Origin of the sequence: Paraburkholderia elongata (assembly GCF_013177735.1) — a bacterium.
GTDB lineage: Bacteria > Pseudomonadota > Gammaproteobacteria > Burkholderiales > Burkholderiaceae > Paraburkholderia > Paraburkholderia elongata.
In genome coordinates this window covers 1-43,591 of sequence record NZ_WOEZ01000275.1, presented here as the reverse complement: position 1 = coordinate 43,591, position 43,591 = coordinate 1, and the positions used below count along the sequence as shown (strand labels likewise).

42 protein-coding genes and 2 pseudogenes are annotated in these 43,591 nt (G+C 59.2%); 26 read left to right on the top strand and 18 right to left on the bottom strand.

From position 1 onward, the window contains the following. A partial coding sequence (locus tag GNZ13_RS45260; protein WP_172177286.1) for an electron transfer flavoprotein subunit beta/FixA family protein occupies nt 1–385 on the bottom strand: 385 nt, incomplete at its 3' end. 301 nt (nt 386–686) lie between these two features. Here GNZ13_RS45260 and GNZ13_RS45255 point away from each other — a divergent pair. The 3 genes from GNZ13_RS45255 (at nt 687) to GNZ13_RS45245 (ending at nt 2,711) form a co-directional block, all read left to right on the top strand. After that, nucleotides 687–1,202 carry a thiamine pyrophosphate-binding protein gene (locus GNZ13_RS45255; protein ID WP_074283245.1) on the top strand — a complete coding sequence of 172 codons (516 nt, stop codon included), beginning with the start codon at nt 687–689 and terminating at the stop codon, nt 1,200–1,202. An 8-nt stretch (nt 1,203–1,210) separates the two neighbouring features. Further along, nucleotides 1,211–1,816 carry a thiamine pyrophosphate-dependent enzyme gene (locus GNZ13_RS45250; protein WP_172177284.1) on the top strand — a complete coding sequence of 202 codons (606 nt, stop codon included), beginning with the start codon at nt 1,211–1,213 and terminating at the stop codon, nt 1,814–1,816. Between the two features lie 130 nt (nt 1,817–1,946). Further along, nucleotides 1,947–2,711: a helix-turn-helix domain-containing protein gene (locus GNZ13_RS45245; RefSeq protein WP_172177282.1), complete on the top strand. Its 765-nt coding sequence runs from the start codon at nt 1,947–1,949 to the stop codon at nt 2,709–2,711. Between the two features lie 18 nt (nt 2,712–2,729). Here GNZ13_RS45245 and GNZ13_RS45240 read toward each other — a convergent pair whose 3' ends face one another. The 3 genes from GNZ13_RS45240 to pruA form a co-directional block, all read right to left on the bottom strand. Continuing rightward, complete coding sequence (locus tag GNZ13_RS45240) at nt 2,730–3,893, bottom strand: NAD(P)/FAD-dependent oxidoreductase (RefSeq protein ID WP_172177280.1); 1,164 nt, start codon at nt 3,891–3,893, stop codon at nt 2,730–2,732. 61 nt (nt 3,894–3,954) lie between these two features. Continuing rightward, entirely contained in the window at nt 3,955–5,169 is a 1,215-nt protein-coding gene (locus GNZ13_RS45235) for a pyridoxal phosphate-dependent aminotransferase (RefSeq protein WP_172177278.1), read from the bottom strand. An 80-nt stretch (nt 5,170–5,249) separates the two neighbouring features. Further along, nucleotides 5,250–6,803, bottom strand: a complete 1,554-nt coding sequence (gene pruA / locus GNZ13_RS45230) for an L-glutamate gamma-semialdehyde dehydrogenase (protein WP_172177276.1) — start codon at nt 6,801–6,803, stop codon at nt 5,250–5,252. A 291-nt stretch (nt 6,804–7,094) separates the two neighbouring features. Between pruA and GNZ13_RS45225 the strand changes: the two genes are divergently transcribed. The 7 genes from GNZ13_RS45225 to GNZ13_RS45195 all read left to right on the top strand — a co-directional run bounded on the left by GNZ13_RS45225 (nt 7,095) and on the right by GNZ13_RS45195 (nt 15,091). Next, complete coding sequence (locus tag GNZ13_RS45225) at nt 7,095–8,015, top strand: LysR substrate-binding domain-containing protein (protein ID WP_172177274.1); 921 nt, start codon at nt 7,095–7,097, stop codon at nt 8,013–8,015. A 104-nt stretch (nt 8,016–8,119) separates the two neighbouring features. Continuing rightward, nucleotides 8,120–8,995, top strand: coding sequence for an FAS1-like dehydratase domain-containing protein (locus tag GNZ13_RS45220; RefSeq protein ID WP_172177272.1), 876 nt, complete (start codon nt 8,120–8,122; stop codon nt 8,993–8,995). Nucleotides 8,996–9,015: 20 nt separating this feature from the next. After that, nucleotides 9,016–10,176 (top strand): acyl-CoA dehydrogenase family protein, encoded by a 1,161-nt coding sequence (locus GNZ13_RS45215; RefSeq protein ID WP_172177270.1) that lies wholly within the window; start codon nt 9,016–9,018, stop codon nt 10,174–10,176. A gap of 10 nt (nt 10,177–10,186) precedes the next feature. Next, nucleotides 10,187–11,365: a CaiB/BaiF CoA transferase family protein gene (locus GNZ13_RS45210; protein WP_172177268.1), complete on the top strand. Its 1,179-nt coding sequence runs from the start codon at nt 10,187–10,189 to the stop codon at nt 11,363–11,365. Between the two features lie 24 nt (nt 11,366–11,389). Then, nucleotides 11,390–12,766: an MmgE/PrpD family protein gene (locus GNZ13_RS45205; protein WP_172177266.1), complete on the top strand. Its 1,377-nt coding sequence runs from the start codon at nt 11,390–11,392 to the stop codon at nt 12,764–12,766. Continuing rightward, nucleotides 12,759–13,586, top strand: coding sequence for an HpcH/HpaI aldolase/citrate lyase family protein (locus tag GNZ13_RS45200; protein WP_172177264.1), 828 nt, complete (start codon nt 12,759–12,761; stop codon nt 13,584–13,586). The genes GNZ13_RS45205 and GNZ13_RS45200 overlap by 8 nt, the downstream gene beginning before the upstream one ends. A 26-nt stretch (nt 13,587–13,612) precedes the next feature. Next, on the top strand, nt 13,613–15,091 hold the full coding sequence (locus tag GNZ13_RS45195; protein ID WP_172177262.1) for an aldehyde dehydrogenase: 1,479 nt from the start codon (nt 13,613–13,615) through the stop codon (nt 15,089–15,091). Between the two features lie 90 nt (nt 15,092–15,181). Here the strand turns inward: GNZ13_RS45195 and GNZ13_RS45190 are convergent, their stop codons facing one another. The 7 genes from GNZ13_RS45190 to GNZ13_RS45160 all read right to left on the bottom strand — a co-directional run bounded on the left by GNZ13_RS45190 (nt 15,182) and on the right by GNZ13_RS45160 (nt 21,910). Next, nucleotides 15,182–15,655, bottom strand: coding sequence for a VOC family protein (locus GNZ13_RS45190; protein ID WP_172177260.1), 474 nt, complete (start codon nt 15,653–15,655; stop codon nt 15,182–15,184). Between the two features lie 80 nt (nt 15,656–15,735). Next, entirely contained in the window at nt 15,736–16,545 is an 810-nt protein-coding gene (locus GNZ13_RS45185) for an NAD(P)H-dependent oxidoreductase (protein WP_172177258.1), read from the bottom strand. A 393-nt stretch (nt 16,546–16,938) separates the two neighbouring features. After that, nucleotides 16,939–17,664, bottom strand: coding sequence for an ABC transporter ATP-binding protein (locus GNZ13_RS45180; protein WP_172177256.1), 726 nt, complete (start codon nt 17,662–17,664; stop codon nt 16,939–16,941). Further along, on the bottom strand, nt 17,657–18,508 hold the full coding sequence (locus GNZ13_RS45175) for an ABC transporter ATP-binding protein (protein WP_172177254.1): 852 nt from the start codon (nt 18,506–18,508) through the stop codon (nt 17,657–17,659). The genes GNZ13_RS45180 and GNZ13_RS45175 overlap by 8 nt, the downstream gene beginning before the upstream one ends. Continuing rightward, the gene (livM, locus tag GNZ13_RS45170) at nt 18,505–19,791 is read right to left on the bottom strand and encodes a high-affinity branched-chain amino acid ABC transporter permease LivM (RefSeq protein ID WP_172177252.1); all 1,287 of its coding nucleotides are present in this window, start codon (nt 19,789–19,791) and stop codon (nt 18,505–18,507) included. The genes GNZ13_RS45175 and livM overlap by 4 nt, the downstream gene beginning before the upstream one ends. Further along, nucleotides 19,791–20,708: a branched-chain amino acid ABC transporter permease gene (locus GNZ13_RS45165; RefSeq protein WP_172177250.1), complete on the bottom strand. Its 918-nt coding sequence runs from the start codon at nt 20,706–20,708 to the stop codon at nt 19,791–19,793. The genes livM and GNZ13_RS45165 overlap by 1 nt, the downstream gene beginning before the upstream one ends. Nucleotides 20,709–20,794: 86 nt before the next feature. Continuing rightward, entirely contained in the window at nt 20,795–21,910 is a 1,116-nt protein-coding gene (locus GNZ13_RS45160; RefSeq protein ID WP_172177248.1) for a branched-chain amino acid ABC transporter substrate-binding protein, read from the bottom strand. A gap of 698 nt (nt 21,911–22,608) precedes the next feature. On the opposite strand from GNZ13_RS45160, the pseudogene GNZ13_RS45155 reads away from it, so the two are divergent. From GNZ13_RS45155 to mdcH, 9 genes and pseudogenes are all read left to right on the top strand, one after another. Then, nucleotides 22,609–23,054 (top strand): annotated as a pseudogene (locus GNZ13_RS45155) (sensor histidine kinase); the annotation flags it as partial. 375 nt (nt 23,055–23,429) lie between these two features. Further along, on the top strand, nt 23,430–25,085 hold the full coding sequence (gene mdcA, locus GNZ13_RS45150; RefSeq protein WP_172177246.1) for a malonate decarboxylase subunit alpha: 1,656 nt from the start codon (nt 23,430–23,432) through the stop codon (nt 25,083–25,085). Further along, a complete protein-coding gene (locus tag GNZ13_RS45145; RefSeq protein ID WP_172177244.1) occupies nt 25,085–25,987 on the top strand; it encodes a triphosphoribosyl-dephospho-CoA synthase in 903 nt (300 codons plus the stop codon). Before mdcA ends, GNZ13_RS45145 begins: the two co-directional genes overlap by 1 nt. Before the next feature lie 8 nt (nt 25,988–25,995). Beyond that, the gene (locus GNZ13_RS45140; RefSeq protein WP_172177242.1) at nt 25,996–26,304 is read left to right on the top strand and encodes a malonate decarboxylase subunit delta; all 309 of its coding nucleotides are present in this window, start codon (nt 25,996–25,998) and stop codon (nt 26,302–26,304) included. A gap of 5 nt (nt 26,305–26,309) precedes the next feature. Continuing rightward, on the top strand, nt 26,310–27,161 hold the full coding sequence (locus GNZ13_RS45135; protein WP_172177240.1) for a biotin-independent malonate decarboxylase subunit beta: 852 nt from the start codon (nt 26,310–26,312) through the stop codon (nt 27,159–27,161). Next, nucleotides 27,158–27,973, top strand: a complete 816-nt coding sequence (mdcE, locus tag GNZ13_RS45130; protein ID WP_172177238.1) for a biotin-independent malonate decarboxylase subunit gamma — start codon at nt 27,158–27,160, stop codon at nt 27,971–27,973. The genes GNZ13_RS45135 and mdcE overlap by 4 nt, the downstream gene beginning before the upstream one ends. Nucleotides 27,974–28,064: 91 nt before the next feature. After that, on the top strand, nt 28,065–28,460 hold the full coding sequence (gene madL / locus GNZ13_RS45125) for a malonate transporter subunit MadL (protein ID WP_172177236.1): 396 nt from the start codon (nt 28,065–28,067) through the stop codon (nt 28,458–28,460). Nucleotides 28,461–28,474: 14 nt separating this feature from the next. Further along, nucleotides 28,475–29,242, top strand: coding sequence for a malonate transporter subunit MadM (gene madM / locus GNZ13_RS45120; protein WP_172177234.1), 768 nt, complete (start codon nt 28,475–28,477; stop codon nt 29,240–29,242). A gap of 122 nt (nt 29,243–29,364) precedes the next feature. Continuing rightward, on the top strand, nt 29,365–30,294 hold the full coding sequence (mdcH, locus tag GNZ13_RS45115; RefSeq protein WP_172177232.1) for a malonate decarboxylase subunit epsilon: 930 nt from the start codon (nt 29,365–29,367) through the stop codon (nt 30,292–30,294). A 21-nt stretch (nt 30,295–30,315) separates the two neighbouring features. Here mdcH and GNZ13_RS45110 read toward each other — a convergent pair whose 3' ends face one another. The 5 genes and pseudogenes from GNZ13_RS45110 to GNZ13_RS45090 form a co-directional block, all read right to left on the bottom strand. Continuing rightward, nucleotides 30,316–31,230 carry a LysR family transcriptional regulator gene (locus GNZ13_RS45110; protein WP_172177230.1) on the bottom strand — a complete coding sequence of 305 codons (915 nt, stop codon included), beginning with the start codon at nt 31,228–31,230 and terminating at the stop codon, nt 30,316–30,318. Nucleotides 31,231–31,308: 78 nt separating this feature from the next. Next, a complete protein-coding gene (acs, locus tag GNZ13_RS45105; protein WP_407945704.1) occupies nt 31,309–33,315 on the bottom strand; it encodes an acetate--CoA ligase in 2,007 nt (668 codons plus the stop codon). Nucleotides 33,316–33,813: 498 nt separating this feature from the next. Further along, nucleotides 33,814–35,043 carry a beta-propeller fold lactonase family protein gene (locus tag GNZ13_RS45100; protein WP_172177228.1) on the bottom strand — a complete coding sequence of 410 codons (1,230 nt, stop codon included), beginning with the start codon at nt 35,041–35,043 and terminating at the stop codon, nt 33,814–33,816. Nucleotides 35,044–35,810: 767 nt separating this feature from the next. Then, nucleotides 35,811–35,982, bottom strand: a pseudogene (locus GNZ13_RS45095) (transposase); the annotation flags it as partial. 41 nt (nt 35,983–36,023) lie between these two features. Continuing rightward, nucleotides 36,024–36,422, bottom strand: a complete 399-nt coding sequence (locus tag GNZ13_RS45090) for a nuclear transport factor 2 family protein (protein ID WP_172177226.1) — start codon at nt 36,420–36,422, stop codon at nt 36,024–36,026. 80 nt (nt 36,423–36,502) lie between these two features. Here GNZ13_RS45090 and GNZ13_RS45085 point away from each other — a divergent pair, with 80 nt between their 5' ends. The 4 genes from GNZ13_RS45085 (at nt 36,503) to GNZ13_RS45070 (ending at nt 40,323) form a co-directional block, all read left to right on the top strand. Beyond that, nucleotides 36,503–37,444, top strand: a complete 942-nt coding sequence (locus tag GNZ13_RS45085) for a LysR substrate-binding domain-containing protein (RefSeq protein WP_172177294.1) — start codon at nt 36,503–36,505, stop codon at nt 37,442–37,444. A gap of 124 nt (nt 37,445–37,568) precedes the next feature. Next, on the top strand, nt 37,569–38,012 hold the full coding sequence (locus GNZ13_RS45080; RefSeq protein ID WP_172177292.1) for a PaaI family thioesterase: 444 nt from the start codon (nt 37,569–37,571) through the stop codon (nt 38,010–38,012). 278 nt (nt 38,013–38,290) lie between these two features. Continuing rightward, nucleotides 38,291–39,127 (top strand): 3-methyl-2-oxobutanoate hydroxymethyltransferase, encoded by an 837-nt coding sequence (panB, locus tag GNZ13_RS45075; RefSeq protein WP_172177224.1) that lies wholly within the window; start codon nt 38,291–38,293, stop codon nt 39,125–39,127. Between the two features lie 182 nt (nt 39,128–39,309). After that, nucleotides 39,310–40,323 carry an IS110 family RNA-guided transposase gene (locus tag GNZ13_RS45070; RefSeq protein ID WP_172177290.1) on the top strand — a complete coding sequence of 338 codons (1,014 nt, stop codon included), beginning with the start codon at nt 39,310–39,312 and terminating at the stop codon, nt 40,321–40,323. A 502-nt stretch (nt 40,324–40,825) separates the two neighbouring features. Here the strand turns inward: GNZ13_RS45070 and GNZ13_RS45065 are convergent. Beyond that, complete coding sequence (locus tag GNZ13_RS45065; RefSeq protein WP_172177222.1) at nt 40,826–41,278, bottom strand: Lrp/AsnC family transcriptional regulator; 453 nt, start codon at nt 41,276–41,278, stop codon at nt 40,826–40,828. Between the two features lie 169 nt (nt 41,279–41,447). Between GNZ13_RS45065 and GNZ13_RS45060 the strand changes: the two genes are divergently transcribed. The 3 genes from GNZ13_RS45060 (at nt 41,448) to GNZ13_RS45050 (ending at nt 43,312) form a co-directional block, all read left to right on the top strand. Next, nucleotides 41,448–42,023, top strand: a complete 576-nt coding sequence (locus GNZ13_RS45060; protein WP_172177288.1) for a LysE family translocator — start codon at nt 41,448–41,450, stop codon at nt 42,021–42,023. A gap of 564 nt (nt 42,024–42,587) precedes the next feature. Then, complete coding sequence (locus tag GNZ13_RS45055; RefSeq protein ID WP_172177220.1) at nt 42,588–42,869, top strand: hypothetical protein; 282 nt, start codon at nt 42,588–42,590, stop codon at nt 42,867–42,869. Between the two features lie 38 nt (nt 42,870–42,907). Beyond that, a complete protein-coding gene (locus GNZ13_RS45050; protein ID WP_172177218.1) occupies nt 42,908–43,312 on the top strand; it encodes a DUF2471 domain-containing protein in 405 nt (134 codons plus the stop codon). 24 nt (nt 43,313–43,336) lie between these two features. Here GNZ13_RS45050 and GNZ13_RS51810 read toward each other — a convergent pair. Next, nucleotides 43,337–43,591 (bottom strand): hypothetical protein (locus GNZ13_RS51810; protein WP_216675269.1); only part of this gene is annotated, 255 nt, incomplete at its 5' end.

Genomic DNA, 43,591 nt, shown 5'->3' with positions numbered 1-43,591 from the left:
GGCCGGTCTGGTTCGAATCGTCGTCGATGGCCTGCTTGCCGAGGATGATCAGCTGCGGCTGTTCCTTGTCGACCAGCGCCTTCAGCAGCTTGGCCACCGCCAGCGGCTGCAGCTCTTCGCCCGACTCAATCAGGATCGCGCGGTCCGCGCCGATCGCCAGCGCCGTGCGCAGCGTTTCCTGCGATTGCGTCACGCCGCACGACACGGCGATCACTTCGGTCGCCACGCCCGCTTCCCTCAGACGAACTGCTTCTTCAACCGCGATTTCGTCGAACGGATTCATCGACATCTTCACGTTCGCGATGTCGACACCCGTGCCGTCCGATTTCACCCGGACTTTCACGTTGTAATCGACCACTCTCTTGACGGGCACAACAATCTTCATGGTTCCCTCTCCAGTCGTTTGAACGCTAGTGTGCTTACTCAAACCTGGAGTTGGAATTCGGCATTCTGGAACGCCGCATTTCAGTCGCTCGAATGCATACGCAAGCCAAAACGGAAAGGATCTGCGCGTGAATCCGCACCGACAAATCCCGTTAACCCCAGCCTAAACGTGTCTTCCGCAATCAGTAATTGAGCGACGACTTTTGCTGATGCACGCTATCACTCATCAAAGCAAGGTAATCGATTGGCCCTGCTTAGCGCGACGGCTATCCGTTTTTATCAACCTACCAAAACTCGTCATCATGTCAGTCAACTGGCCGGAAACAATCTTCGAGCACTTCAAAGCCGCTGACGTGCGGCAAGTGGCATACGTGCCTGATGCGGGGCACAAACGTCTTATCGAACTCTGTGAAGCAGATGCCGAAATCCATGCGGTTTCGCTGACCACCGAAGAAGAAGGGGTGGCCATGATGGGCGGCGCATGGGTCGGTGGCCAGCGCGGCGTACTGCTGCTGCAGTCGAGCGGCGTGGGCAACTGCATCAATATGCTCTCGCTGCAACACGAATGCCGCATGCCCATCGTAATGCTGGTCACCATGCGCGGAGAGTGGGGCGAATTCAATCCCTGGCAAGTCGCCATGGGCAAATCGACCCAGGAAGCCCTCGAATCGGCCGGCGTTTATGTCTACCGCGCGGATGATCCCGCCGAGGTCCCTGAGACCGTGCGCGCCGCGCTGAATTTCGGCTACAACACCTCCCGGATGGTCGCTGTCCTGATCGGACAGCGCGTTATCGGCACCAAGAACTTTAACAAGTGAGTACGAACATGACTCAGCAGACGACGCCCCTGAACCGTCGACTGACGGTGAAGCGGATTCTCCGCGATCGGCAGCAGGACGTTCTGGCAGTGACCAGCCTTGGGAATCCGACCTTCGATGTGGCCGCCGCCGGCGACACGCCACAGAACTTCTACCTGTGGGGTGCGATGGGCGGTGCCGTCACCTTCGGTCTCGGTCTTGCGCTGGCACAACCCGAGAAACGCGTGATCGTGTTCGTTGGCGATGGCGAAATGATGATGGGACTGGGATCGCTGGCAACCGTAGGCGTCGATCGGCCGGCCAATCTCTCCATCGTCGTTATCGACAACGAACACTATGCGGAAACGGGCATGCAGTTGGCCCACGCGGGACGAGGCGTGGATATCACTGCAATCGCGCGCGCCGCTGGATTCGAAAAGGCGACGACAATCTATGCCGAAGGCGAGCTCGAAGAATATGTCGACGTCATTCTCAAAGCCAAGGGTCCTGTGCTCGCCACGGTAAAGGTCGGAACCGATCCCGAGCCCACCTCCCTTCCGCCCCGGGATGGGCCGTATCTGCGCAGCCGTTTCCGAGAAGCGCTGCTCGGCGCCAAGGCGCACGCCAGCCAATAAGCGCCAAGGCGCGGATTCCTGCAGGAAAGCGGTGGAGCGGCTAGCTACCGCCCCACCGCTTTCCTCGCTCCCGCCACGGATTACACCCCCTGTACAATCGGGATCACTGTGACTTCACGCTGATCCTCTTATGCCCGCCAAGGCCTATTCCGATATGTTGGTGGAGGTCTTTCGACAGCTGGACCGGCAGCCCGAGATGCTCGAGCGCGTCTTCGATTGTTTTCCGGACGTGCTGTACTACATCAAGGATGCCCAGGCGCGCTATCTTTCCGTCAATCAAACGCTCATCAACCGAAGTGGGATGGCGCGCGACGATGTGATTGGCCAGACGGCCGACCAGCTATTTCCCGTGACCGGTGCAAGCACCAACGCGCAAGATCTGAACGTTATCGAAAGCCAGTCTCCGATTGTCGATCGTCTGCGCCTCTACTCGTCCGGATCGGGGCATCGATACTGGTGCCTGAGCTCCAAGTTCCCGGTACTCAACGAAGACGGGCAAGCGATCGGACTGATCGGCATCTCGCGCGATCTGCCTCGCCCCGACGAACGGCACCACGGCTACCGCCGCTTACTGGAATATCTGGATTATCTGGAACAGAACCTCGGACAGAACATCCTGGTCACTGAAGCGGCGGAACGCGCCTCCATCTCTGTCGATACGTTGGAACGTCTGACCCGTGAAGTGTTTCATCTGACGCCCAAGCAACTGCTGATGAAATTGCGGATCGACCACGCGTGCAAGCTGCTCGAAACGACTGACAACAGCATTACGGATATCGCGACGGACTGCGGCTACGCGGACCACAGCGCTTTTGCGCGACAATTCAAGTCCGCCACGCACCTCACGCCCCGACAGTATCGAAACGCGCGAGGGCGTGGCCTGCATCCACACTGATCAACCGCCTGCCGGGCGCTAGTAAACACCCTCTTCGATCACAAGTTGGCCCGAAGTGAGCCGCGCCGGCGATAGCGGCGAGAGGTCCAAAGTTCTGAACTCGCCGAAGGTCAGCAGTTCAGCCATTGCACGACCGACGCCCGGACTGTGCATCATGCCGTGACCGCTGAAACCGGCCGCCACGAACGAGTTTTCCGGGCCCGACTGACCGACGATGCCGTTCTGGTCGAGGATGTTGTATTCGTAGTAGCCAGCCCATGCGTGTTCCACGCGTAGCGCCTCAAACGCAGGGATCCGCTCTGCCAGCGTCGGCCAGATGATCTCGTCAAACTCGGAAAATTGCACGTCTAGCGGCAGGTTATCCAAATCCATCTCCGCCGAGGGCGAGACGATGCACAGGAAATGGTTCTGCTCCCTACGCAGGTACACGCCAGACGTATCGATCAGGATCGGCATATCCGGGATCGACGTCGGGCATGACACGACGAACGCCGAACGCCGTCTTGGCCGAACCGGCAGATCGACAGCGACGCTTTTGGCAAGAGGCGCGCACCACGCTCCGCCAGCATTCACGAACGTGTCCCCGGAGATTTCCCGCCCATCCGTCAGTTCGACATGGGTAATCCGGTTTCCGCGTGTACGGTAACCCGCCGCTTCACCCGTAGCGAAATGAACACCCGCCTCACGCGCACGGGTTCTGAACCATTGCATAACGCTGTAGCCATCGAACCAGCCTTCGCCTGCAAGGCCTTCAACGGCATAAGTCAGATCGCCGACGTTCATCCACGGGTAGCGCTGCTGCAACGCTTCAGCGGAATGTTCCTGCAGCTCGACCCCTAACGATCTGGCGAGCGAGCTCCGCCGACGTAGCACGCTCTCCTGCTGCGCATTGCCCACGAACAGATAGCCGCAATCCACCAGATCGACACCGGCACCGTACCGCGCCTTCTCCCGCTCGCAGGAGGAGAAGAAGTCATAGCCGAACTGCGACAACTGAATGCAAATAGGCGTTGAGAACTGCTGCCGGATCGAACTGGCCGAGAGCGATGATGACGCGATCTGATAGGTCGGATCTTTTTCGATCACCCAGATCTCACGTCCGGGCGTCTTCTGGAGGCTCAGGAAATACGCGATTGAACAACCAATTGCACCACCACCCGTGATGACAATCCTTTCGCTCATGATTCACCTTCGAAGGCTCGTTGGGCTCCTGAGAGCCGAGCAGTGTGTGGATAACGGACTATCAGACCGCTACAGTTTCGAGGCTTTGACACGTGGCGCGAATCCGGCTCAGCGCTTCGTTCAGGTCGTCGAGTGATGCGGCATAAGAGAGTCTGAAGTACGGCGAGAGCAGAAAACCGGAACCTGAAACCACCGCCACGTTCGCCTCTTCCAACAAGTACATGACGAAGTCCTGGTCGTTCTCCAGAAGCCTGCCGCTCGGCGTACGGCTTCCAATGACGCCATGGCAGCCGACAAATGCATAAAAGGCGCCTTCAGGCTCGTTACTGTGGAGTCCCGGAATGTCGCTCAGCGTTTTGACCACAAGCTTCCGGCGTTCGTCGAAAGCCGATCGCGATCGCTCTACGAATGACTGATCACCATTGAGTGCTTCAATCGCAGCGTATTGCGACACCGACGACGCACTGGTGACAATCTGCCCTTGCACAAGATTCATGGCCCGGATGAGCGCAGCCGGTCCGGCGGAATAGCCAATCCGCCAGCCTGTCATCGAGTACACCTTGGAGACCCCATTGATGATGAGCGTCCGCTCCTCCAACTCTGGCGCCACGTTCAAAATATTGACGAACGGGCTTCCGGTATAGATGAGCTTTTCGTAGATGTCGTCCGACAGCACCCATACATGGGGATGTCGACGCAGTACTTCCGCGATGGTGCGGAGTTCCTCAACCGAGTAAACCGCCCCGGTCGGGTTCGACGGCGAATTCAGCATCAGCCACTTGGTACGCGGCGTGATCGACGCCTCAAGCTGGGCCGCCGTCAATTTGAACCCTGCCGCTTCATCGCACGCCACAACGATGGGCGTCCCCGTCGCCATTTTGACGATCTCCGGATAGGAGACCCAGCACGGTGCGGGCACGATCACTTCATCGCCCGGATTGAGGGTCGCGAAAAAAGCCGCGAAAATCGCCTGTTTCGCACCAACCGACACGCTGACGCCATCGACTGGGTAGTCGACGCCGTTGTCGCGCTTCAGTTTCGCGACGATCGCCTCGCGCAACTCCCGGATACCCGCGGCCTCCGTGTAGCGCGTCTTGCCTTCGCGCATCGCACGAATCGCTGCTGTCTGGATGTTCTCGGGCGTGTGAAAGTCTGGTTCGCCTTGCGACAGGGAAATAACGTTCTTCCCGGCACGACGCAGTTCTGCCGCTTTTGCTGCCATTGCCATCGTCTGCGCAGGGGCAATCTGGCCAATGCGGTCTGCAATGAAGCCCATTGTGTTCATTCCGTTCGTTTTTAAAAAGCCTACCGTGTGAACCGGGGCTGCCTGTCAGTGGTGCCCCGGAACACGCACGTTTACAGACGTTCAGCCACTGCCTTCATTTGCAGGAACTGCAAAAGGTAATCAGGACCGCCCGTCTTGGTATCGGTACCCGTGAGGTTGAAACCGCCGAACGGCTGAACACCGACCAGCGCGCCCGTACACTTGCGATTGAAGTACAGATTGCCGACGTGGAAATCACGGCGGGCTCGTTCGATGCGACTGCGGTCGTTCGAGAAGAGCGCGCCAGTCAGCCCGTAGACCGTGTCATTGACCACCGCCAGACCTTCGTCGAAATCCTTGACGCGGATCGCGGCGACGAACGGTCCGAACACTTCCTCTTGTGCAATGCGCGCGCGAGGCGAGACGTCGCCGAAGATGGTCGGCTCAATCAGATAGCCCGCTGCATTTTCCACGGCCTTGCCACCCGTCAGCAGCTTGCCCTCGGTGTGACCGATATCGATGTACGACAGCACCTTCTTGTACTGCAGTTCATTGCACACCGGGCCAAAACTTGGATTGTCCTTGGCCTCACTGACAACGAGTTCCTTCGTCTTCGCAACGACCTTCTCGAGCAATGCGTCGTAGACCGAATCCACCACGATCAGACGCGAGCAGGCCGAACACTTCTGGCCGGAATAGCCGAAGGCTGCCTGGATCACCGCAGTCGCTGCGCCATCGAGGTTGGCCGTCTCATCGACAAGAATCGCGTCCTTGCCACCAAGCTCAAGAAAAACCCGCTTGAACCATTTCTGGCCCTCGGCCAGCTTTGCAGCGGACTCGTTGATCTGGGCACCGGTTGCGAGCGAGCCCGTGAAGTTGATGAAGCGCGTCTTCGGATGGGCGACCAGATACGAACCGATCTCGCGTCCGGTACCCGGCAGATAATTCACCACGCCGGGCGGCAGTCCTGCTTCGGCGAAGATGTCGAAGATCTTCGCCAGTGATACCACCGTATCTTCCGCAGGCTTGCAAACGACCGTGTTACCCACCACGATCGCACCGACCGTCATGCCGGTCATCAATGCCATCGGGAAATTCCACGGCGAAATCGTCACACCCACGCCCAGCGGGATGTAGAAGCTCTCGTTCTCCTCACCCGAATAATCAATCAGCGAACCGAGGCCGCCGACGTGCTTGATCGCCTGACGTGCGTAGTACTCGATGAAGTCGATCATTTCCGCGACTTCGGCACTTGCTTCGACATAGTTCTTGCCGATTTCATAGACCAGCCACGCCTCGAGCTCGCGCTTGCGCCTGCGCATGATTGCCGCGGCCTTCAACATGACGCGCGATCGATCCTCCTGGCTCCAACGCTTCCACGATTCGAAGGCCGCCCAGGCTGCTTCCAGCGCGGCGTCCGCGTGCCGCGTCGTCGCCTTGGCGGTATAGCCGACGATCTCGTCCGGATTCGACGGATTCGTTGAGACGAGTGTCGCTTCGGTCTGCACGCGCTCGCCATTGATAACCAGGGGATAGGTCTTGCCAAACTCGGCACGCACCTTTTTCAGCGCCTGCTGCATGTCTGCTTTGGCACTTTCGGTGTCGAACAAATCGAACGGCTCGTTCTTGAACGGCGCAATCAACATCGCTTTCTCCAGATTGGATGGTTTGGGGTGCTCTGCCGCTCTGACGAACGCGGCACGCTACCGTGAACCGATTGTCCAGCGCGAAATTGTTCCGGTCTTGATCTAGTCGCCGTTTATTTTGCGGAGTTTTGCATACTTATAGAAACACGGATTATCCAAATCATCTCCAATAGCCCTCTACTATTGAGACTTCATAAAATTTTATGGAGAACATCGTAAATACCGATTTGCGGAGTTCTGCTATTTGCTACACTGAATCAACGGGGCATCTTTTCATTCGGAGCACGTATCATGGCCATGCATTTCGATCTGGTTGATCTTCGTCTCATCACATGTATTGCTGAGACGGATAGCTTGACGCGTGGTGCCGAGCGGTTTCATATGTCGGTACCCGCAGCAAGCACCCGGATCAAAAATCTCGAAGAAAGCATGGGAGCAAAACTGCTGTATCGGACCAGCCAGGGGGTGACCCTCACCCCACCGGGTCAGGCGTTCCTACACCACGCGCGGGTCGTCCTGTCGCAGCTCGAGCAGTTGCGCGGCGACATGCAGGAGTACGCGCGCGGTGTCAAAGGTCATGTGCGAATCTTTGCGAACACGACTGCCACCACTGAATTTCTTCCTAACGACCTGCGTGACTTCCTCGCCGAGCATCCCGATGTGAACGTCGAGCTTCGCGAACGGTTGAGCCATGACGTGGTGCGTGCGGTCAGTGAAGGCACGGCGGACGTCGGGATAGTGGCGGGGAATGTCCGGCCCGAATCGCTGAAAGTCCTGCCGTACCGCTCGGACCGGCTCATATTGGCCGTGTCGGAATCACACCCCCTGGCCGGAAAATCGTCCATTCCATTTGAGGAAGCAACCGGGTTCGACTTCGTCGGGATGCCGGAAGCAAGCGCGATTCACACCTTTCTGAACCGCGTAGCAAGCGACATGCACAAGAAACTTCAGGTGCGAATTGAAGTAGGTAACTTCGAAGCACTGTGCCGAATGATCGAGGCCAACGTCGGGATCGGCGTGTTGCCTTGCTCGTCAGCAGTACGCTACGTCAAAACCATGAACATCCGGCTCGTTGAAATCGAGAACGACTGGGCGACGCGCAATCTACTGATCTGCGTGCGCAACCTTGACCTGTTGCCATCCTTCGCGCGGGAACTCGTCGACCTCCTCACGCAGAAGTGCAAAACCGAGCGCGAGTCCCAGCCGGCCTGAACATCAGCAGTTAGTCTGCGTTTAAAGCCCTCTTCTCCAGACACAAATTGTAGTCAGCAGGCGGGTGCGTCAATCTAGCGTGAACGACGCTACCCGACGCCCCCATGACTGCTGAACTCAACTATCTTCGCACCTGGATCGGCCGCACTCAGGCTGAGCGCGAATTCGTCTCACCACGTCTTGCGCAACAACTCGCCGCTACGCTGGACTATGAGGACGTCCCGCATACCGGCTGTCCATTGCCTCCGCTGTGGCACTGGGCGTTTTTTCCTCACATTGTTTCGCAGTCACAGGTGGGCGCGGACGGACATCCGACACGCGGTGGATTCCTGCCGCCAGTGCCACTGCCCAGACGCATGTGGGCTGGCAGCCGCGTCCGGTTCGAGCGTCCACTCGTGGTCGGCAGCGAAGTCACCAGGACGTCGCAGATTCTTGACGTCGCGGCCAAGGAAGGACGCACCGGAAAGCTCGTTTTTGTACGTCTGCGTCACGAACTGGAAGACCTCGAAGGTCCGCTGATTTCCGAGGAGCAGGACGTTGTGTACCGCGAGTCCGCGACGACTGCGTACACCGCGGCAACCGGCCCGACCGCGCCGACGGATTTCACATGGAAACGGGAGATCGTGCCCGACCCGGTGCTGCTCTTTCGCTACTCCGCAGATACCTTCAACGGCCACCGCATCCACTATGACCGCACCTACGCCCATGAGCAGGAAGGCTATCCGGCGCTGGTCGTTCACGGACCACTGACTGCGACGTTGCTGATCGACCTCGTCCGGCGCAGTGTTCCCGGTGAATCGATAGCTTCTTTCTCATTCAAAGCGGTCAACCCGCTGTTTGACCGGGCCCCGTTTCATCTCTACGCGGCCCGTGCCCCTGGATCGACCGAAGTGAAGCTCTGGGCGGCCAATTCCGATGGCGTGTTATGCGTCGATGCCGAGGCGACGCTAACGGCACCCGCGTATGTTCTTCAAAAATAAACTCTGAGGAGTAGAGACAAGTGCTGGCTAACGTTGACCCCTATCAGGACATTCGCGAAGCGGTTCGCGATCTGTGTTCCAACTTTCCCGCCGAGTATTTCCGCAAAATCGACGAGGAACGAGCCTACCCCGAGGCGTTTGTGCAAGCCCTAACCGACGCCGGTTGGCTGGCAGCCCTTATTCCGCAGGAATATGGCGGCTCGGGGCTCGGACTGACCGAAGCTTCGGTGATCATGGAAGAGATCAACCGCAGCGGTGGCAATTCCGGCGCGTGTCACGGACAGATGTACAACATGGGGACACTCCTCAGGCACGGCTCCGAAGAACAAAAGGCCCGGTACCTTCCGAAAATCGCCAGCGGAAAGTTGCGGCTTCAGTCGATGGGCGTGACCGAGCCGACGACCGGCAGCGACACCACGAAGCTCAAGACAACCGCGGTTCGCAAAGGCGACAAATACGTCGTCAACGGTCAGAAGGTGTGGATCTCCCGGATCCAGCATTCCGATCTCATGATCCTGCTCGCGCGGACCACTCCGATCGATCAGGTCGCCAAGAAATCCGAAGGCATGTCGATATTTCTGGTCGACCTGCATCAGGCAATCGGCAAAGGCATGACCGTTCGCCCCATCCCGAACATGGTGAATCACGAGACTAACGAACTTTTTTTCGACAACCTCGAGATCCCCGTCGAAAACCTGATCGGTGAGGAAGGCAGAGGCTTCAAATACATCCTCGATGGCCTGAATGCCGAGCGAACGTTGATCGCCGCTGAATGTATCGGCGACGGCTACTGGTTCCTCGACAAGGTCTGTAAGTACGTCAAGGAACGCGTCGTCTTCGGCCGCCCGATCGGACAAAACCAGGGCGTGCAGTTTCCGATCGCCCGCGCGCACGTCAACGTCGAAGCGGCGAGCTTGATGCGATATAAGGCCTGCGAGCTTTTCGACGCCAAACAACCAGCCGGCGCGCAGGCCAACATGGCAAAGCTGCTCGCCGCGGACGCTTCCTGGGAGGCCGCGAATGCGTGCCTGCAGTTCCACGGCGGCTTCGGTTTTGCGAACGAATACGACGTCGAACGCAAATTCCGCGAAACACGGCTTTATCAGGTCGCACCGATCTCGACCAATCTTATTCTTTCGTATGTAGCCGAGCATCTGCTCGGACTGCCACGTTCTTTCTAAGGGGAAAGACATGAAACCGCTGGACGGCGTCAAGGTCATCACCCTCGAACACGCGATTGCAGCACCGTTTTGCACCCGTCAACTTGCAGATCTTGGCGCACGCGTGATCAAGGTCGAACGCCCAGGTGTCGGGGACTTCGCACGTGCCTACGATGAGCGCGTGCACGGCATGGCCTCGCACTTTGTATGGTGCAACCGCTCGAAGGAGAGCCTCACGCTAGACGTCAAGGCCCCGCGGGCGCAGGATATTTTCGAGCGCCTGCTTGAGGACACCGACGTGCTGGTGCAGAACCTGGCACCCGGCGCCGCGGCGCGACTGGGGCTGTCGTATGAGGCGTTGCGTGACAAGTATCCCCGCCTGATTGTCTGCAACATCTCCGGTTACGGATCCGATGGTCCCTATCGGGACAAAAAGGCATACGACCTGTTGATCCAGAGTGAGTCCGGGTTCCTTTCGATTACCGGCGGCCCGGACTCACCGGCAAAAGCCGGCTGCTCCATTGCTGACATCGCTGCAGGGATGTACGCCTACACGAACATCCTCTCCGCGCTTCTGCAACGATCGAAGACCGGCTTGGGACGAGAAATCGATGTCTCGATGCTCGAGAGCATGGTGGAGTGGATGACGTACCCCCTCTACTACGCGTTCGATGGCGCATCCCCGCCACCTCGTGCCGGCGCCGCTCACGCGACCATCTACCCCTATGGCCCCTTCCCCGCCGGCGATGCAAAGACAGTCATGCTGGGATTGCAGAACGAGCGTGAATGGGGTGTCTTCTGCGCGCAGGTTCTGCTGGAACCCGAGCTCGCCATCGATCCTCGTTTCAGTTCCAACTCGAAGCGGGTGGCAGCACGCGAGGAACTGCACGAAATCATTGTCGCCGCTTTCAGCAAACTGACTTCGGAAGAAGTCATCAGTCGGCTGGATAGCGCGCAGATCGCCAACGCGCGAATGAATGATATGCCCGACGTGTGGTCGCATCCGCAGCTTAAGGAACGCAATCGCTGGGTGAACATCGACTCACCTGCCGGTTCCATTCCCGCCCTGCTGCCGCCAGGCATCAGTACAGCATCCGATGTTCGACTGGACGCCGTGCCCGCGTTAGGCCAGCACACCGAAGCCCTTTTGAATGAACTGGGCTTTTCGACCCATGCCATCCGCGAGCTTCGTGAAGCGGCCGTGATCTAACTCCCCAGTTAAGGTAAGCCTGTTATGAGCAACACACAGATTCTTGCTTCGTTTGCGGCCAATCTCAAGTTTGAACAGATCCCCAAAGACGTGGTGGCACGCACGGAAGACCTCTTCCTTGACTGGTTCGGATCAGCACTGGCTGGCCGCGAAGCGCGCCCCGTCGAGACGATCCAGAAGTACGCATTCGCTTTCGGGCCGCAGTCCGGTCCCTGCGAAGTACTGATCTCCCGCCGAACGACCAGTCCACTCTTCGCGGCAATGATCAACGCCGCAGCATCGCACTTCGCTGAACAGGACGACCTTCACAACAGTTCGGTCCTGCATCCGGCAACCGTCGTCTTCCCCGCAGCGTGGGCCGCCGCACAAGCGCTTGGCAGAAGTGGCAAAGAGTTCATCGCAGCGTCTGTCGCAGGCTATGAAGTGGGCATCCGTGTTGGTGAATTCCTCGGCCGGTCGCACTACAAGATTTTTCATACCACCGGTACGGTCGGGACGATCGCGGCTGCGGCAGCAGTCGGTAATCTTTTGCGATTGAGCGACGAGCAGATGGTGAATGCGTTTGGCTCCGCCGGCACCCAGGCAGCCGGACTCTGGGAATTTCTGAAAGACGCCGCAGACTCCAAGCAACTGCATACGGCCAAGGCTGCGGCGAACGGTCTTCTCGCAGCCTACCTGGCGGCCGACGGCTTCACCGGTGCGAAGGACATCTTCGAGGGCGCGAAAGGCATGGGGGCGGGCATGTCCACGCAAACGCATCCGGACAAACTCGCCGAAGCGCTCGGCGAGCGCTGGGCGCTGATCGAAACGTCTTTCAAGTATCACGCTTCCTGCCGGCACACCCATCCGGCGGCCGATGCTCTGCTGCAGGTTATTCAGCGCGAGAAGCTCGCGCCGGATGACATCGAGACGGTGGTGACTCATGTTCACCAGGCTGCAATTGATGTCCTTGGACCGGTAACCGATCCTCAGACGGTCCATCAGGCAAAGTTCTCCATGGGCACCGTGCTCGCTCTGGTAGCGAAATTCGGCCACGCGGGCGTACGTGAGTTCGACGACCATTACAAGGAAAGCAGGATCGCGCACTTCTGCAAGAAAGTCTCGATGGTGCTCGACCCTGAAGTCGATACGGCCTATCCGTCACGTTGGATTGGGAAGGTCATCGTTCAGACGAAGGATGGCCGCACCTTCGAGGGCCGCGTGGATGATCCCAAGGGCGATCCGGGCAACACGCTCACGCGCGCTGAACTCGAGCGCAAAACGATGACGCTGGGTTTGTATGGCAATGCGGCTACCGAAGACGAACTCAAGCGCTCAATCACATCGGTATGGACGATTACCGATGCAACCGTCGTACCCAAACTGCTCCCCGAATCGAAACTGGAGGCCCAACATGGCTGACCTTGCACCCCGCTCCTATCTCTTCGTTCCCGGCAACCGACCGGACAGGTTCGCCAAGGCGGCTGCGTCGGGTGTCGATGTGGTCGTTATCGATCTGGAAGATGCAGTGCCTCCTACTGAGAAGAAGATCGCGCGGGCGGCCCTCGCCGAGTGGCTTTCGACAAACAGTACGCCGGTGGCAGTGCGGGTAAATGATGTGAATAGCGAGTGGTTTCGCGACGACATCGCCGTATGTCGTGCGCCATCCGTCGCCGCCGTCATGCTGCCCAAGACGGAACGCATCGACGATATCTTCCTGTGCGAGTTCGCGGGCAAGCCGACCGACATCCTGCCGATGATCGAGACCGCTCAGGGTTTTCGGAATGTGGTCGCTATCGCCCAACACCGGCTGACCACCCGACTCGTATTCGGCAATGTGGATTTCCAGCTCGACCTCGGCATTGACGGCGACGATGAGCAGCTTCTGTACTTCCGCTCACAGATCGTCTTCGCCTCTCGCATCGGCAACCTGCTGCCGCCGGTGGACGGGGTCAGCACCACACTCGACGATCCCGAGCAAATCACCCGCGACACGATCCGTGCAAGGCGGCTCGGCTTCGGCGCCAAGCTTTGTATTCATCCCAGGCAGGTGGCCGCAGTCAATGCCGCGTTCATCCCCAGCGAGAAGGATGTCGAATGGGCGCAGCGGGTTGTCGAAGGCGCAGCTGCATCCCACGGCGCGGCCGTTGCTGTAGACGGCCGCATGGTAGACAGGCCGGTCATTTTGAAGGCGCAGGAAATCCTGGCTGAGTCCCAGCGACGTCTGCCCCTTGGCGCCTGATTCAACCTCAATTGGAGACGAGAGTCATGCAACGATTTGAGATGTATATCAACGGCGAATCTTGCCCGTCAACTTCGGGCGAATGGTTCGATACGGAAAATCCGTTCACGGGAGAAACCTGGGCACAGATTGCAAAAGGCAACGGGACCGACGTCGATCGGGCTGTGCAAGCGGCGCATACCGCATTCAGTACAGGACCATGGTCACAGATGTCTCCGAGCCAGCGAGGCCTGCTGCTTCATCGGGTCGGCGACCTGATCGCACGAGACGCAAAGCGGCTTGCCGAGCTCGAAGTTCGGGACAACGGCAAGCTCATGGCGGAGATGCTCGGCCAGTGCCAGTATTTGCCCCAGTGGTATTACTATTTTGGCGGTCTGGCGGACAAGATTCAGGGCGCCGTCATTCCGCTCGACAAGAAGGGATACTTCAACTTCACGCGGAACGAACCGTTGGGCGTCGTCGCCGCGATCACGCCGTGGAATTCGCCCCTGCTACTGGCAACATGGAAGATAGCGCCCGCGTTGGCCGCAGGTTGCACGGTTGTGATCAAACCGTCCGAGTTCACTTCGGCGTCCACGATCGAGTTTGCGAAACTCTTCACCGAAGCCGGCTTTCCGCCGGGCGTGGTGAACGTCGTGACCGGATTCGGTACGGACGTCGGCTCGCCTTTGGTGGAACACCCCCTGGTCAAGAAGATCACGTTCACCGGCGCAGATTCCACAGGCCGCGCGATCAACGAGGCGGCAGCACGTCAATTCAAACACGTTAGTCTCGAACTCGGCGGCAAGTCACCCAACATCGTGTTCGAGGATGCCGATCTGGAAGACGCAGTGAATGGCGCGGTTTCCGGCATCTTCGCCGCGACCGGACAGACCTGTATTGCCGGCTCGCGGCTGTTGTTGCAAGAAAGCATCTACGACTCGTTCGTCGACAAACTCCTGACGCTGGCACGCACCGCAAAAATGGGGGATCCGTCGAGCATGGATACACAGGTCGGGCCGGTAACGACGCGTCCTCAATACCAGAAAGTCCTGTCTTACATTGAAACCGCGAAGCAGGAAGGCGCGACGTTGCTGCTCGGTGGAAAGCCAGGCAGTGCACCGGAATGCGGCAATGGCTGGTTCGTCGAGCCAACCATTTTCGGTGACGTCAACAACAGAATGCGGATCGCACAGGAAGAAGTCTTTGGTCCTATCCTGTCTATCATCAAGTTCAAGGACGAAGACGAGGCCGTTGCACTGGCCAATGATGTGCGCTTCGGTCTGGGCTCAGGGGTCTGGACGAAAGATATCGGCCGGTCCATTCGTGTCGCTGAAAAGCTGCAGGCCGGCATGGTCTGGGTGAACAGCTATCGCGCAGTAAGCTACATGTCGCCGTTCGGCGGCTACAAGGATTCGGGACTCGGTCGCGAGAACGGTATCGACGCGATCCGCGAGTATCTGCAAACCAAAAGCGTCTGGATCAATACTGGGGTCAAGACTGCAAACCCGTTCGTCATGAGATAAAACTGACGATGCCCCGCGGCAGGCCGCGGGGCAGTTCTGAATTAGATTGGGGTAACCGGAATAACGAATGGATCACACGGAAAGCGTGTATCAGGACTTGATGCCTTGAGTTGCCTTGGTACTCGGCGCCCGAACCTCCAACGTGACCCCAGCGCCTTCGTTGACCGTCTTGAAGTACGTGAAGCCGCTTCGATCAGGGAGACGCCCACGTGCCAGAACATCCAGTCCGGCGTTCGCAGCCTGTTCCTCTGCTTTATCGCAGCTCTCGACAGAGAAGCCGAGATGAAAAACACCCTCGCCGCGTGACTCCAGGAAACGTCGTTGCGGCGTGTCTCCGTCCCCTGGCTGGCAAAGCTGCAGCTGGGCGTTGTCGATGTTCGCGAACTTATAACGCATCTTCAGAAAGGCTGGACGATCGTAGCCGTCCAGTTCGTACGCATCCATCAGCGGAAAATCTGTCCACGGACCGACTCCGATCGACTCGTAATACTTCACGGCCTTCTCAATGTCACGAACCACGATGCAGACGTGATGCAGCTTCTGAAACATGGGCAGCTTTTCCATCGTGTGTTTCACTCCTGGTCAGTTTCGATGCTGGGCCACAGAAGCTTTCGAATTCAGCTGCGGCCCGACGTCACGCCGGATCATCCCGCCTTCGCAATCTTCTTCGGCGTGTACGTTTCTGCCGCATCATCATGCGACTGGCCGACGGCCGGGTTCCATTGGAAGCCGGAACGGGCCACCACACCTGGCTTCAGACGTTGGTCAAGACCAAAGTCCGCAAAGGGATGGAAGAACAAGGGCTCCGTGCTCTCGAGCGTGCGTAACCGCGCTGCGTAGGAGTCGAGGTACGCTTGCCGCTCCGCGGCGCTCACGCGGCCAGGCATCCACGACACATGCGGCGGCAGCACATCGAAGCCAAGGTAATTGAAGATCCCGTTGTGGATCGGCCATAGAATGTGATTGATATCACCGTCGACACCGTCCGGTTCGTAAAGGCTCGCGGCCGTTCCCGTCGTGGTCGAGACCATCGCCTTGCGGCCCCTGAACATTCCGGTCTCGTATTTTCGCCCGGTCGCATAGGCGAATCCGCGGGTCATCACGCGATCCACCCAGCCCTTCAGAATCGCCGGCATCCCGAACCACCACATCGGATACTGGAAGATGATCAGATCGGACCAGAGCACCTTCTGCTGCTCGGCGTAAACAGCCGGCGTCGGTTTCGTGGACGTCCCGAACATATGTTCCTGTTCCGCCGAGAGATCGAGGAAGTCAGGGTTGAGACGCTCACCCACGAAGTCTTCGACGCCGAGCTCGGGCCGCCACTTCAGTTGATACAGGTCGGTTACCTGAACCTCGTGCCCCTGCGCTTTCAGGGTCGAGACAGCCGTATCTTTCAGCGCACCATTGAACGACTTGGGTTCGGGGTGAGCGAAAACGATGAGCACTTTCATGCGAAAACTCCACAAAAAACCAGTTCATTGAGCGTGCGGGCCGGTGCCCTGCACTTGAATTCGTTCCGCATATGCCGCCATCGTCCCGTGCAGTCCCAGTAGGCAGGCTCATGGATCGGCCCTCATTCTGGAACGCAATCCCATGGCGACGATCGATTCGGTTTACAGCATTCTGGATCTTTGCTAAATTCCCGTCTTGAGAGGGCTCGGCTAATTTTCGCGGAATTCTGCACATTTCTTAAGGATATACGCCCCTACGTAGGCCGGAGAACCCCTTTCCGCAATGGCGCTCAACTCACCGCAGGGCACCATCACTCTGCGGAGAACTGCCGCAATTCGCCTGCCTCGAACCTCGAAAGGGGGGCGAGCACCACGCGCCCTTCAGATCACCGCTCAGGCGGCATCCAGTTGGGCGGTGTCGCCCTCCAGATACGCCGCCCGCACAGCAGGGTTGGCCAGCAACTCAGCGCCGCTCCCGCCGAGGGCGATCTGTCCGTGCTGGAGCACGTACCCTCGATGCGCAACGCGCAAAGCGTGATGAGCGTTCTGTTCGACAAGCAGAATCGTCATCCCGAGCTGCTCGTTCAACTCCTTGATGACCGAAAAAATCTTCTTGATGAAGATCGGCGCGAGACCGAGCGACGGCTCATCGAGCAGGAGCAATCTCGGCCGCGACATCAATGCGCGTCCTATCGCGAGCATCTGTTGCTCCCCTCCCGACAGCGTGCCGGCACGCTGCGAGGCTCTGCTCCTCAGGATCGGGAACATCTCGTACATGCGCTCGAGATCATCCGCGGTCCTGCGGTTGCCCGATGTATCGCCCATTAGGAGATTCTCGAGCACGGTCATCCGCTGAAAGATACGGCGCCCTTCGGGCACAACCGCAATGTCGAGTTTGCCGATCGCATGCGATGGCAGTTTCGAAATATTCTGTCCGTCGAATTCGACGTTGCCGCCGCTGGCCCGTGGATGGCCGAAAATGGTATTCATCAGCGTCGACTTGCCTGCGCCGTTCGCGCCGATCAACGTGACGATCTCACCGGTCTTCACACTCAGACTGACCCCGCGTAGTGCCTGGACGCTGCCATAGTGGGCACTGAGTTCGGTAATCTTAAGCATGAGCTGATTTCTCCTGCGATGCTTCACCGAGTGACGATGTCTCGTCGTCCTCGCCGAGGTATGCGCTGATCACCTCAGGATTCACCTTGATGTCAGCAGGCAAGCCTTCTGCAATTTTCTTCCCGTGATTGAGCACGACAATATGGTCTGAAACCTTCATGACGACGCTCATATCGTGCTCGATCAACAATATCCCGATGCCCTGCTCCCTCGCGAGCGAGGTCAACAACGCGGTGAGTTCTGCCGACTCGCGCGGATTGAGACCGGCAGCCGGCTCATCCAGACACAGCAGAATGGGGTCCGCACACATCGCGCGCGCGATCTCGACGCGACGCTGCACCCCATATGGCATGTCGCCAGCAGGTTTGTTAGCTATATCCCGAACGCTTAAGCGTTCGAGCCACGTCAAAGCGTTGTCTATCGCCTTGTCGTTCGCGCGTCGAAATGACCGCGCGTTGAGTGCGCCAGCAATCGAGAACCTAGACGCGTCCTGCAACACATTGTGCTGGGCGATCATCAGGTTTTCGAGCACGGTCATACGCGGGAACAGCCGTATGTTCTGGAACGTTCTGACGACCTGGCCAATCCGCGTCACGTCGACATTCTTCATCGCATCCAGCCGAAGTTTCCCATGACGGGGATGCCCCAACGTGATGGCGCCTTCGGTCGGCTTGTAAAAGCCCGTCAGGCAGTTAAAAAATGTCGTCTTTCCGGCCCCGTTCGGCCCGATCACCGACGTCACCTCTCCTGCGCGCGCCGTCATGGACAGGTCTTCGATCGCGCGAAGCCCGCCAAACTGCATTGTGAGATTCTCAACGCTGAGCAGCGAAGTGGATGCGTTCATGGCTTTGCCTCCACGCCGGGCGCGCTGACAGTCGCACGGCGATGGCTGATCAGCCCGCCGGGCCGCACGACCATGATAAACACCATTGCAATACCGAAAAGCAGCATTCTGTACTCGGAGAAATCACGCCCTAACTCGGGCAAAATCACCAGCAAGGCTGCCGCAAGGACGACGCCGAGCTGGCTTCCCATACCGCCGAGCACCACGATCGCGAGAATCGTGGCCGACTCCGAAAATGTGAAGCTCTCTGGCGAAATGAACCCCTGCCGTGCGGCGAAGAACACGCCGGCGAATCCTGCCAGCATTGCACCAGTCGCAAAGGCAGACAGCTTCACATTCGTTACGTTGATCCCCATTGCTTTGCAGGCGATCTCGTCTTCGCGCACCGCTTCCCACGCGCGCCCAACGGGTAGCCTTCTGAGCCGCGAGACGAGCAGGTTCGTCAGCAGCGCGAGTGCGAGGATGAGGTAGTACAGAAAGACGACTCGCTGGCCAGGCGAGTAATCAAGGCCAAACACGGTCGCGAAGGTCGGACCATCGCCAGTTGCCTGCATGGGGAGCCCGAAGAAGGTCGGCTTCGGAATGGACGAGACGCCGTTGGGTCCGCCTGTCACGTCGCCCCAATTCACGAGTATCAACCGTATGATTTCCCCGAATCCGAGCGTGACGATGGCCAGATAATCGCCTCTGAGCCGGAGGGTCGGGTAACCAAGCAACATGCCGAACGCCGCAGCGAGGCCGCCGGCGATCGGCAAACACTGCCAGAAACCAAAGCCGAAATGCGTCGATAACAGGCCGTATGTGTACGCGCCCACCGCATAGAACGCAACATAACCGAGGTCCAGCAGCCCCGCCAGACCGACGACGACATTCAAGCCCCAGCCAAGCATGACGTAAATCAGTACGGTCGTCGCTGTATCGACGACGTAGCGGTTTCCGGCGAACAACGCAGGCAACAACACGGCGAACGCCACGCATCCGGCGCCGGCCCAGACAAGCGAGCCATTACCCGCAACTTGAGGAGCGGGCCTGGCGCGCGACCGACGATTTGAAAAAAGACTAAAACGCTGCAGCAAAAGCTGCATGACGAGGCGCCCGGCAAATGCGATCGCGATGAAAGCCGCCAGCAGCGCCCATCGCGTCTGAACCTCGAGACCATTGCTGCCATCTCGCGTCGTCAAACCCAGCATAGGCAAGCCGACGAGGCCGGCGACCAGCGCCGCGCCAAGTGCATCCTTGACGCGAAAATGTAGATTCGTTTCTTGCATGACTGTCGAACTCATCACACCTTCTCCACTTCGGGTCGGCCAAGAAGCCCGGATGGACGAAACATCAAGACCACAATCAGGATTACGAACGTGGCCACATCCTTGTATTCGGGCGAGAGGTAGGCAGCCCAGAATGCTTCGATCAAACCGATGATCACACCGCCCAGCATTGCCCCGGGAATCGAGCCAATTCCGCCGAGCACGGCTGCGGTAAACGCCTTGATACCGGCATCGAATCCAATCGAGAAGTCGATCACGCCGTAGTAAAGCGTGACCATGACGCCTGCGACGGCTGCGAGTGCGGCGCCGATCATAAACGTCAGGGCGATGATCCGATCCACGTTGTAACCGAGGAACTGCATCATCCGTTGATCCTGCTCACAGGCTCGCTGCTGCCTGCCAAAAGGTGTTTTATTGATGAACAACGTGAAGGCGCACATCAGCAGAATCGTTACTGCAACGATGAGAATTTGCACGTACGAAACGTATGGCCCGTGAAATTGTTCACCCGAGAAAAGGTTCACCCCTCCGGTCACAAGCGGCTGGATGGACTTGACTCGTGCGCCTTGAGTAAGCTGAACCATGTTCTGCAGGAAAATCGAAATCCCGATCGACGAAATCAGCGGCGCAAGACGATTGGATCCGCGAAGCGGCCGATAACCGACACGTTCGACGGTCCAGCCGAATACGGACGTCAGTGCGATAGATACGATCAACGTAATTGCAATGCTCGCCACGACTGACGAGATTCCGCTACCAGCAAGCAGCGTGAAGCAGGTCACGGCGATGAAGGCGCTGACCATATATATATCGCCGTGAGCGAAGTTGATCATGCCGATAATGCCGTAGACCATCGTGTAGCCGATCGCGATCAGGCCGTAGACGGCGCCCAAGGTCAGCCCGTTAATCAGTTGTTGCAGTGCCTGGCTCATGTCCTCTCCGGTGAATCTGCTACAGAGGCGGCGCAGTATAGCGACGCACCGCCTCTTTCCTTGCTACATAGACTGGACAGGACGCGTCACTTTACATAGTCGTAGTTGTTGCCTTTCCAGCGGTAGACCACATAGCCGGGACTCTTCAGATCGCCTTTCGCGTCGAAGTCCACTTGGCCGACTACCGTACTGAACGATGCGCTGTGAAGCTGCTTCACAATCGCCGCATAGTCCGTGGAGTTGGCCTTCTTCACGGCCTCTGCAAAAACCTGCATGGCGGCGTACGAGTACAGCATGTAGCCTTCCGGCTCGATCTTCTGCGCGCGAAACGCCGCCACTACCTTTGCAGCTGCGGCACTCTTACGCGGGTCGGGCGGGAAGGTGAACAGAACCTTGTTGATTTCCGGCCCGGCTGCAGTCACCAGTTCATTGTTCGTCAGCGTGTCGCCGCCGAGGACCGTCAGGTTGAGCCCTGCCTGCGCCGCCTGCCGCAGAATCAGCGCGACTTCCTGGTAATAGCCGCCGTATGCAAGAATCTGAATGCCGTTCGCCTTCAGTTTGCTGATCAAACCGGAGTAGTCCTTTTCACCGGCCGTGATCGACTGGCGCAGCGCCACGGGTGTCTGCTTCGCCGCCAGATCTTTTGCAATTTCGTCCGCCAGACCGCCGCCATACGCCGTCTTGTCATCAATGACGGCGATTTTCTTGCCCTTGAAGTTTGCAGCGATATAGTCGGCCGCGACCTGTCCCTGCTGATCGTCTCTGCCGGTGATACGGAAGATTCCGTTGATACCGCGTTCCGTGATTTTGGGGTTGGTCGACACAGTGACCTGGGGGATCTGCGCGTCGTTGTAAACGTCGGATGCCGGCAGCGTGGAACTGGAGCACCAGTGGCCGTCGACGAACGCCACCTTCTTATTGACGAAACTGTTGGCAACGGAAACCGCCTGCTTGGGATCGCAGACGTCGTCACCGACGACCAGGTCGAGTTGCTGTCCAAGCAAACCGCCTGACGCGTTGATGTCCTTCACTGCCTGTTCTGCGCCCTTGCGAAACTGGTCTCCCCCCGACGCGTACTCCCCCGTCATCGGACCCGCCACTCCCACCACAACGCTTGCGTCCGCTGTGGCCGAGCATGCCAGAGCCATCCCGCCCATGCTGAGCGCTGCACCCAATTTAACCAATCGTTTCCGGCCGTTCATAACCATCTCCAAGAGCAGGCTTCGATGCAGGAACGAACAGGTCTCAGCTATCGTTCCTGGGTATTGCCTCGTGTTCAATCGCGAGGTAGATCGAAGGTTGCCGACACCAATAACTGGCTGGAATTTGATTCTGCGAAAGCAGGGATTAGGTGCAGCTTAAAGATGCGTAACGCCGAGATTAGCTTGCGGAGAATCGCACAATTTAGCCACCCGGTCCTCCATGCAACCACGTAAACGACTATGCTCCCCGCCTTATGGTCTCGTTGAACGCTTGCGGGATTTGACGCACTTCACATTCAGAAAGATGCGGCGGCCACCGCCGTCGACATGCACTGACCGACACATCCTGCGGTGCAACAGGGAAAACCCCTGGGTGACGAGGTCCTACCCTCTTGAACAGTCCAGACACGGTCTTAGCTATCAGATCAAAAGAACATTACCTTTGAGATAACGAACCCGCCTCGAACGTGATTGAATCGATACCCTTCGCTCCATAGACTTGCCCCATGTCCCGAGGGTGAGCAAACATGTCCAGCCAAAGTCCGTCTCCATCTCGCTGGGCCGCTCATCGCGAGCAAAAGGATCACCGCCTCGCGCCCGACGATCGCGTAGGCTTGCTGACCGATGTGACTGTCCGCAAGCATGTAGTAGCCAAGTTGCGAGGCCATCGAAACCAGGTCGAACTAAAGGCCGACGAGCGCAAACATACCGACCTCGAACTGCTGGAGTCGCGCGAACAACTGCGTCAGTTGTCCGCGCATATGGAGGCGGTCCGCGAGGAGGAAAGAAAGCACATCGCGATGGAAGTTCACGATGAACTCAGTCAAATGCTGACAGCATTGAAAATGAACGTTTCCTTGCTCGGGATGCAGCTTGCCAATGATTCGGCTGCGATGCACAAGGTCGACGAGATGCGGGCGCTGGTTGAGAAGACGATCCAGATCGTACGTAATGTGGCCAGAATCTGCGACCGGTCGGAATCAGTGATGACGGCCGGGGCTTCGATACGGGTGAGGCTGGTGCTGGATATTCGTATGGCCTGCAAGGCATGGTCGAACGTGCCAGGTTGATTGACGCAAAACTGCACATCGAAAGTGCTCAGTACACAGGCACTGTGATCTCGATCGACGTGGCTGAAGATTGACTGAACAGCGATCAGGATCTTGTCCGCGGACCGCGGCGATCGAATGTGAAGTCCTAAAGCTGCCGCATTCCTGACTGACCTGGTGGTAATTCCCATAACACACGCGTTGGTCGACAACTCTTTCGACACGATTGTCGATCCGGACACGAGGTCGGGCATTCGACGCCCAGCCCGAATACGCTGAAACGATGCGCTCTCACGTTGAACGGGAAAACCCCTAAGTGACGAGTTCAAGCCCTCGCACCCGATCCCTTCGCGGTTTTAGTGCTCCGCCCGAAAGATCATTACCCTTGGGATAACGGACTCGCCCCGAACGTGATTGAACCGATACCCCTCGCTCCATAGACTCATCTCATGTCCAGAGCGAGAGCACACATGTCCAGTCAGAGTCCGTCCCATTGGGCCACGCGGCGTGCGGAAAAACATCGCCGCCTCGCGCGCGTCGCATCGATCGCGGACGGCGTGGTATTGCCCACCGAGCGCATCGTCGACGTCCTTCAAAACCTGATCGCGCCGGGCGACCGGGTTGTCGTCGAGGGCAACAACCAGAAACAGGCCGATTTTCTGTCGCGCGCGCTCGCCAGGGTCGATCCGGGCATCGTCAACGGCCTGCACCTGATCATCCCGAGCGTGAGCCGCGCCGAACATCTGGATCTTTTCGAGCGCGGCATTGCCAGAAAGCTCGACTTCGCCTACGCCGGTACGCAAAGCCTGCGCATCTCGCAGTTCCTTCAGGACGGCATTCTCGAAATCGGCGCGATCCATACCTACATCGAACTGTACGCGCGCCTCTACGTTGATCTGACGCCCAACGTCGTACTCGTGGCCGGCTACAAGGCCGACCGGCAAGGCAATCTCTACACCGGCCCGAGCACCGAAGATACGCCTGCGCTCGTCGAAGCCGCCGCGTTTCGTGACGGCATCGTGATCGCGCAGGTCAATGAAATCGTCGACGATCCGAAGGACCTGCCGCGTGTGGATATCCCGGGTTCGTGGATCGACTACGTCGTCCAATCCGACAAGCCGTTTTTCATCGAGCCACTTTTCACGCGCGATCCGCGTCTGATCACACCTATCCACGTGCTGATGGCAATGATGGCGATTCGCGGCATCTACGAGCGGCACCAGGTGCAGTCACTCAATCACGGCATCGGTTTCAACACGGCGGCAATCGAACTGATCCTTCCGACCTACGGCGAAAAGCTCGGCCTCAAGGGCAAGATCTGCAAACACTGGACCTTGAACCCACATCCGACCTTGATTCCAGCAATCGAAACCGGCTGGGTCGAGAGCGTGCACTGCTTTGGCGGCGAACTGGGCATGGAAGCTTATGTCGCGGAACGCCCGGATATCTTCTTCACGGGCCGGGACGGGTCGATGCGCTCCAATCGCGCGATGTGCCAGCTCGCGGGGCAATACGCAGTCGACATGTTCATCGGCTCAACCCTGCAGATGGATGGTCTCGGCAACTCTTCGACGGTGACGCACGGTCGGCTGACCGGCTTCGGCGGCGCACCGAACATGGGACACGATCCGCACGGCCGCCGCCACGCGTCCCCCGCCTGGCTCGATCTGCTGCAAACCGACAGCCCGCTCGAACGTGGCCGCAAGCTGGTCGTCCAGATGGTCGAGACGTTCCAGGCGGGCGGGCAGCCGACCATCGTCGAATCAATCGACGCGGTCGAAGTAGGCCGCGAAGCCGGCATGCCACTCGCGCCGGTCATGATCTATGGCGACGACGTCACCCATGTGCTGACGGAAGAAGGCATCGCCTACCTCTATAAGGCTCGCTCCATCGAACACCGCAAGGAGATGATTGCCGCCGTCGCCGGTGTCACGCCGGTCGGCCTGACGAGCAACGCAAACAGTCTTGCGGCGCTGCGCCGCGATGGGTTTGTCGCGCTGCCCGAGGACCTCGGCATTCACCGCAACGAAGCCAATCGCTCGCTGCTGGCCGCAAAGAGCATGGCGGATCTCGTCGACTGGTCCGATGGGCTGTACGCCCCACCCGCACGCTTCAGGAGCTGGTGATGCGCGACAGTCTTGCAACGGCTCCCGCAACGGTCCCGCAGTTGCAAACCGCCGAGTGGGAGCAGCTCGCCGAACGTCTAGGTGGGCACGTGGTCGCGGCACTCATCGAGGAAGTCACGCTCGCGCCGAAGCCCGGTCTCGTCGATATTCGCAGCCGCGGCGCGCACGACGACCTCGACTGGAACCTGATGTGCGCGTCGGCCCATGCGTTGGAGCCGACCTTTGTGGAACTGGCACACGCGGCCATCGAAACCCGGCCGCTGCTGGCGCTTCGCGAGCGCATCGGTGCGATCGGGCGCAACGGCGAAGTCCGGATGCTGCACGCGACGGGTGGCGTCAACACCCATCGCGGCGCGATCTGGGCGCTCGGCCTGCTTGTGACTGCTGCAGCGCGCGAGCCGACGGATCTCACGCCGCATGGCATTACCTCGCGTGCCGGATCGATCGCGCGTCTGCCCGACCGCCACGCGCCCACGCTGACCGGTCACAAGGGCGAGCAGGCGTGTCTCGACTATGACGTCGGCGGCGCACGTGGTCAGGCGCAGGCAGGCTTTCCGCACGTGGTTGAGATTGCCCTGCCGGAACTCGCGAGTTCGCGCCTTCGAGGCGACAGTGAAACGGCAGCCCGGCTGAATGCGCTGCTCGCCGTTATGGCGAGTCTCGACGACACCTGTGTGCTCGCACGAGGCGGCCGCAGCGCCCTCGCCGAGACACAAGGCGGAGCACGACGCGTACTGGAACACGGCGGAGCCGCCATGCTTGCGGGCCGGCGTCACCTGAAGGCACTGGACCGGCGGCTCGTCGACCTTAATGTGTCACCTGGCGGTGCGGCCGATCTGCTCGCCGCCGCACTCTTTCTCGACAGGCTTCAAAACGAAGCCCCTCACACGACGAAGGCATAGGAAAGCAAATGGAAACCATCGTCCTTAATTTTCCGGCGGGCTCCCCCGCCCGAGGCCGCGCACTTGCAGGCGTCGTCGCGTCCGGGGACCTCGAAGTACTGCTCGAAACGAACGACGGGAACCGCACAGTCGTGAACATCACCACGTCGGTGGATGGCATGAGCCGCGTCTGGGAAGCCGTGCTCGAGCGCATCTTCAGTGACGGCTCGTTGCCTGCCGCAAAGCTCGAAATAAACGATTTCGGCGCGACGCCGGGCGTCGTGCGCATGCGTGTCGGGCAGGTGTTCGAAGCACTGTCTCAAACCGGTGGAGCGTGAAGAACATGGATGCACAGGAACTGCTCGCGCGTGAAAGCTTCATTGAACTCAATGCGCGCAGCCGCGCGAAGAAGCTGCTGGACGAAGGTACCTTCAGCGAATTGCTTGATTCGTTCGAGCGCGTGAGCTCACCATGGCTTGCGCGCCAGGGCATCGTGACCCAGGCGGACGACGGCACCGTAGTCGCCAGGGGAACCATCGACGGACTGCCCGCCGTCGTGCTCGGCATCGATGGCGGTTTCCAGGGCGGCAGCATGGGCGAAGTGTCGGCGGCGAAGATCGCCGGCAGCCTCGAACTCGCTGCCGAAGATAACCGCAACGGCATCCCGACGCGCGCCGTCATTCTCTTCGAAACCGGCGGCGTCCGGTTGCAGGAGGCGAACCTCGGGCTCGCGGCGATCGCGGAGATCCACGCGGCCATCGTCGACTTGCGGCGCTACCAGCCGGTAGTCGGGATCACGGCGGGCCCGATCGGCTGCTATGGCGGCATGTCGATCGCAGCCGGCCTGTGCAGCTATCTGATCGCGACCCGCGAAGCACGCCTCGGTCTTAACGGACCGGCCGTCATCGAGCAGGAAGCGGGGATCGCGGAATTCGACTCACGCGACCGTCCGATGATCTGGAGCTTCACGGGTGGCGAACAACGATATCGCACGGGTCTGGTCGATGTGTACGTCGGCGACGACGCCGATGCAATCCGGACCGCTGTGATCGAACGCTTCCGCGCGGGGCGTCCCGAAGCGTGCCGCAGCGAACGTGTCGCGGGCTTTCTGCAACGGCTTTCCGAAATCGATCCGAGCGAGCAGAGCAGCCCGGAAAATGTTGTCGCCATCTACGGCAAGGGGTTCCAGTCATGAGCACAGGCGAGTTTTCGAAGCGCGGCGCCGTCTGGCTAGATGCGCTTACTTACAGCACGCCGTTGCAGCCGGACTACCGGCCTTCGGTGCGTGTCGCCGACGCACGGCTGGGCGACCATCCGGCGCGCTTCATTGCCGTGGTGCCGGACCCCGATAATCCCTTTCCGCGTGCACGCAGCGGCGAGATCGGTCTCGTCGAGGCATGGGAGATCGCTCGGGCGGTGCGCGAAGTTGTCGATGCCGATGCGAAACAGGACGAAAAGCGCGCCATTGTCGCGGTCATTGACGTCGCGAGCCAGGCGTATGGCCGACGAGAGGAAGCCTATGGCATCCATCAGGCCCTGGCGGGCGCCGCCGATGCCTACGCGGGCGCGCGCCTCGCCGGCCATCCGGTGATCGGTCTGATCGTGGGGCGTGCGATGTCGGGCGCGTTTCTCGCGCATGGCTATCAGGCGAACCGCCTGGTAGCGCTTGCGGATCCGCAGGTCATGGTTCACGCGATGGGCAAGGAATCCGCCGCCAGGGTCACGCTGCGCTCGGTTGCCGATCTCGAAGCATTCACTGCCCGCGTGCCGCCGATGGCCTATGACATCGACAGCTACGCCTCGCTCGGATTACTGTGGAAACTGCTCAGTGTCAGCAACGCCGATGCACCGACGGGCGCCGATCAATCCATCGTAGAACAGACTCTGCAAGCCACACTCGACGACATCCGCGCCGACTCGTCGCGCGGCCTGGGCAGTCGGCTCGGCAGCGTACACCGCGCGGCCTCAGTGAAGGTGCGTCAGAAGCTGCGCGAACAATGGCGCTGAACACGCAACGATACCCGTTTTGATGCGCCCCCAGGGCGCCAAAAAAATCCGGCCGACTTCGAGCCGATAAAGCTACTACAGGAGACGCAACATGATCATCTATGGAACTGCACTGCTCGCGTTCTGCCATCTGGCGGGACTCTTTCTCGGCGACCTGCTCGGGGTCGCGATCGGCGTGAAGACGAATGTCGGCGGCGTGGGTATCGCCATGCTGCTGCTGATTTTTCTACGTCTCTATCTGCACAAGAAGGGGCTGCTGCCGAAGGAAACTGAAGCAGGTGTGGGCTTCTGGGGCGCGATGTATATCCCCGTGGTGGTCGCCATGGCCGCCAACCAGAACGTCGTTGCCGCACTCAAGGGAGGTCCGGTCGCGCTCCTTTCGGCATTGGGCGCCGCAGCCCTCTGCGCATGCTGCATCGCCATTCTTTCCCGCACCGGTCACGACAGCACGTCGTTCGTGAACGCTCCGCAACTTGAAGAAATCTGAAGAAGGAGTGCGTCATGTTCCATATGCTCGATAAAGTATTGATCCAGAACGGCCTTCTTACCTCGTTTGCGCTGGTCGGCCTCATCATGTGGGTGTCGTCGCTGATTTCGCGCAAGCTGACGTTCGGGCGCGTGCACGGCTCGGCCATCGCTATCGTGATCGGCCTCGCGCTGGCCTGGTTGGGCGGCGCCTTCACCGGCGGACAAAAAGGTCTCGCCGACCTGCCGCTCTTCACCGGCGTCGGCCTGATGGGCGGAGCGATGCTGCGGGACTTCGCCATCGTCGCGACAGCGTTCGAGGTGCAGGCCACGGAGGCGCGCAAGGCCGGGCTCATCGGCGTAGTGTCGCTGCTGCTCGGAACCGTGTTGCCATTCATCGTCGGTGCGAGCATCGCTCACGCATTCGGCTACACCGACGCGGTCAGCATGACCACCATCGGTGCGGGAGCGGTCACCTACATCGTGGGGCCGGTGACGGGAGCCGCGATCGGCGCCAGTTCCGACGTGATGGCGCTCAGCATTGCCGCAGGGCTGATCAAGGCGATCATCGTGATGATCGGCACGCCGCTCGCAGCCGGCTTCATGGGACTGAAGACGCCGCGCTCCGCGATGATTTTTGGCGGACTGGCGGGCACCGTCAGCGGCGTGAGCGCAGGGCTCGCCGCGACCGACCGGCGCCTCGTCCCCTACGGCGCGCTCATCGCAACGTTTCACACGGGCGTCGGCTGCCTGCTCGGACCGTCGGTACTGTTCTTCGCGACCAAAGCGCTGATGGGCACCTGAAACACGGTGTCCTGTATGTGCTGCGTGAAGGAGAATCACTTGTCTATCCCCGAAACCATCGACGGCCTGCTCCAGCTGCACGATCTCCTGCTGGTAGCGGACCCTTGGGCCGCCGGCGCATCGTGAGCGTGCTATTCACGTTCCCTGGCCAGGGCGCGCAGCGCAGCGGCATGCTCCACGCATTGCCGGATCACGCCGAGGTTGCTCGCGCACTGGAAGAAGCCAGCGACGCGCTGGGCTACGACGCCCTGTCGCTTGACGACGCGAACTCGCTGCGCTCCACCGTCGCGGTCCAGCTTTGCCTGCTGATCGCGGGCGTCGCCCAGGCGCGCGTCATCAGCGCCTGCGGCCATCAACCCGACATGGTCACGGGCCTTTCGATCGGTGCCTATCCAGCCGCCGTGATCGCGGGCGCTCTGCGCTACGCCGACGCCGTCAGGCTCGTCGCATTGCGCGGCCAGTTGATGGAACGAGCCTTCCCTCACGGCTACGGCATGACCGCGATCGTCGGCATGACGCAGCGTGCGCTCGAACGATTGATCGCGGAAGTGAACAGCCCAGCCATGCCGGTCTTTCTGGCAAACATCAACGCCCAGACGCAGATGGTGGTCGCAGGCAGCGATGCCGCCATGCAACGCCTTGCAACACTTGCGGGTGAGCACGGGGCGCAACGCTATGAGCGTCTCGACGTGGCGGTCCCTTCGCATTGCGCCTTGCTCGACGCGTCCGCAACTGCGCTCGCCGATGCCTTCGGCCAGGTCTCCGTGCGCGCGCCTCGCCTCGTGTATCTGAGCAGCAGCATTGCACGCCCACTTTTCGACGGCCCGCGCATCGCGGCCGATCTTGCCGGCAACATGGCGCGGCAGGTGCGCTGGGACGATACAGTGAGGCTCGCGTGGGAACGAGGCGCGCGCCTCGCGATCGAGATGCCGCCATCCAGCATGCTGACCCGGCTGAGCAGCGCGATTTTCACGGAGGGAATCGCGGTATGCAGTGCGACCTCACTTCCGGACCTTGGCATGCTCATTGATCGGGAACAGGCGCGCCGGTAATGGCAGCCTGATGAGCGATGGTCAGTCGACGCTTCTCGTGCGAAGGCGGCAGACCGCCATGAGCGCGAGCAGGTTCGGATCCCGTTCGCGTGCACGCAGGAAGCTCACGCCAATGGTCTGGCGCATCAGGTAGCGCGGCTGCAGCGGAATGAATTGCACCTTGTCGCCGAATACACCGCGCACACGCCCTGGCAAAAGCGTATAACCTACCCCGCCGCTCACAAGGTTCATCAGCGAAAATATATCGCCGACTCTCATGGTGACGTTTGGCGTAAAGTCCGCGACGCGAAACGCCTCCAGAAAGCCATGATACGTCGCGAAGCCCTCGCCTAGCGAAACGAATGGTTCGTCGCGACATTCCCTCAAATCGACGGCTTGCTGATTAGCGTAGGGCGATCCGGCCGGCGCTGCGAAAAAGATGTCGTCTTCGAACAACGGAATGGATTCAACTTCAGGCTCGGCGTCGGGCACCGCCATCAGGGCGGCATCAATGACGCCCAGCTTCAACTTCTCCAACAGTTCGGCATTCGGCCCAAGCACGAGCTCGACCTGAAGCATCGGCCGCCGCACCTTGATATCGATGACGATGCCGGGCACGGTCTTGATGGTCAGCGAGTACAGGGAGCCAATCTTCAGACGATGCGACGAGTAACCCGCGGCCTCACGCGTGGCGCGAATGCCATCGGACATCAGCGTGATCACCTCCTGTGCTACATCGGCAAGCATCTGCGCGGCTTCCGTCGACTTCAGGTTGCGGCCCTCGTGCCGGAACAGCGCACACCGCACACCTTGTTCGAGCGAATGCAGCGCCCGGTGCACGCTGACCGTGCTCACATTCAGAGCCTCCGCTGCCTTCGACAGATTGCCGGTGTCCATGAATGCGAGCAGCACTTCCAGCTTGCGAAAGGTGATTTCGTCGTCGATTCGGTCGCGCATCTTGAACTGTTAAATGATCTGATTCGACGATTATCGGCTCGCCTCCGCTTCTGACATATAGCGTTAATCCCGCATTCACTAGAACGCCTCGCCCAGTTGATCCAGAATGGACGGATTCTCGAGGGTCGATACATCCTGCGTGATCTTTTCGCCTTTTGCCAGGGACCGCAGTAATCGCCTCATGATCTTTCCCGAGCGCGTCTTAGGCAAGTTGTCGCCGAACCGGATGTCCTTCGGTTTGGCAATCGGTCCGATCTCCGTGCCAACCCACTTACGCAATTCCGTGGCGAGCTGCCGGGCTTCCGCGCCGGACGGGCACTCAAGCTTGAGTACCACGAAGGCGCAGATGGCTTCCCCGGTCACTTCGTCAGAGCGCCCCACCACGGCCGCCTCCGCGACCATAGGGTGAGCGACCAGTGCGGACTCGATTTCCATCGTACCCATCCGGTGACCGGAGACGTTGAGCACGTCGTCGATGCGTCCTGTGATGGTGAAATATCCGCTGTCCTTGTCGCGGATCGCCCCATCCCCGGCGAGATAGACGTCCCCTCCGAGTTCCGCCGGGAAATAACTCTGCCTGAACCGTTCGGCATCAGCCCAGATCGTTCGGATCATCGATGGCCATGGGCGCTTGATGGCGAGGAGGCCGCCGCTGCCGTTGGGCAACGCCTGCCCGGTTTCATCGACGACCGACGCCATGATGCCCGGCAACGGAAGCGTGCACGAGCCTGGAACAAGCGGGGTGGCGCCCGGCAAAGGCGTAATCATGTGTCCCCCGGTTTCGGTCTGCCAGAATGTATCGACAATCGGGCAGCGGTCCCCACCGACGTGATGGTAGTACCACATCCACGTATCAGGGCTGATCGGTTCGCCGACGGTACCCAGTAGTCTCAAGCTCGAGAGGTCGTAGCCAGCTGGATGGACTTCAGCATTCGCTTCCACCGCCTTGATCAGTGACCGGACAGCTGTGGGCGCGGTATAGAAAACGCTTACCTTGTGGCGCGCGATCATTTCCCAGAAGCGACCCGCGTCCGGGTAAGTTGGCACGCCTTCGAAGATCACTTGCGTCGCGCCCGCTGCGAGTGGCCCGTACGCGATATAGGTATGCCCTGTGATCCAGCCGATATCTGCGGTACACCAGAACACGTCGTCGACCTTGATGTCGAACGTCCATTTCATCGTGAGCATAGCCCACAGAAGGTAGCCGGCCGTGCTGTGCTGCACACCCTTCGGTCTCCCTGTGGACCCGGAGGTGTACAGCACAAAGAGAGGGTGTTCGGCGTCTACCAGTTCGGCGTCGCAGATATCGGACTGGTCCGCCGCAATTTCGTGCATCCAGCGATCACGATTTTCTGTCCACTTGATCCTGCCACCCGTTCGCCGGTAAACAATCATGTGGCGCACGGATTCGCAACCTCCCAGTTCGATCGCCTCATCCGCAATCGCCTTAAGCGGGAGTGCTTTCCCCGCCCGCATCTGTTCATCTGCCGTGACAAACGCTACTGCACCGAGATCCGCGACGCGCTCCTGCAACGCCTTCGCGGAAAAGCCACCGAATACCACCGAATGCGTCGCTCCGATACGCGCGCAAGCCTGCATCGCCACTACACCTTCGATCGACATCGGCAGATAGATGACGACACGATCGCCCCTGGCGACGCCAAGGTCCTTGAGCGCGTTCGCGAAGCGGCAGACTCTGGCATGCAACTCACGGTACGTGACGCTCGTCAGAGTCCCGTCATCGGCCTCGAACAGGATGGCCAACTTGTCGCCGTTCCCGTCGTGGAGGTTTCGATCCAGACAGTTGTATGACGCATTGAGCTGGCCGTCCCCAAACCATCGATATAACGGTGCGTTGCTTTCATCAAGGACTTCGGTGAACGGCTTCGACCACAAGAGATTGGTACGGGCAAGGCGGGCCCAGAATCCTTCATAATCCTCTTCGGCTTCAGCGCAGAGCGCGTCGTAATGTTCCATACTCGAGATTGTCGCCCCTTTTGAAAACGCATCGGGTACGCTGAAAACGCGGCTCTCTCGCGTCATTGATTCGATGTCGGGCAAGTTCTCTCCTCCGAATGGCTTCATGTGGGTGTTTCCTCGGACAATCTTCGCCGTATGTCATGCCACGCTCTTCGATACGGCTCGCGTCCTTGTTCTTCGCTTTCGCACCGTAACCTGCGCGCCTCCGCAGATCAATTAACCTGGGGAGCAGATATTTACCTCAATTGAAAAGCCCACGCCGTCCGCTTCATGTATTCCGACTTTCGCAAATATGGTTGTCGTTGACTTTTGGACGACCTGCCTTGGCGCGCCATCCCGATTAGTTGGATAAATCCGCCTCACGAAAAGCTCGTTAACCGTGAGGCACAGTGGTCCATTCCGGTCGCGCGTCGTCGACGCTCATGCAGAACCACGGCCCGCATTTTCGAGCGACGCCACTCTCAAAGTGCCCCGACTCCAGCCGCTGCAGCCTGGCTTGAGCCGCCGACGCACACTGCGTTCCGGGTGACCTCAGGTGGCCGGGATCTGGACGCTTGATAGCGCTCCAGCCCCGGCTATATCGATCGCCCGCTCGCCGTGCTGCTATCGGGCGGCAAACACAGATACCCCTCCGTTGACAAACCCGTTCGATGCGCAGTCCGGACAACCAGCCGGCGCGGTGGCAGAAGAGTAGGGAACAAAGACGAGCCCAGTTGCGGGATCAATCGCGACCGAATGCGCATTGTTGCCGGTGTTCAGCCGCGCCGCAACGCTGCGCGAGCCAGCGTCGACGATCGTGAGCATCGGTTTGCACGGCGAGGCCGCGGTGCACGTTCCGTTCGTCGAAGCGTTGCCCGATGCAGTCCACCGGCTTGTCGCGTTGTAGTATCGGTTCGTCGCGGCGTCGTATTCGAGTTGATCGCCGCCGCCCGCGGTAAGTGAAGCTACGAGCGCGCCGCTTGCCCGGTTGAAGATTTGCATCAACAGTGGCGAGCCTGTAGTCGCCTCGCGGCACCCAACGGCGATGTCGGTTCCCGGCCCCAGCGCAAGACCGGTCGGATCGCAATTGCCTTCCGGGTACATCGCTACACCCGAAAGAGCCGTGTAATTCTGCGTCGTCCCAGACGGTATCGCGCGAATCGTTGCGCCGGGCAGCTTGACCAGTTCGCCATGCGGATTTGCAGTGCTTCCATCGACATTGACATAGAAGTTGTCGCTCGCCGCGTCGTACACGCACGCCTCCAGCCCCGCGGTGGGGTGACCGGCCGCGTCCGTGAAGGTGACTTTCGCGATCACACTTTGCGTAGTGGTGCTGATGAAAGTCGCGAATGGCGTCGGCTCTTCGGGACTGGAGATCATGAAGATGCCGTGCGTCGAGTCGAGACAACCCTCGTCCGCCCGCACGCCGGTGGCGCTGACAGGGATGTTGGTTAGCACGGCGCCCGCAGCAGGATCGACGATTTTCACGGAGTTGACGTCACCGGTATAGATGAGGCTACCGACCGGCGTTGCGCCATCGGGCCCGGACGTCGAATTCGGGCCCGACCCAAGACCTGCGAATGCGAGATTCCCGCTGCCCTGGATCGCCTTGACAAAGGTCCTGGTCGGAATGTCTATCACGTCCACAGCGGCGTTATTGCGATCGGTGAAATAGTAGCGGTTGCCGTTCGTGGTGCCGATGTCGAACGAAAAATTGCTCCCTGCTTTCACGTTCGGTACCGCAATGTCGGCGACAAAATGTGGTCCCGTTCCCACGTTATCATTGCCGCCACAACCGGCCAGCGCAAACACCGCGCATACGACCGAAGCCTTTACCCATGCTGACCTGTGCATCTTATATCTCCTATATATATATTCTCGTTACTCACTGGATGACCGCACGCGCGGTGCGCGTCCGGAGCAAGCGCGGAACCTTGCCTACGGATACGAGATATGCAACGTATCCATGTGCTCACTACTGTCGCTTTCCTGGGTCGGCGTTCGCGATAATGGCCGAAGCTGCCGACACGTGTCCGCTTTTCGGCGACAAATTTCAACTTCCATATGTCTGCTACGGGTGACCCGAAGCAGACACTGGCGAGGCGGCGTTAGAGAAGGCCGGGGAGGCTTGTAGCAAGAATTCGCTGGCGTTTTGTGATCTGGCGAACTCCCATGTCGCCCGGCGAAATCAGGTTTCGAACGACACCTACGATTCAGTCGATCGGCAATACCACGTCATCCGTGATCGAACCGATGGGCGGCAGTCGGCGATGTTTTTCCGCGAGACGGGTGGCCGAGCCGGAATGGGACGGACTTTGATTGGACATACCACTCTCGCTGGAAACTTGAATCGAGTCTATGGTGCGAGCGGCATCGGTTCAATTACGTCCGACTGGAATTCGTTATCTCCGAGCTAATGATCTTGTTAAGGTGAAGGAAGAAACCGTGACAGGATGGGCAAGACGGTCATCGGCGTGCGCCTTAGGGGTTATCCCGCGTTCGATCGCTGATTGAATCGGGGTGGACTCAGGATTCACCCCAACGTACGTTAGCCGCGTCGCGCACGAGCGCGAGGAGCCGCTGGTTGGAGATGGCGGCGCGGTGGGTATAGTGCGACAGGCCCCGCCGGGGACGATGCCATGCAAGTGTGAATGATGCGTCAGTGCCGAGCCCCACGTGTGCAGCGCGACCGTGGCACCGGTATGCGGCGCTGGCCTCGCACCTGGGGCAATGGCGGTTGCAGCACGAGTTGCAGCCGACCTCGACCTGTGTGCAGCCGGAACAGCGCGGCACTGCGGCACTGTTCAATCACCTCTGTGCACGTGGGGTCCACACTACGCGTACTTATCGCCGACCGTGCTGCGGATCGGATAAGTGTCGTACACAATTTTCATGCGCTCGACGAGTCCGTTTGCGTCGAACTCGAACACATCGACGCACTCGAAGCGCACGGCGGAACCGTCTTTCAGCACCCAATCGTAGATGAAGTAACCCGTCGCACGTCTAGCACCCGTTGTGCTGACGCAGATGTCGATAGGTGTAATCTTGCTCTCTCCCGACGCCTCGCTGACTTTGGCAAAGAACGGGGCAGCTTGCATCCAGCCGAGAAACGGCGAGAAAATCTGCGCATCCGGTGCAAACAGTGCGCAGATCGCGGCGACGTCGCCGCGCTCCAACTCTTTGAGGTAGGTGCGAACCTGCTGCGTATAAAGTAATTCCGGCGACGACACCACAGTAACCTCCGATAATTCGTTAAAGATGCGGCCCGGTCAAACGAGCACGCCCCTGGTTGGAACACGATAGCGACGCGCCGATGACCGAACAATCGAAAAATCCGCAAGCGGGGTATGCGCCCGGAACATACCCGCTGGCAGATCTGACCCGCCCGCTGCCGTCGTTAGCCGGATTTCAGGCGTTCGTCGCTGCGGCGTCTCTCGGCAGCGTGAGTAAGGCCGCAGATCATCTGTGCCGCACGCAGGGAGCGGTCAGTCGGCAGATCCAGCAACTGGAAGCGCACTATCAATGTGCACTCTTCGTGCGTCACGCGTCCGGGCTGGCATTGACAGCAGAGGGGGACACGCTGCTTACGGTGGCAGTCCACGTGCTGACGCAGCTCGTTCAACATGCTGCAATTCAGCATGGCGCGAAGTCGGTCATTACGCTGCGGTTACCGTCTACGTTTGCGATTCGCTGGTTGCTCCCGCGGCTGGCAGAAATCAACAATGCGCTGAGCGGGACTGAACTGCGCATCTCGACATCCGCTGACGACATGCCGGATTTCACCGCGCCGGATGTCGACGCCATTGTCGTGCGTGGCACCGGACAGTGGGTGGGCGTAGAAGCGGTACCGCTGTTTGCCGAGACGCTCGCGCCAATGTGCACACCCGCATTAGCTGCGTCTCTCAGATCGGTCGCTGATCTTACGGACGCGACGTTGCTACATCCTGGACCTGGCTATGCGGAATGGCGTGGTTGGCTTGATGGTGTCGGGGCGACGTACATCAACGCTCGACAGGGGCTTGTGTTCGATACACTTGAATTGACGCTCACTGCCGCAGCAGAAGGTCATGGGGTTGCAATCGGCGATCCACGCATGGCGCAAGAAAGACTTAATGTGGGTTCCCTGATGACGCCGTTTCGCGAGGTAGTACGAAACGGTGCGTCGTACTTTCTGGTATATCCATCTCAACGTGCGGCCCAGTCGAAGATTCGTGCCCTTGCCGACATCCTCGTACGGCTGGCGCAAGAAGAGTGACTTACGCGAGTGCGCCAAACAAAAACAATCGCCAGACGCGTCCGCAGAGCTGTCGGTCGCGTCATTGGCATCGGATCCGCTCGCCTCGCGCGATGATATGAAATTTACCAATACAATCCCCTTTATGGCACATATACCCGACTCCCTCTTCGCCGAACGCATTCGCGCCAGCTTCATGCGCCAGAATGCGATGACGTTGATCCAGGCGACTTTGCCCGTGGTTGAACACGGCCACACCGAAATTCACCTACCAGTTTGGAGTGGTGTCGAGCAGCAGCATGGCTTCGTACATGGCGGCGTAGTGGGCATGATTGCTGACTCTGCTGGCGGATACGCCGCTATGACCTTGGTACCGGCCAGCGCTTCAGTCTTGACCGTCGAATACAAGTTGAATCTGGTTGCTGCGGCCGATGGCAACAGCCTGATTGCCCGTGGCCGGGTTGTCCGTCCCGGCCGTACGCTTATCGTCACTCAGGCAGAAGTATTCGCCGTCAAAGGAGGCAATGAAACGCTGTGTGCATTGATGCAACAAACCATTATGGTGATGCACGGCAAGGTAGAGAAGTAGATCGAGGTTGAGAGCGACCGGCGCAGCATGGCGACCCCGGGTGCAGCTGCACCCGGCCCGTCTGCGGAAGCCCGAAACCTTGGCCAATCCCACAGATGCGCACAAAGTGTTGCTCCATATCGGGCGAGTGCACCCGGTCCTTTATCATGGCGCTCCGCGCGTGCGCCGGAAGCATTTGCGAGTTGAACTCAGTCAAAACTTGAAATGAGTGCTTCTTCCCCGTTGAAAGCTTGGAAAACAAGCGACCGCTGCCCCCTTTTTGACGACGAGTAGGAAATATGGCTGGATATCTCCAAGAAGGCGAGAGCGCCGTAAGCCGCAAAGCGGTCACCGTGTCTTCGCTATTGAACATGAAAAATGCAGGCGAAAAGATTGCAATGCTGACCTGTTACGACGCCAGCTTCGCATCGTTGATGGACCGCTGTGGCGTTGATATGGTGCTGGTGGGCGACTCACTCGGCAACGTGCTGCAGGGGCACAGCACGACATTGCCGGTCACTCTAGCGGACATCGCTTATCACACAGCGTCGGTCACTCGAGGGAACCGATCTGCATTTGTGGTCGCTGACATGCCATTCGGTACCTATGCAACTCCGGAATCTGCATTCGACAATGCTGTGAAACTGATGCAAGCAGGTGCGCAGATGGTCAAACTTGAAGGGGGCGCCTGGCTGGTCGATACCGTAAAATTTCTCACTGAGCGTGGCGTACCGGTTTTCGCTCATCTGGGCCTCACGCCGCAGTCCGTGCATCGACTCGGTGGGTTTAAGGTACAGGGGAAAAAAGCAGAAGACGTGGAGCAATTGAAAGCTGATGCCATCGCACTGCAGGCAGCAGGCGCATCTCTTCTCCTTCTTGAGGCCATTCCGACTTCAGTCGGGAGGGAGGTGACGGAGTTGCTGGATATCCCGACAATCGGTATCGGGGCTGGTCCGGACTGTTCGGGGCAAGTGCTTGTGATGCACGACATGTTGGGCGTCTTCCCCGGCAAGACCGCTCGCTTTGTACGCAACTTCATGGAAGGGGAGTCGAGTATCGAGGGAGCTATCCGCGCCTATATCAAGGCAGTGAAGGAGAACCTCTTCCCCGCGCCGGAACACTGCTTTTCAGCGTGACTTATGCGAGCGTCGCGCGGCGAGTGGCCGTGCCTTCCGTTTGGTACTCGGCCTTTTCGGACGTTCGTTGCTGCTTAGTATTGCCGATGAATGATGATCATGTAGCCGGCCTCCTCGCCGCGGTTATGCGACGAGGATTAAAGTCAGTTTGCGAAACGCACTTTAACCCTGCGGAGACCGACATGAACTATTGTGGCATAGACCTGCATTCGAACAATTGCGTGGTGATCGTCAGCGACGAGAACGACCGGATCGTGTACCAGAAACGCCTGCCAAACGAGCTCGCGCGGATCGCGGCGGCACTTGAGCCGTACCAGCACGAACTGGCGGGTGTGGTCGTCGAGAGCACGTACAACTGGTACTGGCTGGTGGATGGACTGATGGACACAGGCTACCGGGTACACCTGGCGCATCCCGCTGCCATCAGGAAATACGACGGACTCAAGCACAGTGGCGATTTCGCCGATGCGGCCTATCTGGCGAAGCTGCTGAGGCTCGGGTTGCTGCCCGAGGGTTATGTCTATCCACGCGAGGAACGCGGCGCACGCGACCTGGCACGCAAGCGCATGCAACTGGTGCGTTATCGCACAGCGCAGATCCTTTCGATCGAGGGCATCCTGATGCGGCAGACGGGGAGCAGAATAAATGGCGAGGCAGTCAAACGGCTGACAGCCGGCCAGATCGATGAATTTGCATTTGCGCCCGATGTCGCGCTGGCCGTGGAGGCCAACCGCGCGGTCAGCCAGGCGCTGGGGCAGCAGATTGAGGCGCTGGAGAAGCGACTGAGGGAACGCGTGAGCCTGCGTGCCGAGTACCACCTGCTCAGGACGGTGCCGGGCATCGGTGACACGCTCGCGACCACGATCATGCTCGAGACCGGATCAATCAGCCGCTTTGCCCAGGTCGGCAACTTCAGTTCCTACTGTCGCTGTGTTGACAGCCTGAGGGAGAGTAACGGCAGGAAGAAGGGTGAAGGCAATACCAGGAACGGCAACAAGTATCTCGCGTGGGCGTTTGTGGAGGCGGCCAACTTTGCGATGCGTTATTGCCCGCAGGCCAGAAGCTTTTACGATCGCAAGAAAAGCAGGACGAACCGCGTCCTGGCGATCAAGGCTCTGGCACACAAGCTCGCGCGGGCGTGCTACCACATGCTGCGAGACCAGAAGCCCTTCGATGTGCACCTGTGTTTCGGGTAACGGTTTGGCCAGGGGCGATGAGCCAGGAAAGCGGACTGGTGTGAAACCACCCGAATGATTTGGACGCCGCCCTTGCGCCATCTGAACGGATGCAGAACGCTGAATCGCCCAGGCCGTGAGCCATCAAAGGACAGGCGTCGTCGTCATGGCGATAGCCACGGGGAATGCAAACACCCCTTGGACACGGCCTGGCACCAAAGTTTCTCTGGGGCGGCAACTGCCGCCAGGGCAGTCGCGAAGCATTGCGACAGGCTTGATCCCAACGGGTGTCTGGTGCGATTCGGTTCGCGACCAACGAGTGAGAAAACGGGCGCGGTTAGTGTCTGCATGAATAAAGGTGGCGCGCTGTTGTCACTCTGAATTGACGCAATTGTTTGCGACGTACTTTTTTTGCCCTTGACTCCGGCCGGCTAATGGATGTCCGCTTGTGGCTTGTTCCGCGTCAGGCAGTAGCCGACCAAGACGAGCCGTTGGATTTGCAAGGCCAAATCGTCAACAATCATCACAACGGAAGTGGCCGATCCTGGCAAATGCTCTTCATCACGAGGGTTGACGACAGCCGCAAGACGTAAGGCAGAACTAGGAGACGGCGGTCATACAGCGTCTGGAATGCCTTGAGATCCTGTGTGACGACGTGCAGCATGTAGTCTGGATCACCGAAAAGACGTTCAGCTCGAGTGATCTCCGGGATGTCCAGCAAGGCGCTTTCGAATGACGAAACATGCTGGCTCGTAACTTCCCGCAACGTCGCAAACACAATCGCTGAGAAGTTTAATCCGACCGATGCCGGATCAATGGTGGCCCGATAGCCACTAATGACCGTCGCCGCCTCCAAGGCTCGAAGACGCCTCTGGCAGGGAGATAGGCTCAAACCTATGCGCTCACTCAATTCCGTGACGGTGAGTCTTCCGTCTTGCTGCAATTCAGCAAGAATCTTGCGATCAATGGCGTCCATTCGCAAAATATTAGCTCAAACCTTGGCTCGATGACAAGAAACAGGGAGCACTTTCGATTGCCGACGCCGTAACATTTTCCCACTTCGGACAGGTGTGTTTATTGATAGGGATGGCGCGGTGGAAATCAGTTTGTTGACGGCCTTTTGGCTCGTTTCGTTGTCGTTGGTGATGGTTCCGGGTGCAGACTGGGCGTATGCGATTGCGGCAGGCTTACGTGACAGGGCAATTGCGCCGGCTATCACGGGAATGCTGTTCGGGTATCTGGCTATCACCCTTGTGGTAGCGGCGGGCATCGGGGCTCTCGTCGCGAGTGTTCCGGCAATACTCACCGTTCTGACTATTGTCGGAGCGGGCTATCTACTATGGCTTGGGGGCAATATTCTCGCTCGCCCTTCCGTACCGACTGTCGCTGACGAACGGGTCACGAACACCAGCCTAAAGTGGTCCATTCGCGGATTCGCCACCAGCGGTCTGAATCCAAAGGCGCTTTTGCTCTTTCTGGCGCTGCTTCCTCAATTCACCAGCCGCAATGATGCGTGGCCGATTTCCGAACAGATAGGGGCAATGGGCATAGTGCACATTGTCAATTGCGCCGTGGTCTATACCCTTGTCGGTGTCGGGTCAAAGATCGTGCTTCGTACGCGTCCGAAGGTTGCGCGCTTGGTCAGCCAAGTTTCGGGAGCCGCTATGATTGTGATTGCCGTGCTTCTGTTGGCCGAGCAGTTGTTAGCGTTTAAGCGATAGCTGCAAAGCTCAACCGGAGGTGATCGCTGCGATTGTGGCAGGTGCCGCAGCCAAGGTAGCAACACGTGCGAAGTGGCCTGCCACAGTCGCGCGGAACCTGGTCATCGCAACGCCGACCCGCGTTCGTCGTTCGCCGCATTCATATCCTCGACGGAGATCGGCCTCGCTGGCTCCGCGATGATGCCTTTGAGCGCTTTGATGCGCCGGTTGGCAGGAGTGCTCACATAACGCCCGGTTTCATCGTTCGGGACGAAGTCGATTCGGTCGCCGACGGTCCGAGTTGGTTGCGCACTCCCAGAGGAATCGTAACTGTCCCTTCAATCTTACAGTTGCTGATGCCATACCACCGCCAATAGTAGCGCTCCTGACGTTATGCGGCCCGGACCTGTGATAGACGCTCATCTCGCGTCTTGTGATCGGGCAGAAGTGCGTCAGCAGCCTCTGCGTGCTCTACGACCAACTGCGCATTCCCTTTCCGCCGAGTCCAACATCCTGCGAATTGACTTGCATCTTGGTGAGATACTGTATAAATTTACAGTACTGTCTTTATATACAGGTCCGGTCATGAACCAGCTCATCCGCATCTTGAACGACGGTGACCGCGAAACGCTTGCATGGTTGCGCAAACATGTCGGAGACGTGCGCGTGGCCGCTGCTGCGCGACATCTAGGAGGCAACGGCAAACCGTACCTGTCCGCAGTGTGTCGCTATCTCGGCGTACGTCCACCAACGCCTCATCAACATAGCCGACCTGCTGACGACTGCACTGTCGGCGACAACTATCTTGCCCAGATCCGACAGTTGTTGGCACACCGAAACCAGGCGTTGTCGAAGCATCAACCTTGATGTTGCGAGTTGCCGCGAATCTTCCGGAAGATAAAAGTATGGATAACGACTCTGCTCTTGATATGGATGCCCACGATATCAATCCTGTCGCCCTCGAACGCGCACTCCGCAGCGCGTCGCTCGATCTCCAGCAGATCATTGCCACGGTCGCAGGTCGTTACCTCGACAATGGTCGTCACCGTTACTCAAATGGCGCGCGATTGCCGACCTGGCGCACGCTGCTGACAATCGACGAACAGGTCTTTGAGAATCGCGGCTTCCGGGCGCGGCACAACGAGACAGTACGCTCGACGTTTGTCCGGTTTGAGGACAGTCGTTTATCCGGGATGGAACTCGACGAACCCGTCGACTGGCGACGTGACGACGACAACTTGCCAGCCGTGTACCTGCTCGTGCGCGCACTGGTACAGGCCGACGCTACCGATGTTGCCACTCAGGACTGATGCGCCGATATCGGCCGTTGGCCGTTATAGTTTTGGATACGCTCCAGAAAGTTCAAAGTTAAACGAACCAAACTCCAGATAGTTCAGACTTAAGTGAACCGCAGGTTCAGAGTTGGCTGAGCAGGACGCCCCGAAAGCCTCATCCAAGCGGCATGACCAGTTCAAAGTTAAATGAATCTCGACAATTGATTGTCGATGTCGAGATTCACTTAACTTTGAACTTTGTTCACTTAAGTTTGAACTCCCGAGCTGCACTCGGCCGCCATAACGACAGGAAAT

Excerpts from the sequence above, each read along its gene's own strand:
- GNZ13_RS45135 (WP_172177240.1), top strand. The coding sequence starts at position 26,310 with ATGGATGCACAGGAACTGCTCGCGCGTGAAAGCTTCATTGAACTCAAT.
- GNZ13_RS45085 (WP_172177294.1), top strand. The coding sequence starts at position 36,503 with ATGACCGAACAATCGAAAAATCCGCAAGCGGGGTATGCGCCCGGAACA.
- GNZ13_RS45190 (WP_172177260.1), bottom strand. The coding sequence starts at position 15,655 with ATGGAAAAGCTGCCCATGTTTCAGAAGCTGCATCACGTCTGCATCGTG.
- acs (WP_407945704.1), bottom strand. The coding sequence starts at position 33,315 with ATGAAGCCATTCGGAGGAGAGAACTTGCCCGACATCGAATCAATGACG.
- madM (WP_172177234.1), top strand. The coding sequence starts at position 28,475 with ATGTTCCATATGCTCGATAAAGTATTGATCCAGAACGGCCTTCTTACC.
- GNZ13_RS45055 (WP_172177220.1), top strand. The coding sequence starts at position 42,588 with ATGAACCAGCTCATCCGCATCTTGAACGACGGTGACCGCGAAACGCTT.
- GNZ13_RS45160 (WP_172177248.1), bottom strand. The coding sequence starts at position 21,910 with ATGAACGGCCGGAAACGATTGGTTAAATTGGGTGCAGCGCTCAGCATG.
- GNZ13_RS45195 (WP_172177262.1), top strand. The coding sequence starts at position 13,613 with ATGCAACGATTTGAGATGTATATCAACGGCGAATCTTGCCCGTCAACT.
- GNZ13_RS45110 (WP_172177230.1), bottom strand. The coding sequence starts at position 31,230 with ATGCGCGACCGAATCGACGACGAAATCACCTTTCGCAAGCTGGAAGTG.
- mdcA (WP_172177246.1), top strand. The coding sequence starts at position 23,430 with ATGTCCAGTCAGAGTCCGTCCCATTGGGCCACGCGGCGTGCGGAAAAA.
- GNZ13_RS45200 (WP_172177264.1), top strand. The coding sequence starts at position 12,759 with ATGGCTGACCTTGCACCCCGCTCCTATCTCTTCGTTCCCGGCAACCGA.
- madL (WP_172177236.1), top strand. The coding sequence starts at position 28,065 with ATGATCATCTATGGAACTGCACTGCTCGCGTTCTGCCATCTGGCGGGA.
- GNZ13_RS45240 (WP_172177280.1), bottom strand. The coding sequence starts at position 3,893 with ATGAGCGAAAGGATTGTCATCACGGGTGGTGGTGCAATTGGTTGTTCA.
- GNZ13_RS45245 (WP_172177282.1), top strand. The coding sequence starts at position 1,947 with ATGCCCGCCAAGGCCTATTCCGATATGTTGGTGGAGGTCTTTCGACAG.
- GNZ13_RS45145 (WP_172177244.1), top strand. The coding sequence starts at position 25,085 with ATGCGCGACAGTCTTGCAACGGCTCCCGCAACGGTCCCGCAGTTGCAA.
- GNZ13_RS45070 (WP_172177290.1), top strand. The coding sequence starts at position 39,310 with ATGAACTATTGTGGCATAGACCTGCATTCGAACAATTGCGTGGTGATC.
- GNZ13_RS45220 (WP_172177272.1), top strand. The coding sequence starts at position 8,120 with ATGACTGCTGAACTCAACTATCTTCGCACCTGGATCGGCCGCACTCAG.
- GNZ13_RS45100 (WP_172177228.1), bottom strand. The coding sequence starts at position 35,043 with ATGCACAGGTCAGCATGGGTAAAGGCTTCGGTCGTATGCGCGGTGTTT.
- GNZ13_RS45050 (WP_172177218.1), top strand. The coding sequence starts at position 42,908 with ATGGATAACGACTCTGCTCTTGATATGGATGCCCACGATATCAATCCT.
- GNZ13_RS45225 (WP_172177274.1), top strand. The coding sequence starts at position 7,095 with ATGGCCATGCATTTCGATCTGGTTGATCTTCGTCTCATCACATGTATT.
- GNZ13_RS45165 (WP_172177250.1), bottom strand. The coding sequence starts at position 20,708 with ATGAGCCAGGCACTGCAACAACTGATTAACGGGCTGACCTTGGGCGCC.
- GNZ13_RS45175 (WP_172177254.1), bottom strand. The coding sequence starts at position 18,508 with ATGAACGCATCCACTTCGCTGCTCAGCGTTGAGAATCTCACAATGCAG.
- panB (WP_172177224.1), top strand. The coding sequence starts at position 38,291 with ATGGCTGGATATCTCCAAGAAGGCGAGAGCGCCGTAAGCCGCAAAGCG.
- GNZ13_RS45060 (WP_172177288.1), top strand. The coding sequence starts at position 41,448 with ATGGTTCCGGGTGCAGACTGGGCGTATGCGATTGCGGCAGGCTTACGT.
- GNZ13_RS45180 (WP_172177256.1), bottom strand. The coding sequence starts at position 17,664 with ATGCTTAAGATTACCGAACTCAGTGCCCACTATGGCAGCGTCCAGGCA.
- pruA (WP_172177276.1), bottom strand. The coding sequence starts at position 6,803 with ATGTTGATTGCGCCGTTCAAGAACGAGCCGTTCGATTTGTTCGACACC.
- GNZ13_RS45255 (WP_074283245.1), top strand. The coding sequence starts at position 687 with ATGTCAGTCAACTGGCCGGAAACAATCTTCGAGCACTTCAAAGCCGCT.
- livM (WP_172177252.1), bottom strand. The coding sequence starts at position 19,791 with ATGAGTTCGACAGTCATGCAAGAAACGAATCTACATTTTCGCGTCAAG.
- GNZ13_RS45080 (WP_172177292.1), top strand. The coding sequence starts at position 37,569 with ATGGCACATATACCCGACTCCCTCTTCGCCGAACGCATTCGCGCCAGC.
- GNZ13_RS45235 (WP_172177278.1), bottom strand. The coding sequence starts at position 5,169 with ATGGGCTTCATTGCAGACCGCATTGGCCAGATTGCCCCTGCGCAGACG.
- GNZ13_RS45140 (WP_172177242.1), top strand. The coding sequence starts at position 25,996 with ATGGAAACCATCGTCCTTAATTTTCCGGCGGGCTCCCCCGCCCGAGGC.
- GNZ13_RS45185 (WP_172177258.1), bottom strand. The coding sequence starts at position 16,545 with ATGAAAGTGCTCATCGTTTTCGCTCACCCCGAACCCAAGTCGTTCAAT.
- GNZ13_RS45250 (WP_172177284.1), top strand. The coding sequence starts at position 1,211 with ATGACTCAGCAGACGACGCCCCTGAACCGTCGACTGACGGTGAAGCGG.
- GNZ13_RS45065 (WP_172177222.1), bottom strand. The coding sequence starts at position 41,278 with ATGGACGCCATTGATCGCAAGATTCTTGCTGAATTGCAGCAAGACGGA.
- GNZ13_RS45205 (WP_172177266.1), top strand. The coding sequence starts at position 11,390 with ATGAGCAACACACAGATTCTTGCTTCGTTTGCGGCCAATCTCAAGTTT.
- mdcE (WP_172177238.1), top strand. The coding sequence starts at position 27,158 with ATGAGCACAGGCGAGTTTTCGAAGCGCGGCGCCGTCTGGCTAGATGCG.
- GNZ13_RS45210 (WP_172177268.1), top strand. The coding sequence starts at position 10,187 with ATGAAACCGCTGGACGGCGTCAAGGTCATCACCCTCGAACACGCGATT.